Origin of the sequence: Bacillus sp. FDAARGOS_235 (assembly GCF_002073415.2) — a bacterium.
GTDB classification, from domain to species: Bacteria; Bacillota; Bacilli; order Bacillales; family Bacillaceae_G; genus Bacillus_A; species Bacillus_A toyonensis.
Genome location: NZ_CP020437.2, coordinates 2,400,001 through 2,457,671, shown reverse-complemented (window position 1 = coordinate 2,457,671; position 57,671 = coordinate 2,400,001). Strand labels below are relative to the sequence as shown.

At 35.6% G+C, this 57,671-nt stretch carries 57 protein-coding genes and 2 pseudogenes (2 of these 59 only partly in view); 40 read left to right on the top strand and 19 right to left on the bottom strand.

The window, feature by feature from the left end; all coding sequences use genetic code 11:
- Together A6J74_RS14555 and A6J74_RS14550 are read right to left on the bottom strand one after the other, a co-directional pair.
- Positions 1-125: the 5' portion of a BH0509 family protein gene (locus A6J74_RS14555; RefSeq protein WP_000817786.1), read on the bottom strand. 22 nt of this gene lie to the left of the window's left edge; only the first 125 of its 147 coding nucleotides appear in the window; the start codon lies at positions 123-125; the stop codon falls past the left edge of the window.
- A 154-nt stretch (positions 126-279) separates the two neighbouring features.
- On the bottom strand, positions 280-696 hold the full coding sequence (locus tag A6J74_RS14550) for a pyridoxamine 5'-phosphate oxidase family protein (protein ID WP_000550219.1): 417 nt from the start codon (positions 694-696) through the stop codon (positions 280-282).
- Between the two features lie 179 nt (positions 697-875).
- Here A6J74_RS14550 and cax point away from each other — a divergent pair, with 179 nt between their 5' ends.
- Both cax and A6J74_RS14540 read left to right on the top strand, forming a co-directional pair.
- Positions 876-1,931: a calcium/proton exchanger gene (gene cax, locus A6J74_RS14545; protein WP_002105682.1), complete on the top strand. Its 1,056-nt coding sequence runs from the start codon at positions 876-878 to the stop codon at positions 1,929-1,931.
- An 81-nt stretch (positions 1,932-2,012) separates the two neighbouring features.
- On the top strand, positions 2,013-2,810 hold the full coding sequence (locus tag A6J74_RS14540; protein WP_002093842.1) for a YfkD famly protein: 798 nt from the start codon (positions 2,013-2,015) through the stop codon (positions 2,808-2,810).
- 39 nt (positions 2,811-2,849) lie between these two features.
- Here the strand turns inward: A6J74_RS14540 and yfkAB are convergent, their stop codons facing one another.
- Positions 2,850-3,977, bottom strand: a complete 1,128-nt coding sequence (yfkAB, locus tag A6J74_RS14535; RefSeq protein WP_000156031.1) for a radical SAM/CxCxxxxC motif protein YfkAB — start codon at positions 3,975-3,977, stop codon at positions 2,850-2,852.
- 213 nt (positions 3,978-4,190) lie between these two features.
- Between yfkAB and A6J74_RS14530 the strand changes: the two genes are divergently transcribed.
- The 6 genes from A6J74_RS14530 to truA all read left to right on the top strand — a co-directional run bounded on the left by A6J74_RS14530 (position 4,191) and on the right by truA (position 10,266).
- Entirely contained in the window at positions 4,191-4,373 is a 183-nt protein-coding gene (locus A6J74_RS14530; protein WP_000513558.1) for an SE1561 family protein, read from the top strand.
- A 356-nt stretch (positions 4,374-4,729) separates the two neighbouring features.
- On the top strand, positions 4,730-6,250 hold the full coding sequence (gene fumA / locus A6J74_RS14525; protein ID WP_000413539.1) for a class I fumarate hydratase: 1,521 nt from the start codon (positions 4,730-4,732) through the stop codon (positions 6,248-6,250).
- A 126-nt stretch (positions 6,251-6,376) separates the two neighbouring features.
- Positions 6,377-7,159 (top strand): delta-lactam-biosynthetic de-N-acetylase, encoded by a 783-nt coding sequence (gene pdaA, locus A6J74_RS14520; RefSeq protein WP_000875966.1) that lies wholly within the window; start codon positions 6,377-6,379, stop codon positions 7,157-7,159.
- Positions 7,160-7,218: 59 nt separating this feature from the next.
- Positions 7,219-8,082 carry a DNA-3-methyladenine glycosylase family protein gene (locus A6J74_RS14515; protein WP_000269448.1) on the top strand — a complete coding sequence of 288 codons (864 nt, stop codon included), beginning with the start codon at positions 7,219-7,221 and terminating at the stop codon, positions 8,080-8,082.
- Between the two features lie 10 nt (positions 8,083-8,092).
- A complete protein-coding gene (rlmD, locus tag A6J74_RS14510) occupies positions 8,093-9,472 on the top strand; it encodes a 23S rRNA (uracil(1939)-C(5))-methyltransferase RlmD (protein ID WP_000615220.1) in 1,380 nt (459 codons plus the stop codon).
- Between the two features lie 56 nt (positions 9,473-9,528).
- Positions 9,529-10,266, top strand: a complete 738-nt coding sequence (gene truA / locus A6J74_RS14505; protein ID WP_000553129.1) for a tRNA pseudouridine(38-40) synthase TruA — start codon at positions 9,529-9,531, stop codon at positions 10,264-10,266.
- Positions 10,267-10,314: 48 nt separating this feature from the next.
- Here truA and A6J74_RS14500 read toward each other — a convergent pair whose 3' ends face one another.
- Positions 10,315-10,518, bottom strand: a complete 204-nt coding sequence (locus tag A6J74_RS14500; RefSeq protein WP_000063850.1) for a hypothetical protein — start codon at positions 10,516-10,518, stop codon at positions 10,315-10,317.
- An 81-nt stretch (positions 10,519-10,599) separates the two neighbouring features.
- The gene (locus tag A6J74_RS14495; RefSeq protein WP_000556687.1) at positions 10,600-12,003 is read right to left on the bottom strand and encodes a sigma-54 interaction domain-containing protein; all 1,404 of its coding nucleotides are present in this window, start codon (positions 12,001-12,003) and stop codon (positions 10,600-10,602) included.
- 301 nt (positions 12,004-12,304) lie between these two features.
- On the opposite strand from A6J74_RS14495, the gene A6J74_RS14490 reads away from it, so the two are divergent.
- The 3 genes from A6J74_RS14490 to A6J74_RS14480 all read left to right on the top strand — a co-directional run bounded on the left by A6J74_RS14490 (position 12,305) and on the right by A6J74_RS14480 (position 15,587).
- Positions 12,305-12,559, top strand: coding sequence for a biotin/lipoyl attachment domain-containing protein (locus A6J74_RS14490; protein WP_000859494.1), 255 nt, complete (start codon positions 12,305-12,307; stop codon positions 12,557-12,559).
- Positions 12,560-12,665: 106 nt separating this feature from the next.
- On the top strand, positions 12,666-14,105 hold the full coding sequence (locus A6J74_RS14485; protein WP_000969264.1) for an amino acid permease: 1,440 nt from the start codon (positions 12,666-12,668) through the stop codon (positions 14,103-14,105).
- A 159-nt stretch (positions 14,106-14,264) separates the two neighbouring features.
- The gene (locus A6J74_RS14480) at positions 14,265-15,587 is read left to right on the top strand and encodes an acetylornithine deacetylase (protein WP_002047098.1); all 1,323 of its coding nucleotides are present in this window, start codon (positions 14,265-14,267) and stop codon (positions 15,585-15,587) included.
- A 256-nt stretch (positions 15,588-15,843) separates the two neighbouring features.
- Here the strand turns inward: A6J74_RS14480 and A6J74_RS14475 are convergent, their stop codons facing one another.
- Positions 15,844-16,497 (bottom strand): DUF1232 domain-containing protein, encoded by a 654-nt coding sequence (locus tag A6J74_RS14475; RefSeq protein ID WP_001123713.1) that lies wholly within the window; start codon positions 16,495-16,497, stop codon positions 15,844-15,846.
- Positions 16,498-16,626: 129 nt separating this feature from the next.
- Between A6J74_RS14475 and ytaF the strand changes: the two genes are divergently transcribed.
- The gene (gene ytaF / locus A6J74_RS14470) at positions 16,627-17,238 is read left to right on the top strand and encodes a sporulation membrane protein YtaF (RefSeq protein ID WP_000100716.1); all 612 of its coding nucleotides are present in this window, start codon (positions 16,627-16,629) and stop codon (positions 17,236-17,238) included.
- 113 nt (positions 17,239-17,351) lie between these two features.
- Here the strand turns inward: ytaF and A6J74_RS14465 are convergent, their stop codons facing one another.
- Complete coding sequence (locus tag A6J74_RS14465) at positions 17,352-17,693, bottom strand: DUF3969 family protein (protein WP_000766598.1); 342 nt, start codon at positions 17,691-17,693, stop codon at positions 17,352-17,354.
- A gap of 170 nt (positions 17,694-17,863) precedes the next feature.
- Positions 17,864-18,793, bottom strand: coding sequence for a glutaminase A (glsA, locus tag A6J74_RS14460; protein ID WP_001149857.1), 930 nt, complete (start codon positions 18,791-18,793; stop codon positions 17,864-17,866).
- Positions 18,794-18,862: 69 nt separating this feature from the next.
- Between glsA and A6J74_RS30710 the strand changes: the two are divergent.
- The 14 genes and pseudogenes from A6J74_RS30710 to A6J74_RS14390 all read left to right on the top strand — a co-directional run bounded on the left by A6J74_RS30710 (position 18,863) and on the right by A6J74_RS14390 (position 34,210).
- A pseudogene (locus A6J74_RS30710) lies at positions 18,863-18,976 on the top strand (transcriptional regulator).
- A 141-nt stretch (positions 18,977-19,117) separates the two neighbouring features.
- Entirely contained in the window at positions 19,118-20,620 is a 1,503-nt protein-coding gene (gene nagE / locus A6J74_RS14450; protein ID WP_000938904.1) for an N-acetylglucosamine-specific PTS transporter subunit IIBC, read from the top strand.
- 242 nt (positions 20,621-20,862) lie between these two features.
- The gene (locus A6J74_RS14445) at positions 20,863-22,107 is read left to right on the top strand and encodes a serine hydrolase domain-containing protein (protein ID WP_000371825.1); all 1,245 of its coding nucleotides are present in this window, start codon (positions 20,863-20,865) and stop codon (positions 22,105-22,107) included.
- Positions 22,108-22,348: 241 nt separating this feature from the next.
- Positions 22,349-23,164 carry a hypothetical protein gene (locus A6J74_RS14440; protein WP_000022135.1) on the top strand — a complete coding sequence of 272 codons (816 nt, stop codon included), beginning with the start codon at positions 22,349-22,351 and terminating at the stop codon, positions 23,162-23,164.
- A 169-nt stretch (positions 23,165-23,333) separates the two neighbouring features.
- Positions 23,334-23,735 (top strand): LSm family protein, encoded by a 402-nt coding sequence (locus tag A6J74_RS14435; protein ID WP_000335537.1) that lies wholly within the window; start codon positions 23,334-23,336, stop codon positions 23,733-23,735.
- A 16-nt stretch (positions 23,736-23,751) separates the two neighbouring features.
- Positions 23,752-23,946: a hypothetical protein gene (locus A6J74_RS14430; protein ID WP_000899471.1), complete on the top strand. Its 195-nt coding sequence runs from the start codon at positions 23,752-23,754 to the stop codon at positions 23,944-23,946.
- Positions 23,947-23,959: 13 nt separating this feature from the next.
- Positions 23,960-25,507, top strand: coding sequence for a glycosyltransferase family 2 protein (locus A6J74_RS14425; RefSeq protein ID WP_002047139.1), 1,548 nt, complete (start codon positions 23,960-23,962; stop codon positions 25,505-25,507).
- Positions 25,497-26,741, top strand: coding sequence for a nucleotide sugar dehydrogenase (locus tag A6J74_RS14420; protein WP_000994260.1), 1,245 nt, complete (start codon positions 25,497-25,499; stop codon positions 26,739-26,741). The genes A6J74_RS14425 and A6J74_RS14420 overlap by 11 nt, the downstream gene beginning before the upstream one ends.
- On the top strand, positions 26,738-27,703 hold the full coding sequence (locus tag A6J74_RS14415) for a UDP-N-acetyl-alpha-D-glucosaminuronate decarboxylase (protein ID WP_000037048.1): 966 nt from the start codon (positions 26,738-26,740) through the stop codon (positions 27,701-27,703). Before A6J74_RS14420 ends, A6J74_RS14415 begins: the two co-directional genes overlap by 4 nt.
- Positions 27,696-29,240 (top strand): glycosyltransferase family 2 protein, encoded by a 1,545-nt coding sequence (locus A6J74_RS14410; protein ID WP_001130013.1) that lies wholly within the window; start codon positions 27,696-27,698, stop codon positions 29,238-29,240. The genes A6J74_RS14415 and A6J74_RS14410 overlap by 8 nt, the downstream gene beginning before the upstream one ends.
- Positions 29,209-29,428: pseudogene (locus A6J74_RS30450) on the top strand (hypothetical protein). The gene A6J74_RS14410 and the pseudogene A6J74_RS30450 overlap by 32 nt, the downstream one beginning before the upstream one ends.
- 152 nt (positions 29,429-29,580) lie before the next feature.
- Positions 29,581-31,830, top strand: coding sequence for a formate C-acetyltransferase (gene pflB, locus A6J74_RS14400; protein WP_000192129.1), 2,250 nt, complete (start codon positions 29,581-29,583; stop codon positions 31,828-31,830).
- A gap of 69 nt (positions 31,831-31,899) precedes the next feature.
- Entirely contained in the window at positions 31,900-32,631 is a 732-nt protein-coding gene (gene pflA, locus A6J74_RS14395) for a pyruvate formate-lyase-activating protein (protein ID WP_000238486.1), read from the top strand.
- Between the two features lie 412 nt (positions 32,632-33,043).
- On the top strand, positions 33,044-34,210 hold the full coding sequence (locus tag A6J74_RS14390) for a diglucosyl diacylglycerol synthase (protein ID WP_000594698.1): 1,167 nt from the start codon (positions 33,044-33,046) through the stop codon (positions 34,208-34,210).
- 459 nt (positions 34,211-34,669) lie between these two features.
- Here the strand turns inward: A6J74_RS14390 and A6J74_RS14385 are convergent, their stop codons facing one another.
- The 4 genes from A6J74_RS14385 to A6J74_RS14370 all read right to left on the bottom strand — a co-directional run bounded on the left by A6J74_RS14385 (position 34,670) and on the right by A6J74_RS14370 (position 37,877).
- Positions 34,670-34,789, bottom strand: a complete 120-nt coding sequence (locus tag A6J74_RS14385) for a YfhE family protein (RefSeq protein ID WP_000358484.1) — start codon at positions 34,787-34,789, stop codon at positions 34,670-34,672.
- Positions 34,790-34,899: 110 nt separating this feature from the next.
- The gene (locus A6J74_RS14380) at positions 34,900-35,457 is read right to left on the bottom strand and encodes a GNAT family N-acetyltransferase (protein ID WP_000914740.1); all 558 of its coding nucleotides are present in this window, start codon (positions 35,455-35,457) and stop codon (positions 34,900-34,902) included.
- Positions 35,458-35,698: 241 nt separating this feature from the next.
- The gene (locus A6J74_RS14375) at positions 35,699-36,829 is read right to left on the bottom strand and encodes an amidohydrolase (RefSeq protein ID WP_000698290.1); all 1,131 of its coding nucleotides are present in this window, start codon (positions 36,827-36,829) and stop codon (positions 35,699-35,701) included.
- A gap of 142 nt (positions 36,830-36,971) precedes the next feature.
- On the bottom strand, positions 36,972-37,877 hold the full coding sequence (locus A6J74_RS14370; protein WP_000684404.1) for a TIGR01777 family oxidoreductase: 906 nt from the start codon (positions 37,875-37,877) through the stop codon (positions 36,972-36,974).
- 81 nt (positions 37,878-37,958) lie between these two features.
- Here A6J74_RS14370 and recX point away from each other — a divergent pair, with 81 nt between their 5' ends.
- A complete protein-coding gene (recX, locus tag A6J74_RS14365; RefSeq protein ID WP_000268511.1) occupies positions 37,959-38,771 on the top strand; it encodes a recombination regulator RecX in 813 nt (270 codons plus the stop codon).
- A gap of 13 nt (positions 38,772-38,784) precedes the next feature.
- Positions 38,785-39,102, top strand: coding sequence for a YfhH family protein (locus tag A6J74_RS14360; RefSeq protein ID WP_001057037.1), 318 nt, complete (start codon positions 38,785-38,787; stop codon positions 39,100-39,102).
- Positions 39,103-39,166: 64 nt separating this feature from the next.
- Here the strand turns inward: A6J74_RS14360 and A6J74_RS14355 are convergent, their stop codons facing one another.
- Positions 39,167-39,319 (bottom strand): YpzG family protein, encoded by a 153-nt coding sequence (locus A6J74_RS14355; RefSeq protein WP_000122093.1) that lies wholly within the window; start codon positions 39,317-39,319, stop codon positions 39,167-39,169.
- A gap of 49 nt (positions 39,320-39,368) precedes the next feature.
- Positions 39,369-39,527, bottom strand: coding sequence for a small, acid-soluble spore protein K (locus A6J74_RS14350; RefSeq protein ID WP_000517891.1), 159 nt, complete (start codon positions 39,525-39,527; stop codon positions 39,369-39,371).
- Between the two features lie 122 nt (positions 39,528-39,649).
- On the opposite strand from A6J74_RS14350, the gene A6J74_RS14345 reads away from it, so the two are divergent.
- Complete coding sequence (locus tag A6J74_RS14345) at positions 39,650-39,916, top strand: YfhJ family protein (protein WP_000998161.1); 267 nt, start codon at positions 39,650-39,652, stop codon at positions 39,914-39,916.
- A 23-nt stretch (positions 39,917-39,939) separates the two neighbouring features.
- Here the strand turns inward: A6J74_RS14345 and A6J74_RS14340 are convergent, their stop codons facing one another.
- Positions 39,940-40,920 (bottom strand): metal-dependent hydrolase, encoded by a 981-nt coding sequence (locus A6J74_RS14340; RefSeq protein WP_000379139.1) that lies wholly within the window; start codon positions 40,918-40,920, stop codon positions 39,940-39,942.
- 150 nt (positions 40,921-41,070) lie between these two features.
- Between A6J74_RS14340 and mutY the strand changes: the two genes are divergently transcribed.
- On the top strand, positions 41,071-42,168 hold the full coding sequence (gene mutY, locus A6J74_RS14335; protein ID WP_000171373.1) for an A/G-specific adenine glycosylase: 1,098 nt from the start codon (positions 41,071-41,073) through the stop codon (positions 42,166-42,168).
- A 35-nt stretch (positions 42,169-42,203) separates the two neighbouring features.
- Here mutY and A6J74_RS14330 read toward each other — a convergent pair whose 3' ends face one another.
- Positions 42,204-42,428, bottom strand: a complete 225-nt coding sequence (locus tag A6J74_RS14330; protein WP_000275433.1) for a hypothetical protein — start codon at positions 42,426-42,428, stop codon at positions 42,204-42,206.
- A 125-nt stretch (positions 42,429-42,553) separates the two neighbouring features.
- Here A6J74_RS14330 and A6J74_RS14325 point away from each other — a divergent pair, with 125 nt between their 5' ends.
- The 4 genes from A6J74_RS14325 (at position 42,554) to A6J74_RS14310 (ending at position 45,904) form a co-directional block, all read left to right on the top strand.
- Positions 42,554-42,835 carry a gamma-type small acid-soluble spore protein gene (locus tag A6J74_RS14325; protein WP_000039034.1) on the top strand — a complete coding sequence of 94 codons (282 nt, stop codon included), beginning with the start codon at positions 42,554-42,556 and terminating at the stop codon, positions 42,833-42,835.
- A 188-nt stretch (positions 42,836-43,023) separates the two neighbouring features.
- Positions 43,024-43,284 carry a YgaB family protein gene (locus A6J74_RS14320; RefSeq protein ID WP_000651155.1) on the top strand — a complete coding sequence of 87 codons (261 nt, stop codon included), beginning with the start codon at positions 43,024-43,026 and terminating at the stop codon, positions 43,282-43,284.
- 274 nt (positions 43,285-43,558) lie between these two features.
- Complete coding sequence (gene ntdP, locus A6J74_RS14315; RefSeq protein WP_000885402.1) at positions 43,559-44,089, top strand: nucleoside tri-diphosphate phosphatase; 531 nt, start codon at positions 43,559-43,561, stop codon at positions 44,087-44,089.
- Positions 44,090-44,143: 54 nt separating this feature from the next.
- Entirely contained in the window at positions 44,144-45,904 is a 1,761-nt protein-coding gene (locus A6J74_RS14310; protein ID WP_001161588.1) for an ABC transporter ATP-binding protein, read from the top strand.
- Positions 45,905-45,917: 13 nt separating this feature from the next.
- Here A6J74_RS14310 and A6J74_RS14305 read toward each other — a convergent pair whose 3' ends face one another.
- From A6J74_RS14305 to hemL, 3 genes are all read right to left on the bottom strand, one after another.
- Positions 45,918-47,006: an aromatic acid exporter family protein gene (locus A6J74_RS14305; RefSeq protein WP_000765783.1), complete on the bottom strand. Its 1,089-nt coding sequence runs from the start codon at positions 47,004-47,006 to the stop codon at positions 45,918-45,920.
- A gap of 414 nt (positions 47,007-47,420) precedes the next feature.
- Positions 47,421-51,857: a glutamate synthase-related protein gene (locus tag A6J74_RS14300; RefSeq protein ID WP_000932749.1), complete on the bottom strand. Its 4,437-nt coding sequence runs from the start codon at positions 51,855-51,857 to the stop codon at positions 47,421-47,423.
- 198 nt (positions 51,858-52,055) lie between these two features.
- Positions 52,056-53,354: a glutamate-1-semialdehyde-2,1-aminomutase gene (hemL, locus tag A6J74_RS14295; protein ID WP_001011873.1), complete on the bottom strand. Its 1,299-nt coding sequence runs from the start codon at positions 53,352-53,354 to the stop codon at positions 52,056-52,058.
- A gap of 127 nt (positions 53,355-53,481) precedes the next feature.
- Here hemL and A6J74_RS14290 point away from each other — a divergent pair, with 127 nt between their 5' ends.
- The 6 genes from A6J74_RS14290 to perR all read left to right on the top strand — a co-directional run.
- Positions 53,482-54,495 (top strand): ABC transporter ATP-binding protein, encoded by a 1,014-nt coding sequence (locus A6J74_RS14290; RefSeq protein WP_000843664.1) that lies wholly within the window; start codon positions 53,482-53,484, stop codon positions 54,493-54,495.
- Positions 54,488-55,279 carry an ABC transporter permease gene (locus tag A6J74_RS14285; RefSeq protein ID WP_000521521.1) on the top strand — a complete coding sequence of 264 codons (792 nt, stop codon included), beginning with the start codon at positions 54,488-54,490 and terminating at the stop codon, positions 55,277-55,279. The genes A6J74_RS14290 and A6J74_RS14285 overlap by 8 nt, the downstream gene beginning before the upstream one ends.
- Positions 55,280-55,283: 4 nt before the next feature.
- Positions 55,284-56,069, top strand: a complete 786-nt coding sequence (locus A6J74_RS14280; RefSeq protein WP_000965746.1) for an ABC transporter permease — start codon at positions 55,284-55,286, stop codon at positions 56,067-56,069.
- Between the two features lie 72 nt (positions 56,070-56,141).
- Positions 56,142-56,546: a potassium channel family protein gene (locus tag A6J74_RS14275; RefSeq protein WP_000964361.1), complete on the top strand. Its 405-nt coding sequence runs from the start codon at positions 56,142-56,144 to the stop codon at positions 56,544-56,546.
- 44 nt (positions 56,547-56,590) lie between these two features.
- A complete protein-coding gene (bcp, locus tag A6J74_RS14270) occupies positions 56,591-57,046 on the top strand; it encodes a thioredoxin-dependent thiol peroxidase (RefSeq protein WP_000633719.1) in 456 nt (151 codons plus the stop codon).
- A 298-nt stretch (positions 57,047-57,344) separates the two neighbouring features.
- On the top strand, positions 57,345-57,671 hold the 5' portion of the coding sequence (gene perR, locus A6J74_RS14265; RefSeq protein ID WP_000237831.1) for a peroxide-responsive transcriptional repressor PerR. The gene runs 102 nt beyond the window's last position; 327 of the gene's 429 nt are visible here — the first part of the coding sequence; it begins with the start codon at positions 57,345-57,347; its stop codon lies beyond the right edge, outside the window.

Below are 57,671 nucleotides of genomic sequence, written 5' to 3'. Positions count from 1 at the left end.
AAAAAGTAAGTTACATTATAAATATGTTCTACTTCATCGTCTGTCATAAACAATAATTCGTCACGCTCAATTCCTTTTTTCTTTTCAATAAACTCAATCATGTTTTTACGTTCTTCTCTTTTCATCAATTTTATTTCTCCTCTCAGTCTGTTTTAATACAGTTTATTTAAGTTACTGCTATTATATAACAGAATCTTTAGAAAGTTCCACCTATTTTATTGTTTTTTTCAGAAGAATTTTTCGACAAAACAAGCCCACCTAAGGGGGGCTTGTTTTATTTTATAGTCGTAAAAACTCGGGCTCCGTCGTACCTGCACCATCGATGTAATAAATTGTGTCAGGATTGATTTTTATTAATACGTAATTAGGGTCTTCAGGACCAAGTAACCAGCGTTTTAAGCTATTATTCCAAAACTTGTTTTTTAATGTTGAGTCTTCCTCGATTGAAGCTAAGCCTTCAACTTCTATATAATCTTCATCTAATTTTTTTCCTTCTCGTCCAAGCAGTACATGTACATTTGGATTGTTTTCGATATCTGTTATCTTTTTTGATTGTCGATCTGTTGCAACGTATAGTACAAAATCTTCATGGAAAAACATCATAAAAGCGCTGTGTGGCTTCTCATTACGTACAGTAGATAACACACCTGTTCTTTGTCCTTGAATAATCGTTGCAATTTTTTCTTTTAAGTGCATACTTTTAACCTCTTTTCATAATTTATAATTTTCTCCGTTTAAACAAGATAAATTAAATATCTTTCATACTGTTTTCTTCAATCTGATTTTTTAAACGTAATTGTGATGAAATCGGACAAGTTAGGAGAAGAATAATATTAATGATGAGGAGAAATACATACGATGGAAGGATGGAAAGCATGTTTAATAAAATATTTCTTATAGTAGCACTTATAGGTGTACCACTTTCTGTACTCGGAAAAACAATGCATTGGCCTCAAACGATTATGTTTGCTGTATATTGCATTACAATTATCGCATTAGCGGGGTTTATGGGGAGAGCAACAGAAAGTTTGGCAATTGTTTCTGGACCTCGAATAGGTGGATTATTAAATGCAACTTTCGGTAATGCCGTTGAACTTATCATTTCAATTTTCGCACTTCAGGCAGGATTAATTGAAGTTGTGTTAGCTTCGTTAACGGGTTCTGTACTTGGAAATTTACTATTAGTAGGAGGGCTGTCCTTTTTTATAGGTGGATTAAAATATAAAAGACAAAGCTTTAATGTTTACGACGCAAGACATAATTCAGCTTTATTAATTTTTGCTGTTGTCGTAGCCTTTGTTATTCCAGAAATTTTTTCAATGAAGATGGATGCGGGAAAGACGTATCAATTAAGTATTGGCGTATCTATTATTATGATTATTATGTACCTTGCTGCATTGCTATTTAAGTTAGTTACGCACCGTGGTGTATATCAACATAAAAGTGACGAAGTAGTGCATGAAGAAGAGCCAGAGTGGTCGAAAGGTAAAGCACTCCTTATTTTAGCGATAGCGACGATTGCAGTAGCTTATGTGTCGGAGGCTCTCGTGCATACATTTGAGACGGTTGCGAAGTCATTTGGCTGGTCAGAGTTATTTATAGGGGTTATTATCGTTGCAATTGTTGGAAATGCAGCGGAACATGCATCTGCAATTATTATGGCTTATAAAAATAAAGTAAATATTGCAGTTGAAATTGCAGTAGGTTCTACATTACAAATTGCGATGTTTGTTGCTCCTGTATTAGTATTGCTTTCTATGTTTTTTGTACAAAGGATGCCTTTAGTGTTTACAATACCAGAACTTGTGTCCATGATTACAGCTGTTTTCTTAACGATTGCAATCTCCAATGATGGGGATACAAACTGGTTTGAAGGAGGCACTTTATTAGCTGCGTACGTCATTATGGGAATTGGTTTTTATTTATTATGAAAAATAGGCATAACAATTGTGCTCAGAGAAAACAATAAACAAAGTAGTATATATACCTTTATGTAGGAAGGAGCCAGACAGGTGAAACGAGTATACAGCATATGTCTTTCAGCCATGGTCTCGTTTATTTTATTATTTCCTAACAGTAGTTTTGCAAAGACAACGGTAGAAACAAAAATGCCTTCATCTGTTTTAAATATTTCAAAAGACAATACGTTTCCAAACGATGCGCAAGATTTGCCGCGCTTGCAGCCTAGTAAATTTGCTCAAGAACTATTGAAAACAGCAAATATTAAAATTGAAAATCCGGACTTAATTCGGATGTTTAATGAAACGACAATTTCAAATGCACCGCTTGCAGTAGGGTACCGCGCGAAAATTTATTTAGGTCAATGGGCTTTAAATTATGAATCGGTAGATACATCGATTAATTGGGAATATAAACAAGTGAATCGTAATGTGTACGATAATCGAGGAGGAGATCGCTTATATCCACTTCGTTATAAGCAAGAAACTCAAAAGACGATTGAAGGCGATTTAACAGCAGATATGAAAGATGCTACAGACGTGAAAAAAATGATGCTGCTAAAAGCGCTTGAAAAAGTACAGTTGCCACTTTCATTTAAAACGACCATTGGTTATGGTACAGGACATGAGCGTGTGTATAATATTAGTCCGAGTCAACTTGGATATTTATATGCTTATACGCCAGCAGTAAATGAAAAAGGAAAAGTAACGTTTGGAGAAGTGTACCTTGTTTTAAAAGGAAATCAAAAAAGACTTGTTGTAAAAAATGTTACCTCTCAAGGAATTGGAGCAGCTATTCCAATTCATGATCATTTGTTTTTTAAATTTATTTCCTCGTCGCATGCGCAATGAAATAAAAAAACGTCAGCCCATATAAGCTGACGTTTTTATTTATAACATAAGGTTTGATTTTTTTGATAAGAAATCTTCTGTTGGATAGTAGCTGTTTTTTACAAGAACATTCGGTCCAAGACATTTCACCGCAGGGCAATGACAGCTTAATGATTTTGCTGTTTTTGAAGCGCTCCATTTCTCATATGCTTCTTGTAATGTATTTGTTTGTATGTTTCCTAGAAGCGGAACATCACCAAAGTCCGTCACAATAATATTTCCATCGAAAATGTTTACATTTAAACGAGAACGGCCATCTGGATCATTACGTACAGTTACATTTTTACTTTCATGTAATTTCTTAAATGTAGCTAAATCGCGTTCATCATCACTACATGCATAGAAAGGTAATGTTCCAAATAACATCCATACATTTTCGTCACGAATTTCTAATAAATGTTCAATAGCTTTTCGAATTTCGTCTTTTGTTAAAATTTCAAGTGTGCTAGCGAAGTCACTTGGATACATTGGGTGCACTTCATGACGTTTACAACCCATTTCCTCAACGATTTGACGATGAATATGTTCAATGTGTGGTAGAGTTCTTTTGTTTAACATCGTTTCGGCTGATACGAGTACACCTGCATCGGATAGAGCTTTACTATTGGTAATCATTCGTTCGAATAATTTTGCACGTTGTTCATAAGTAGGTTTACGCTCCATCATTGCAAATCCGCCTTCAACGAAGTCATCAATTGTTCCCCAGTTATGAGAAATATGCAGCACATCTAAATAAGGAATAATTTGTTCGTAACGTGCTAAATCTATAGTTAAGTTTGAGTTGATTTGAGTGCGAACGCCTCGTTCATGAGCGTATTTTAAGAGTGGTGTTACATAGTTGTCGACGGATTTCTTTGAAAGCATAGGTTCTCCGCCAGTAATACTTAAAGAACGTAAATGAGGAATCTCATCTAATCGTTTTAATAAAAGCTCCATCGGAAGCGGATTTGGATCTTTCGGCTGTAATGTGTAACCAACAGCACAATGCTCGCAACGCATATTGCATAACGTTGTCGTTGTAAACTCAACGTTTGTTAATAGTAGTTTGCCGTACTCTTCAAGGTCCATATACGCTTCCCATGGATCGTAAGAAGGAGTAATCGGCTTCATTTTTTGTGATATCGTCATATGAAATACTCCTTTGACTATTGAAATAACAATTTGTCCATTCTCTATAATAGAAGAATATGTACTTTTTATAAAGTGAAACTTTTTAGCGGAAAAAGAGAGAGGGCTTACATTATAGCGGATAATCGTGACAAAATTGATGAAATTTCATGCCCATAGCAATCATTTTTGCGGTATAATAAAAGCAACTCGAATTAAAAGGAGAGTGCCTTCATGGGAAAAGCAATTCAAGATAAAGATACACAATTAGTATATTTAAAAGAGCGTTTAAATATGTTCATTGAAGTAATTGATACAATTGAACCTGAAGAAGTAGAGTTAGAAGATGTAGATCGTCTTCTTGCGATGTTAGATGAATTAGAATTAAAATGTGAGCAATTTAAAAAAGACGAATAATATATTAAAAAGGCTGCCAATACAAAATTGGTAGCCTTTTTCTGTACGGATAATAGAAGGAATATAGAAAAAAAGGTATAATCAAGTTGTGAAAAATCTCATTTATACTTTAATAGCATGAAATAAAGTGAAACTTTAATCAGTGGGGAAGTTTATTCCCCACTGATTATTAGCCTTCACCAATCGGGCGTTTACGGGCAGCAGGGCTCCAACCTAACTTCTTTGCTCTAGTCAAATTTCGAGGTGGGAGTGTTACTGCCCGTTCATGCGGGATAAATAAAGGGCTGAAGAGTATAACGATGGAATTTTCATCTCGTAACGTTTTGGTAGCGTTCACAATTGAGGGGGAAGTAACAATGGAAAAGCTTCAAGAAAGCATGTATCAACTAGTTGTTGAAACGTCAACGAACTTACCGAAAGATGTTCGTCGTGCGATTCAACAAGCGAAAGAGCGAGAAAACGCAGGGACTCGTTCAGCGATGGCACTTGGCACAATTACGAATAACATTAAAATGGCAGATGATAACATCTCGCCGATTTGCCAAGATACAGGGATGCCAACTTTTAAAATTTATACACCAGTTGGTGTGAATCAATTAAAACTGAAGGAAGCTATCTATAGTGCGCTTGAGCGGGCGACAAAAGATGGTAAACTTCGTCCCAACTCTGTTGATTCTCTTTTTGGAGACAATAGTGGAAACAATTTAGGACCAGGTACACCAGTTATTAAGTTTGAGCAATGGGAAAAAGATTATATTGATGCACGTTTAATTTTAAAGGGCGGCGGTTGTGAGAATAAAAATATTCAATATAGCTTACCGTGTGAATTAGAAGGACTTGGACGCGCAGGCCGTGATTTAGAAGGAATTCGTAAATGCCTTCTTCATGCTGTATATCAAGCACAAGGTCAAGGATGTAGTGCAGGTGTAATTGGTGTTGGTATCGGGGGAGACCGAACATCAGGTTACGAATTAGCGAAAAATCAATTATTCCGTACATTAGATGACATCAATCCTGTACCAGAGTTACAAAAACTTGAAGAATATGTATTAGAAAATGCGAATAAGCTTGGCATTGGTACGATGGGATTCGGCGGAGAAACAACTTTACTTGGTTGTAAAATTGGCGTATATAATCGCCTGCCAGCTAGCTTCTACGTATCTGTTGCGTATAATTGTTGGGCATATCGCCGCCTTGGTGTAAAAATCCATCCTGAAACAGGAGAAATTATGGATTGGCTATATCAAGAAGGCGACGATACACTGGAGCAAGAAGTGCAAGAAAAAACAGAGCAACGTGAAATTGTATTGCAAGCACCAATTACAGAAGAGCAAATTCGTGAACTTCGCGTTGGTGATGTTGTAACAATTAATGGCATGATGTATACAGGTCGTGATGCAATCCATAAACATTTAATGGATAACGATTGTCCAGTAGACTTAAATGGACAAGTTATTTATCACTGTGGTCCAGTTGTAGTGAAAGACGAGAATGACAATTGGCAAATTAAAGCAGCAGGACCAACGACAAGTATTCGTGAAGAGCCATACCAAGGGGATATTATGAAGAAATTTGGTATTCGTGCTGTAATTGGTAAAGGCGGCATGGGTGCAAAAACATTAGCAGCATTAGAAGAACACGGCGGCGTGTACTTAAACGCAATTGGTGGTGCGGCGCAATATTATGCGGAATGTATTAAAGAAGTGAAAGATGTTGATTTCTTACAATTTGGTATTCCAGAAGCAATGTGGCATTTACGTATTGAAGGTTTTAAAGCAGTTGTAACGATGGACTCTCATGGTAATAGTTTACATGCTGATGTTGATAAAACATCGCTTGAAAAATTAGCGAGCTTTAAAGAGCCAGTATTTAAGTAAACAAAAATGCACCTCGAATGATTCGAGGTGCATTTTTTTGGTATATATAGAAAAACATGTTCAGCATGAAAGAAAGCAGAGAAACAGAAACTACAGGTACGATTATATATGGAAAGGAGACTATTTATGAAATATAAATGGTTATATATAGGTCTCATTTTTTCAATTATGATGGCACTTGTTCCAGTTTCAACATTGGCTTATACAAACACTCCACATAACTGGGGAATTCCGCGTCCTAAAAATGAAATAGTACCAGATGCAGGGAAACTTTATACAGAATTGCTACAAAAAAATGGCGGATTTTATTTAGGGGATACGAAGAAAAAAGATATTTATTTAACATTTGATAATGGATATGAAAATGGTTATACAGGCCAGATTTTAGATGTATTAAAAGAGAAGAAGGTACCAGCCACTTTCTTTGTAACAGGGCATTATATTAAAACCCAAAAAGATTTGTTGTTACGAATGAAAAATGAAGGGCATATTATTGGGAATCATTCTTGGAGTCACCCAGATTTTACAGCAGTAAACGATGCAAAACTTCGTGAAGAATTAACGAGTGTAACAGAGGAAATAAAAAAAGTAACAGGGCAAAAAGAAGTGAAATATGTACGTCCTCCGCGCGGCGTATTTAGTGAAAGAACATTAGCTCTTACGAAAGAAATGGGCTACTATAATGTATTTTGGTCACTTGCATTTCTTGATTGGAAAGTGGATCAGCAAAGAGGGTGGCAGTATGCGCATAACAATGTAATGACGATGATTCATCCAGGATCTGTTTTATTACTTCATGCAATATCAAAAGATAATGCAGAAGCACTTGCGAAAATCATTGATGATTTGCGCGAGAAAGGGTATCATTTTAAAAGTCTAGATGACTTAGTGAAAAGCAATCAACCGTAAGCATGTATGCTTGCGGTTTTCTCATGCTATAATGATGTGTAAAAAGGATGGGGAAACGTATGTGGAGCGAACATGTTACGTTAGAGTATCCGTATCATTTTGAAGAAGTATTAAAACGTTTATCTTTTGATCCTCTCAACGTCATTCAATTAGATGAGAAAGTCATTTATGTCCCGCTTTGTATAGACGAGGAACAGGTTGTTGTTCGCTTGCAAGGGATTGGTACTGTTCAAAATCCACAGTTTTGGATTTCTAGTCAGACAGGAGATCCGGAGAAAGTCATGAAACGAATGAGGGCCATTTTTCATTGGAATGAACCGTTTCAAGATATACAAAATCATTTTTTAAACACATCATTACGTCCACTATTTGAAACATATGCTTATACTCCAATTATTTTAGAATTTGATTATTTTGCTTGTCTTCTTCGCTGTATCATTCACCAACAAATAAATTTGAAATTTGCTACTGTGCTAACAGAACAATTTGTGAAACGGTATGGAACAGAGAAGAACGGTGTATTCTTTTTCCCTACTCCGGAAATAGTAGCAAATATTTCAATAGAAGAATTGAGAGAGCAGAAGTTTAGTCAGCGAAAGGCTGAATATATAGTAGGATTAGCAGAACGTATTGCCCGTGGTACATTAGATTTAGCGAGTATAGAAACTGGGACGGAAGAAGAAGTTTCAGCACAATTGTTGCCAATTAGGGGAATTGGTGCATGGACAGTGCAAAACTTTTTAATGTTTGGGCTTGGGCGGAAAAATATGTTTCCGAAAGCGGACATTGGGATTCAGCGTGCAGTGCAAGGTGTATTTCAATTAGATGATAAACCTGATGATGCATTTTTAGAAAACGTGAAACAAGAGTGTGAACCATACTGCAGTTATGCAGCGTTATATTTATGGAAAAGTATAGAGTAGAGGTGTAATCATGATACAAAAGCAACATGAGAGTAAGTTGGAAGTTGGTCAAACGTTTCCTGTGACAATTAAACGTCTTGGGATTAACGGAGAAGGCGTTGGTTATTTTAAGAGACAAGTTGTTTTCATTCCAGGGGCATTACCAGGAGAAGAAGTCGTTGCTGAGACAACGAAAATTCAGCGTGGCTTCGCTGAAGCGAAAGTGAAAAAGGTTCGTAAAGCTTCACCACATCGTGTGAAAGCGCCATGTCCAGTATATGAGGAGTGCGGTGGCTGTCAGCTACAACATTTAGATTATAAAGAACAATTAAATCAAAAACGTGATATCGTTGTACAAGCATTTGAGAAGTACATGAATAACACTTTGGAAGAGAAAATTCGTCCGACGCTTGGTATGGAAAATCCATGGCATTATCGTAATAAGAGTCAATTACAAGTGGGGCGTAAAGACGAGAAAGTTATTACAGGGTTATATAAACAAAACTCACATCAGTTAATTGATATTGCCCATTGTATGATTCAACATAAAGCAACGAATGAAGCGACAAAAGTTGTAAGACGTATATTAGAAAAACTAAATGTTTCTATTTACAATGAGAAAAAACAAAAAGGTTTAGTACGCACAATTGTAACACGTACTGCAGTTCAAACAGGGGAAGTACAAGTTACACTTATTACAACAAAAGAAGAACTGCCAAATAAAGAACAATTTATTGCAGAAGTACAAAAACAGATGCCAGCTGTTAAATCAATTATGCAAAACGTAAACTGGCGTAAAACATCTGTTATTTTTGGCGACAAAACATTTAAATTAGCTGGAAAAGAAGTAATTCAAGAAACACTTGGTGATTTATCATTTGAATTATCAGCACGTGCATTCTTCCAACTGAATCCAGAGCAAACGGTTGTTTTATATGATGAAGCGAAAAAAGCAGCTGCTTTAACAGGGAATGAGAAAATTGTAGATGCGTACTGTGGTGTTGGTACAATTGGTCTTTGGCTTGCGAATGATGCGGCGGAAGTACGTGGTATGGATGTAATTCCAGAAGCGATTGCAGATGCAAGAAAAAATGCGAAACGTCACGGATTTACAAACACGAAGTATGAAGCAGGTAAAGCTGAACAATGGTTACCAAAGTGGGTAAAAGAAGGATGGCGTCCAGATGTAATTGTTGTCGATCCACCACGTACAGGTTGCGATGATAAATTATTGGAAACAATTTTAAAAGTACAGCCGAAACGAGTTGTGTACGTATCTTGTAATCCTTCATCGTTAGCACGTGATGTGAATGCATTAATGAAGAGTTATGAAGTGGAATATGTGCAGCCAGTTGATATGTTCCCACATACAGCTCATGTAGAAAATGTAGTAAGACTTGTTAAAAAGTAAAGTTTATTCATATTCCCTCACGATATGAGGGAATATTTTCTATGAAGGAGAATACTATGCACAATTATAAATTAACGATTCAGTATGACGGTGCGCGTTATAAAGGGTGGCAACGTCTCGGTAATAATGATAATACGATTCAAGGGAAAATTGAGAGTGTCATATCTGAAATGGTCGGGAAAGAAATTGAAATTATCGGCTGTAGTAGAACGGATGCTGGTGTACACGCTTTGAATCAAGTGGCTAACTTTAAGAGTGATGAGAAGTTAGTGGAACATAAAGTGAAAAAGTATTTAAATCAATATTTACCAAATGATATTAGTATTACAAGTGTGGAAGAAGTGCCAGATCGTTTCCATGCTCGTTACAACTCTAAGGCGAAAACATATCTTTATAAGATTTGGAATGAAGAGCATACGAACCCATTCATGCGTAAACACAGCATGCACGTGAATAAAAAATTAAATGTGGAAAGCATGAAAAAAGCTGCGAAACATTTAGTTGGTTCACATGATTTTACTGCTTTTTCAAATGCAAAATCTAAGAAAAAGTCTATGGTTCGAGAAGTATATACGCTTGAGGTTTCTGAAGAGGCAGGATTTGTACAAATTAGAGTAAGTGGTAACGGCTTCCTTCATAATATGGTGCGAAAAATTGTTGGAGCATTAATTGAAGTTGGATTAGGACAATTAGATGCTGAAGCAATTCCGAACATTTTAGAGGAAAAACAGCGCAATCAAATTAATTGTCTTGCTGAGGCAAGTGGTTTGTATTTGGAGAGTGTTGAGTTTTAATCAGTAAAAAATCGAGCTGTGTAGGCTCGATTTTTTTATGTTTTGCTGTTAAGAAGATTTCTCTTTCTTCATACGTATTTTCAAATTCCAAAAAGCAGCAAGCATAATAGCTGCAAAGGAGCCGAAAATTGTTCCTAATAGCTTTGCATAAGGAGAGCTGCTTACATCGGCATTAATGAATAACATCATACAGAGAATAGTAGGGAAAAAGTATAAGTATTGTATTAACTTTAATTTTTTATCATTACTCATATATATCGCCCCTTTCTAGCATGTTATATGTTTAGTTTAACACATTTTACCAATTTTTCTACGATTGGAGAAAGGTTCATTTCATATTTGTAAATGAAGTTTTTTAATTCGATATTGTAAGTTTTGTCTACTCAATCCTAAAAATTTTGCTGCTTGTGAGATATTACCATTATTCTCTTTAAGAATTTGAGTGATGTAGTTTTTTTCTATTTCTTCTATCGTGTGCTTTAAAGTTTTAGGTGTATCAGCATTGTAATTAGTTAGTGAAGGTTGCATATTGAATTCTTTTTTTATTCGTTCGCGAAAGTGAGTGGGTATATGAAACGCTGTAATGATATTTTCATCTTCTATTAAGTTCATTGAACCTTCAATTATATGTTCCAATTCTCGTACGTTTCCGGGCCAATCGTATACATAAAAGAATTCTCTTACATGTACATCTACATCCGTTACGCTGAGCCCGAATTGAATATTGTACTTTTCGATAAAGTGCTGAACAAGAGCTGGAATATCTTCTTTTCGTTCCCGTAAAGGTGGAAGACATAAAGTAACGACGCTTAATCGGTAATATAAATCTTCTCTTAACCGATTGTGTGCAATAGCTTCAAGAGGGTCTTCATTAATAGTTGCTATAATACGAACATCAATTTCTTTTTCTTGTGCGCCTCCGATTCTTCGTATTGTTTTTTCTTGTATAGCCCGTAGTAACTTAGCTTGAAGCGTTGGGCTTAATGAGTTGATTTCATCTAACAACAAAGTCCCACCATTTGCTTCTTCAAATAAACCAGATTTATCTATTGCTCCTGTAAAGGCACCTCGATTCGTACCAAATAATAAGCTTTCCATTAGGGTATCAGGTATAGCTGCACAATTTTGTGAAATAAACGGTTTTGTTGAACGCTGACTTTCATTATGTATACTTTGTGCAAATAGTTCTTTGCCAGTCCCTGTTTCTCCTACAAGAAGTATAGATGAGGATGTACGAATTACCCTCTTTCCTTCTGCAATGATTGATTGAATAGCTCCAGAATCACCAATTATGTGGTCAAAGGTGAATTTAGTATTTTGTTTTCGAGAAGGGCTCATTTTTATTGGTTGCTTTAAGTGACTAATCTCTTTTGAAATTTCAATAGCACCTTTAATTTTTCCATTTTCTATTATAGGGAAAGTATCGTTAATCGTCGTAATTTCTTGTCCTTTATTGTTAAAATACGTTTGTTTTATATTTTTTTTTGTTTTTCCAAATTTTAATGCCTCTATAAGAGTACTATTTTTATTTTCTTCAAATGCAAATACCTCTAAGGGACTTTTATATAGCACATCTAAGCGGTTCATTGATTCAATTTCCATCATTTTGCGGTTATAGATAATCGTTTTACTTTCCTCATTAATAATATGAATCCCGATATCGAGTTCATTGAGTAAAGCTTCATATAGCGCATTCATTTCAATAATTTGTTTAAAATTAATTTCTTCTGTATGCATGTATCATCTTCTCCTCGTTTCACCCTATGAAGACTGACTTTTTATAATTTTATTAAAATTCTCATAAAATCGCAAAATTTTTTTGCTATTTTCTTTCAAAACTTTTTAAATGATAGAAAAATTTTGCGGTTATGTAGATTTTTTTGTACGAAATCTTAATTTTTATATAGATATTGAGGTTGGTACGTATCTTGCATAAATAATAATTGAAATCTTTAAATGAAAGGAGTGGATGAATTAGAACTTTTCATAGGGTATGCGACATTTCAGTGCAAATTAATTAAGAGGAGGAATTTATTAAGTGAAGACGGTTATAGAAGGCGTGTATAGTCCTTGTTACGGGAAAGTAGAGAAATTATTTGTTACTGAAAGTTCTTACGTATATGAGTGGGAGAAATTAGCGTTAATTGAAACGATAGATAAACAGAAAGTAGAAATTAAGGTAGGCATCAGTGGTTATATCGAATCTTTAGAAGTGGTAGAAGGACAAGCTATCGCTGATCAAAAACTATTAATAACAGTAAGGGATGACCTTTTAATAACAGGTAGTGATTAATATAAGTGATATGTATTTTGCACTTTTTAATAATTAATTTTACGATGAAGAGTTTTAAAAGCGCTTACAATTAATGGGTTTTAAAAAATGAAAAGGGGGGATTTATGTGATGGATCAAAGCCAAGGATTAAAAAGGGAATTGAAAAGTCGGCACATATTTATGATTGCACTCGGAGGGGTTATTGGTACGGGTCTTTTTTTAGGATCTGGTTATACAATTCATGAAGCTGGACCTGGAGGAGCGATTATAGCGTATCTTGTTGGCGGGTTTGTTATGTATTTAACGATGCTCTGTCTAGGAGAGTTAGCGGTTGCAATGCCTGATGCAGGATCTTATCAAACGTATGCAACAAAGCACATTTCGCCTGCAGCGGGTTATGTAGTCGGCTGGATGTCGTGGCTAAACTGGTCTGCTACGATAGGCATTGAATTAATTGCAGTTAGTATTTTGATGAAACGCTGGTTTCCCGATGTACCGTCATGGATTTGGTGTGTAGTGTTCGCAGTACTGCTCTTTGCTATTAATGCGTTATCTTCAAGAAGTTTTGCGGAAGTTGAATTTTGGTTTGCAAGTATTAAAGTAATTACAATCATTGCATTTATTATTTTGGGCGGGGCAGCGATGTTCGGTTTTCTAGATATGAAAGGAAACGAACCAGCACCGATGTTTTCTAGTTTTACTGATTATGGAGGGTTGTTTCCAAATGGATTATCAGCAATTTTAATTACAATGATTGCAGTTAATTTTGCTTTCCAAGGAACAGAACTAGTTGGAATTGCAGCTGGTGAGAGTGAAAATCCAGAGAAAACGATCCCGAAGGCAATTAATAATACAGTTTGGCGCATACTCGTTTTCTTTGTACTATCTATTTTTATTCTTGCAGGACTATTTCCTTGGCAGCAAGCAGGCGTAATAGAAAGTCCATTTGTAGTCGTATTTGATAAAATTGGTATTCCTTATGCGGCTGATATTATAAATTTTGTTATTATTACAGCGGTATTATCGGTTGCGAATTCAGGATTATATGCAACTTCCCGTATGCTATGGTCTATGTCTAATCAAGGAATGATTAGCCCGATTTTTGGTAAGTTATCTAAAAACGGTGTTCCTATTTATGCGTTGATTGTAAGCACGATTGTAGGATGCCTCTCATTATTATCAGGTATTTATGCGGAAGATACAGTTTATTTATGGCTTCTTTCAATTGCAGGGTTCGGAGCAATATTAGTTTGGGCATCGATTGCTTTATCTAACTTATTAGCTAGAAGGACATACGTAAAGCAGGGCGGAGATATTAAGGATTTGAAATTTAAAACACCATTGTATCCATTTGTTCCACTTCTTGCGTTAGTATTAAATTTAACAGTAATTGTTGGCATGGCTTTTATTCCTGAACAAAGAATGGCTTTATATTGTGGTATTCCATTTATGATTGTTTGTTTACTGTTTTATCGCGCTACCAGAAATAAGAGAAGTAGCGTAGAACATATTGAAAAGACAAACACAACTGAATTAGAAAGTTTACCCCGCATTAACGGGCAGTAAAACTCCACTTCAAAATTCGGCTGGAGATAAACTGCCCGTAAACGCCCGATTGGTGAAGGCTAACAATCAGTGGGGGATGAACCTCCCCACTGATTATAGTTTCACTTTATAATAGTGAGTCATTTAGAGACTGTAAAATTGTAAACAGTCTCTTTTTTTGTGAAAATAAAGCTGGAAACATACTACGTATGCAAAGGGGAATTAGCGATGAATCCAGAAATTTCGCAGTTGTTAAAACAAATAGATTCAAGGAAAGAGGAATTGCTCGAACTTACAAAAACATTAATTCGTTTTGAAACACCAGCGCCACCAGCGAGAAATACAAATGAAGCACAAGAATTTGTTGCAGATTTTCTAAGAAAACGAAATTTTAGTATTGATAAATGGGATGTATATCCGAATGACCCGAACGTTGTTGGTGTAAAAAAAGGGACGGAAAGCGGGACATATAAAAGTCTTATTATTAATGGACATATGGATGTAGCTGAAGTGTCGATAGATGAGGCATGGGAAACAAATCTGTTTGAGCCGTTTATAAAAGACGACTGGTTAGTTGGAAGAGGCGCGGCAGATATGAAAGGTGGATTAGCTGGATCCTTATTTGCTATTCAGCTTTTAGAAGAAGCGGGAATTGAATTGCCGGGTGATCTAATATTTCAATCAGTAATTGGAGAAGAAGTAGGAGAAGCAGGAACACTTCAATGTTGTAAACGTGGTTATGATGCTGATTTTGCAGTCGTAGTGGATACGAGCAATTTACATATGCAAGGACAGGGGGGCGTAATTACTGGATGGATTACTGTGAAAAGCCCGCGAACGTTTCATGATGCAACACGTAGACAAATGATTCATGCCGGAGGACGTCTATTTGGAGCGAGTGCAATTGAAAAAATGATGAAAATTGTGCAAAGCTTACAAGAACTGGAGCGCCACTGGGCAGTCATGAAAACGTATGAAGGCTATCCATCGGGAACAACAACAATTAATCCAGCTGTTATTGAAGGTGGCCGGCATGCAGCGTTTATTGCTGATGAGTGCCGATTGTGGATAACAGTACACTTCTATCCAAACGAAACGCATGAACAAATAATAGAAGAAATAGAAGCGTATATAAGAAAAGTAGCAGCTGCTGATCCATGGTTAAGTGAAAATCCACCGCAATTTAAGTGGGGCGGAGAGTCGATGATTGTGGATCGTGGTGAAATTTTTCCTTCTTTAGAAGTAGATAGTGAACATGTAGCTGTAAAAACTCTTAGTGCGGTACATGAATCTATTTTATCTAAAAATGCAATTTTAGATATGTCTGCAACAGTAACGGATGGTGGGTGGTTTAGTGAATTTCATATCCCCGCCATTATTTATGGGCCAGGTACACTAGAAGAGGCCCATTCTGTAAATGAGAAAGTTGAAGTTGAACAGTTAATTGAATTTACAAAAGTAATAACGGCGTTCATATATGAATGGTGTCATACGAAAAAATAGATTTGTATATTGAAATCGTACGGGTCTGCAACTTGTACGATTTTTTAGTGAACTATTTCAGAGTTGAACTTAAACAACAGCTGAAATAGTTTTTTATCCCGCTATTCGCCGGGCAGTAAGCCCCCCACCTCAAAATTCAGGGAAAGCAAAGAAGTTAGGTGGGAGATCAACGGCCCATAAAAACCCGATTGGTGAAGGCTAATAATCAGTGGGGGATGAACAAAACCCCTACTGATTAAAGTTTTACTTTATTTTTCTATGTCTTTCGTTTTAGTTCAATTAATTTCTCTTTTGCTAATTCAACAGCAATTGCATCATCTAAATAGCCAATTGGAAAGAGATAGTCGGGGATAATGTCTGTCGATAAAATGAAATACAGTAATGCACCCCCAAGAATTGCACGTTCTTCTTTTGAAATGGTTTCATTACAAAATTGTTGATACATATCTGTTAATTGTTCAATGAAAGGGCCTGCACTATCAATCTGTTCTAACTTGCTTGAAAAACTTTCATGAATACGTTTTTCACCTTCTGTTGTTTGAGCATAGCGTTCATAAGTTTCAAGTTCTTGTTTTACGCGAGTTGTTGTGTAATCGAAGTCGAATAAGTTAGAGGATTGTAAAGTTTGCTGAATTGTATCAAGAGATGTATACATATCCGTCTTTTCTTTATTTATGTGAGGAGAATTAGGATACATTTCATCAAATAACAATTGAGGCGGAACTTGCAGACATTCTGCAAATTTTTGTAGATGTTTTTGTTTTGGTTGTTGTTTACCATTCATAATTCTTGAGATTGTTGCTGGATCAATATTTGTAAGTATTCCTAGTTGGCGCATGGATAAGGCACGTTCTTTTAAAAGCTTTTTGATTAATTTACCAAGACGATCGTTTGGGTTTTCTTTAGGCATAGTGAAGGCACCCCTTTTTATTGTTGAAAAAATGTTGAGCATTTATTACAAGTATATGAAACAGACAGGCACAGTTGCTCAACATTTTCATAATATGCATTGAGAAGTGAGAAAAAGGGGTGACTGTTTATGAGTACGGCAGGTATATTTTCAATTCTTTTAATCGGAATTGCTTCTAATTTAGATAATGCAGGTGTTGGGATTGCATATGGCATTCGTAAAATTCGTATTTCGTGGTTTAACAATTTTATCATCGCATTTTTTGGTTTTTTATTTACTTTATTAGCTGGTTTTTTGGGGAATTGGATCGCATTATTTATTTCAGAGTTTACAGCAAACCTGATTGGAGCAATTGTTTTAGGGATAATCGGAGTGTTTATTTTATGTCAGCCTTTCTTGAGTAAAAAGGACACCATAGAATCTAAAGATGGTAGTGTACTTTTGGGGATTTTACGTGATCCAGAAAAAGCAGATTTTGATGGATCGAAAACAATTAGTTTTTCTGAGGCTCTTGTTTTAGGGGTGGCATTATCTATTAATAATATTGCAGGTGGGTTTGATGCTGGAGTAACAAATTTGAATCTGTGGCTTACGGCATGTATTTCTGGGGTGTTTAGTTTCATTTGTATTAGTGGCTTTTCATATATAGGAAAACGATTTTTAGCGGAATACTTAGGGAAATGGGCGACGGTAATTGCAGGCGTATTATTAATTCTTATTGGGATAGATCAGTTGTTGTAAACATAGAAAGGCAATGTTCGAGCATTTCCTCGGAAATACTTGAATAAATTTCATATATCGACATCGGATATTTATTTCTTAATAAACATAAAAAGCACCTACAAAGGTGCTTTTTAGCGTATATCTTCAATTAATTGTTCCGATTCCTCGTGCATACTATATTCACTTAAAACTTGGATACAAAGCCATTTTAGTTCCTCAATACTATGCTCAAGTTCTTCAGGGAGTACATGATGAATATCTTCGAGTCCCATTCCGAAATGTATAAGCTCTAGTACTTGATCATCGATGTTTCGATCCATTAATAGTTCAAGTACTTCTAAATTGAATATGTATCGGTGAGCTTCGTCGAGTGAAACAACTTTTAGCTTTAAGCTTTCTACAATACTCAATATAAAAAGAACAATTGTTTTTTCAAGAACAGGTTGTTTCGCCATTTGAAATATTAGTTTCATCTTTTACACCTCCACATATAGCGCTAGGTTGTACTATACTATTCAGGAGGGGGGAGCAAATATGCATAATAAAGAGAAACTTTCAGTACTGTTTTTGTAAGGATATTGATGACCAGTAACAATGAATTTTCCGTAAAAAAATCCTGCTATATTAGCAGGATACCGCCCAATTAAAAAATGCTCCAACCTTCTTGAGCAGAAAGAAGTTCAAGAATTTTAAAACCAGCGATACTATTTCCGTTTGCATCTAAAGCTGGCCCGAAAATGCCGATACCCAACTCGCCTTTTACGCAACCGAAAATACCACCAGCTACACCGCTTTTTGCAGGGATACCAACACGAATTGCAAATTCACCAGATTCGTTATACATACCGCATGTAACCATAAATGTTTTACAGATTTTCGTAATATGTTTAGGGATAATTTGTTTTTTCTTATATGGATCATATCCGTCCATTGCAAAAATTAAACCAATACGTGCTAAATCAATACAGTTTACTTCAACTGCACATTGACGAGTGTATAAATCCATAAGTTCCTCAATATCACAATCGATAATTCCATTTTGTTTCATATAGTAACAAAGTGAACGATTTAAGTAAGCCGTCTCTAATTCTGAATTGGCAACTTTAGAAGAATAATTAATAGTAGGATTATCTGTTATTTCCCGTACAAAATGAAGGATACGCTCCATTTTTTCTTCGTTATCTTGTCCTGCTAACATGCTTGTGATAGCTAATGCTCCCGCATTAATCATTGGATTAAGAGGTTTAGATGGGCTTGTCGTTTCTAACTTAATAATAGAATTGAATGGGTCACCAGTTGGTTCCATTCCAACTTTAGAAAATACATATTCTTCACCGCGATCTAAAAGTGCAAGTGCAAGTGTAATTACTTTGGAAATACTTTGAAGAGTAAATAATGTCTGTGAGTTACCAGCATGGATATATTCTGTTTCTTTATGGAAAATGGCAATCCCTAAATCGTCTGGATTTGCATTTCCTAGTTCGGGGATATAAGTAGCAAGTTTTCCTTTTTTCGTATATGGTTTTACTTGTTCTAACAACTGTTGTAAGTTGTTTGTTTCAATGCACTGCATAGTACCACCGCTCCTATTTCGAATTAACTAAGTTTACTTTTCCCGATATGCTCGGAAATAAATAATAACATGAAAAAGTGGAATGATAAAACGAAAGTTACATGTTCTATAGTGGGTCTTTAGTTTAGATTATTCTGTAATAAAAGAGGAGAATTCCCCTTTTATATAACAGTTTGGAAATAGAAAACTTATCCATAAAAAGTTCGGAAATAAAAACTACACATCTATACAACTATATGTTATTATGGTTATGTAAATAGAAAGCGTTTTCTAAAGCGTACTTATAATGATAACGATTTCATAAATTTGATAGGGGGAATTAAAATGTTGCAGTTTTTACAACGTATTGGTAAAGCGCTAATGCTTCCAATTGCCGTACTACCAGCAGCAGGATTATTGCTTCGTTTAGGGCAACCAGATGTATTTGATATTCCTGTTATGGCACAGGCCGGCGCAGCGGTTTTTGATAATTTAGCACTTATTTTTGCAATTGGTATTGCAATCGGTCTTTCAGTTGATGGTAGTGGTGCAGCAGGTCTTGCAGGTGCAATTGGTTATCTGGTTATGAAAAACAGTATTGATGCACTTAGTAAGGGATATTCTACTGTAGAATTACAAGATAAATTAGGTAAAGTTCAAGATTTAATAGGTAATAGCGCAAATATAGATCCATCTAAGCTGGCAGATACAATGACACAAGTATCTAAGGCCGCCGAATTATCGACTAAAGTGGATATGAAAGTTTTAGGTGGTATTATTGTCGGCGTTATAGCAGGATTCCTTTATAATAAATTCCATAAGATTAAACTTCCAGAATGGTTAGGTTTCTTTGCTGGAAAACGTTTCGTTCCGATTGTTACATCGGTTGTGATGCTAATATTAGGAATTCTATTCGCACAAATTTGGCCAGCAATTCAAAATGGCATCGATGCATTGGCTCATGGAATTGTTAATTTAGGTGCAGTTGGTTCAGGTCTATTTGGTTTATTAAACCGTCTATTAATTCCAATTGGCTTACACCATGTAATGAACACATACTTCTGGTTCGTATTTGGTGACTTTACAAATGCAGCAGGTAACGTTGTAAATGGTGATATTGCTCGCTTCCTTGCAGGGGATAAAACAGCAGGTATGTTTATGACTGGTTTCTTCCCAGTTATGATGTTCGGTTTACCAGCAGCATGTTTCGCAATGATTGCAGCTGCTAAACCAGAAAAACGTAAAATGGTTACAGGTATGTTAGGTGGCCTAGCATTGACTTCATTCTTAACTGGTATTACAGAACCGATTGAATTCTCATTCATGTTCCTATCACCAGTATTATATGGTATTCATGCCGTGTTAACAGGTATTTCTTTATTCGTAACAACATCACTTGGCATTCACGATGGTTTCACATTTAGTGCCGGTGCAATTGATTACTTCTTAAACTTTGGTATTGCAACGAAACCAGTATTGCTAGCGGGAATCGGTTTAATTTACGCAGTAATTTACTTTGTAGTATTCTACTTCTTAATTAAGAAGTTTGACTTGAAAACTCCTGGTCGTGAAGATGACGATGAGTTAGTTGAAGAGGGTGATGCACCAGTTGCAGGTTCAATTGGTGAAACTTACGTAGCAGCTTTAGGTGGAAAAGACAACTTAACAGTTATTGATAACTGTGCAACACGTCTACGCTTACAAGTGAAAGATGCTAGTCAAGTAAACGAAGCTGCATTAAAACGTGCGGGTGCGAAAGGTGTTATGAAATTAAGTAACACAAGTGTACAAGTTATCGTAGGTACAAATGTTGAATCTGTTGCCGATGATATGAAAAAACACGTATAAATAATTAAATAAGAGGATATCCAAAAAGACTGATAATATCAGTTTTTAGAGGATATCCTCTTTTTTTATGTTAAAAATTTAACGGGAATCTTACTTTTGTAAATTTTCTTTTTCTTTTTTGTACATATAGGTTGGTTATATGTACAGTGCGTGATAAAGTAGTGATGTTATAGAATAGATTATCCAAAATATAGGTGGAAATTAAAAGTAAATTATCGGTAAATAAGGGGAAAAAGGCAATCATGGATCAGGAAAAAAATAATGCAAATGGGAAAGCACGTCGGCCGATTGTATACATAAAAAGAACAATCATTCTCGTCTTACTATTATCACTTGTATATTTCATGTATACAAAAATTGTTGCGCTTAATAAGAAAGAGGAAACTTTAAAAGCGGCAGCAGAAATGAAAAAACAAGAAGAGCTAAAAAAGAAAGAAGAAGAAAAAAAGAAGCAAGAAGCACAAAAACAAAAAGAGCAGGAAGAACAAGTGAAGCAAGCGCAAGCTGTGGAGAAGCCTGCTGAGGGACCACCTCAAGAAATTAATGAAAATGCTCAATTGGATCAATATTTACAGAGCATGGGATTTAGTGGAACAGCTGTTATTGTGAAGAATGGGAAAGTTCTTGTGAATAAAGGATACGGCATGGCTAATAAAGAGAATCAAGTGCCGAATAATTCAGAGACGACCTTTTATATTGGTTCTATTTCAAAAGCGTTTGTAGCGACTGCTATTATGCAATTAAAAGATCAAAATAAGTTACAAGTAGAGGATACAGTTACAAAGTATATTCCAGACTTTCCTCAAGGTAATAGCATACAGTTAAAACATCTATTAACACATACATCGGGAATTCCAGAGTATGAGCAGGGGACAGAGGATATTTCTCATGAAGAATTGATCAAACGAATAGGAAAGCAAAAGCGTATTGGGAGTCCGGGAGAGAAATGGAAGTATTCTGATTCAAACTATTCTATACTTGCTTACATTGCTGAGAAGGTAAGTGGACAGTCGCTCGAAGAATATATAAAACAGCATATTTTTGCGACCGCGGGTATGAAACATTCTGGTTTTGGTACAGCGTTGGAACAAACAAGATTCCCATCAACGGGTTATAAAATAGTGAATAACAATATGACAACACCTAATATTCCGAGCATGTCACAACTATATGGTTGTGGTGATATATATACGAGCGCACATGATTTATATTTATTTAATGAAGCACTCTTCTCTGGAAAATTAATTTCAAAAGAGAGTTATAATCAAATGTTTACTGCTGTGAAAAAAGATTACGGATTTGGCTGGTATGTAGATCCAGGAAGCTATTCAAATCATGGTGTAATGCCAGGTTGGAATTGTTTAAATGGTTTTAGTAAAAATGGTAGTGTATATGTTGTTTTATTATCTAACATTCAAAATAACATTAAATCATTTGGTAAAGTGAATAACGATATTTATACGATGTTACGAAATATTGAAGTGTAAATGACTGTCTTTTTTGGATAGTCTTTTTTTCTTGAGGAAGTGTATGTGCAATGGGATAATGAAATAAAGTGAAACTTTAATCAGTGGGGGTTTTCTTCATCCCCCACTGATTATTAGCCTTCACCAATCGGGCTTTTACGGACAGTCGATCACCGACCTAACTTCTTTGCTTTCGCCGAATTTTGAAGTGTGGGTCTTACTGCCCGGCAAATAGCGGGATAAATGGAAAAGGGGACGGGATATGAGTATACATAAGCATCACGCACGTAATGCGAAACGTATTTTTTTTGTATCTGTCATTGTATGGATTATCGTTGCAATTGGATTAGTGATGGAATATAAAAAAGGGATGCTATTCACTTCAGAGAAAGACAATCTGCAATTAATAGGTATTTTACTACCAGCAATTGGATTATTAATATATAGCTTTATAGAAAAACGAAGATCAAAAATACTTAAACAGGAAAATTATAATATAGAGACTTCTGAATTACTTGAGCAACAAAAATTTGTTGTTCGGAAAGAGGTAGGGATATTTCAAGTAATAACGTACTTTGGATTAGAAGGAAATACAGTAGGTTTTTTAAAAGAAGAGTATGATTTTGTTATTCAAAGTGTATGGCAAGCTGTACTCTCTTTTCTTTTTAAGGGACTACATAAGCAACAATTTTATTTATATAATCACTCAGGAGAAAGATTGTTGCGTGTTCAAAAGAATATGGGAGTACGCAACTTCTATATTTTTTCGAATATGGATGGAAAGAAAATTGGGGAGTTGAAACAAGTACTAAGTTTAACAAAATGGGAATGGATCTTTTTAGGGGTGGATGGTAAAGAATTTGGTAAAGTGACTGGGGACCTTTCAGCAACAATGCAGAAAATAGACTGGCGAGATGGCACGCATATTGATGTGAAAGAAGATGGTATTCCGTTAGAAGCTGTTAAGTATTTTTCGGCAAGCGGTGGTTCTCTTGTTACAGCTTCTATCAGTGAACAGGCAGAATTACCACGAGCGGTTTATTACAGTACAGCTGCCATTGTTACAATTAAAAATTAAAATACTTATAAAGATAGATGGGATACCGTCTATCTTTTTTATTTAGTTAAAAATTCTTGTTTCTTTGAAAAATGTATGTCTTACCTATCACATAAAAAGCCTGCTTTGTATACATTAAGATGTATGAATGTATTTTTTATATTTTAAAAATAAATAGGAGGAGAAGTGTATGTGTCTGTTCAGAAAATATTGGCATAAATTATCCCGACTGTTTAATAGACAATTAGGTTATTTTTTAGATGACAAGTTACTGCCTGCTGTGGAACGACTTTTATTTTCGCAAAATTTTGCGAGATTTATTCAAAGAAATTCTAAGCAAGCTACAGAAGAATTTATTAAATCAAGTCAATTTCAATCGATTATTTGTAACATTTTAAAAGAATGTAATACATCACCGTTTAAAGAAATTGCAAAGCAATATTTAGGTAAAAACGTCGAAATTACTGTGACGGTTGGGCAGTTAACAGGTGTTATTGTAGCAGTTGGCGACGATTTCTTAATACTGCAAGAAGGAATAGGAACTGAAGTTTTATTACCATTTACAAGTATTATATCAATTAAAGAAGTGTAAGAAAGGAGAGTTATATATGTTATTTACTGATGAACTGCGTAACCATGTTGGTGAGTTAGTGCAAGTTGTGACAGCTGTAGAAATTGTTGCAGGCATTCTTTTATCTGTGACAGACGGGGCAGTAAGTGTTCGTACTTCTCCTTCCTATGGACCACCGGAAGATGTAATTGTGCGTACTCCTATTATTGCCTATGTTCGCTTGGAAGGGTAAGCGTGATACAAGTATGAGAGTATCAGTTGTTATTCCGGCGCATAATGAAGCAAGTACGTTATCTCAAGTTTTAGTAGAAGTGGAGAAGCTGAAGCCGTATGAAATTATCGTAGTAGATAATGGATCGACAGATGGGACGAAAGAAATAGCAATACAACATCATTGTCATGTGATTTATTATAAACATTCTCTTGGCAATGATGTGGGACGGGCAATTGGAGCAAGAGAAGCAAAAGGTGAAATTGTCTTGTTTTTAGATGGTGACATCGTTATTGAGAGTAAAGAGTTACAATGTTTCGTGAAAGGGATTCGGCAGGGGCACCAAATTGTTGTGAATAATTTAACATGGTCGGTTTATTTAAAGATGAGACCACATTATACGACAGTTGGAAAATTCATACTGAATCGCTATTTGAATAAAAAGGAGCTTGTTGTTGGATCTTTAATCGCAATTCCACATGCGATGAGTAGGGAAGTTATTGAGAAACTTGGGTGGTGGAATTTAGCAGATCCAGCATTATTTCAAGCGATGGCGATGTCTAGAGGAGTAGATATTGTCGATATGGCTTCGGTCGATGTAATTCATACAAATAAGGTTCGTCCTGTGCATACGGGAACATCACCTGGTTCTCCTTATCCGAAAGCGACTAGTCGTATTATGGGTGATCATTTACGTGCTTTGCAATATGTAATTGAAATATATGGTAAACGCGGTGGTTTTTCGGAGGGAAACAGAGATAGAGAGTTTATAGGGAAATATAAACCAGCTGTATTAAAGAAGGAAAAAGCGAAATATAGTGCGATTATACCAGTGTCAGAAGAAAAGATGACTATAAAATCTGTTATACAAGAAGTGAAAAAAGCAGGAGTAGATGAAATTATTGTTGTTGCGAATGGAGCGGATATCGAGACTATTAAACAGGCACAGCTAGAGAATGTTATTGTTGTTGAATTCGGGGAGGCGCTTGGACATAATGTAGCGCGAGCGATAGGAGCCATGCATGCTACAGCTGATATTTGTTTATTTGTTGATGGTGATTTTGCTATTCCGGCAAAAAAACTAACTCCCTTTTTGCATGCTATTGAAGATGGGAGTGATATGGCATTAAATGATTTGCAATGTTTATTAGATATGTTTCATCCCGCGGATCCAATTAGTATGGGAAAATACTTTGTAAATTTAGTAGCGAAACGACCAGATTTATGGAATAACTCACTAACGGCAGTGCCACATGCTATGCATAAGAAGGTAATAGATAAAATTGGATATGACTCTCTCATTATCCCGCCATTAGCTCAAATGAAAGCTATTTTGGAGGGATTCTCTATTACAGCAGTACAATTTGTAGATGTTATAAAAACAAATCGAGTACGCCCAGAGCAACATGGATTTGTTAATGGACGTATTCCAGCATTTGACCGTATTTTCGGTGATCAACTTGAGGCGATTGCTTATCTATTACAATATACAGACGAACGCGGGAGTTTTACAGATGGAGAACGGGATAGAGATATTATTCAACAATTGAGAAAGGAAGAAAAGAATACAGATGAATGCTAGTAGTAAAGTAGCTATTATTGGATTAGGGTATGTTGGTCTTCCTTTAGCGGTCCATTTCGCAGAAAGAGGACATACAGTACTTGGACTAGATAAAGATACTAGGAAAATAGAATCGATTATAAAAGGAGAAAGTTATATTCCAGATGTTTCTTCTAAAGAGTTACAAAGTTTATTAACTAAAAAAAGCTTACTAGTAAATACACCAGATAAAGGTGTTACTGAGCTCCAAAAGAGTGATTATGTTATTGTTACTGTCCCGACTCCAATTAATGAGCAAAGAGAACCGGATTTAAGTGCTCTCATTTCAGCTTCGCATTATATACAACAAAACCTTCAAAAAGGACAAACCTTCATTTTTGAAAGCTCCACATATCCAGGTACACTTGAGGAAGTTATCATTCCTATTATTTCTCAAACTGGTAAAAAGGTAGGAGTGGATTATTATATTGGTTATTCACCGGAGAGAATTGATCCGGCAAATAGTCAATATTCAGTTCAATCGATTCCAAAGGTTATTAGTGGACAAACAGAACAATGTAAACAAAAGGTACAGGATTTGTATAGCACTATCTTCGATGTAGTTGTTCCTGTTAGTTCTCCAAAAGTAGCGGAGATGTGTAAGCTATTTGAAAATATTCAGCGCTTAGTTAACATTTCGTTAGTAAATGAGTTAAATATGCTATGTGAAAGTTTGAATATTAATTTTTATGAGGCGCTTGAAGCTGCATCTACAAAACCGTTTGGATTTACTCCGTATTGGCCAGGACCAGGAATAGGAGGACATTGTATTCCTGTAGATCCTTTATATTTTCAATGGAGAATAAAGAAAAATGGGGCTATTAGTCAATTAATTGAGGCGGCACATGTAATTAATGAAGAAATGCCAGAGAAAATAGTCGGAAAGGTAAAAGGCATGGTGCAATCACCCGCAACGGTTTTAATTGTAGGGATTGCGTATAAGAAAGATGTAAATGATTTGAGAGAATCACCAGCATTGCCAATTATTCAATTACTAATAAAAGAAGGATACGAGATAGAATACCATGATCCATATATTTCTTCTGCGGAAATTGGAGATAGGGTGTATCAATCTGTTTCCTTGGATGAACAAAAGGTTAAACAAGCAGATTGTATATTAATTTTAACTGATCACTCTAATATCGATTGGGAGCTTTTTAAAAGAATAAAGCGAGTAATCGATACACGTGGAATTATAAAGAAGGTGAGTGCATGAGTAAGAAATGTTTAATTACAGGTGGAGCAGGATTTATTGGATCACATCTAGCTGAAGAATTAGTGAAAAGAGGTTATGGAGTCACAATTGTGGATAACTTCTATAAAGGGAAAAATAAATATCATAATGAGTTAATGAAAGAGATTCCAGTTATTCCAATCAGTGTTTTAGACAAAAAGGCAATCGATGAATTAGTAAATCAACACGAGGTAGTATTCCATTTGGCAGCAATATTAGGTGTTAAAACGACAATGGAAAAAAGTATAGAACTCATTGAAACAAATTTTGATGGAACGAGAAACATTTTACAAGCAGCATTAAAAGGCAAGAAAAAAGTAGTCTTTGCGTCTACTTCAGAAGTATATGGTAAGGGCAAGCCACCTTTCTCTGAAGAAGGAGATCGATTATACGGGGCAACTTCTAAAATACGCTGGAGTTATGCAGTTTGTAAAACGTTAGAAGAGACATTATGTTTAGGATACGCATTAGAAGGTTTGCCGGTAACGATTGTTCGTTATTTTAATATTTATGGTCCAAGAGCGAAAGATGGTCCGTATGCAGGGGTAATCCCACGATTTATCCGGGCGGCTTTGCAAGGTGAAGACATTCTCGTATATGGCGATGGAAAGCAGACACGTTGCTTTACGTACGTAAGTGATGCAGTAGAGGCAACGATTCGAGCAATGGATGAGAATGTAAATGGTGAGATTATTAATATAGGTTCTGAGAATGAAAAAAATATTAAAGAAGTAGCAGAAGTAATCAAAAAACTAACAAATTCTTCTTCAAAAATTGTACAAGTTCCTTTTGAAAAAGTATATCCACATGGTTTTGAGGAAATTCCAAATAGAAGACCAGACGTAACAAAATTAAGAGAACTTGTTCAATTTCAAGCGACAATAACGTGGGAACAAGGATTGAAAGAAACTATTAAATGGTTTCGTGAAGAAAACAATGGCTAAGTCATTATCGGTTATTATTCCCGTATGTAATGAAGTGGATACGATTTCAGACGTGATTAAATCGGTAAAGCCATTCAATCCAGTAGAGATTATTGTAGTAGCTAATGGTTGTAATGATGGTACAGAAGGGGTTGCTGAGAGTTTAGGATGTAGAGTAATTCAGAATAAAGAGTCACTTGGTAACGACGTTGGCCGCGCAGTTGGTGCAAAACATGCGATAGGTGATGTATTACTGTTTATAGATGGAGATTTCGCTATTCAAACTTCAAAATTGCAATTATTTCTTAATCCGATTTTACATGATCAGGCTGACATCGTTTTAAATAATTTGGATGCATTATTTTTAAAAAAACAAAAACCACATTCCGTTACAGTATGGCGCCAAATATTAAATGCAATGTTAGAGCGCGAAGAATTAAAAATGGATTCTTTATTATCTGTACCTCATGCGTTGACGAAAGAAGTCGTTCAAAGTATTGGATATGAATGTTTTGTTAATCCTATTGTAGCTCATTTACGCTTAGCGCAAAGTAAATGGAAAATTAGTCGTCATTGTGCAATTGACGTTATTACGCCGAATAAATTTCGGCCACTCGAGCATGCAGCATATGGCACAGATCTTGCACAAGCTGAAAAACGAATGATAGGTGACCATATAGAAGCTGTAGCGGAGCGGATAATAGGCAGCGATGAGCGTGGAGGATATTATGATGGAAATCGGAAAAGAGAGAGTGTCTATCATACTTTAAATTTTGAAGATTTTTATCAAGGATGGGGCGTTACATCTAATTTGTATAAAGGAAAGCAATTATCGGTAATTATTCCTGTACAAGATGAAGAGAAAACAATTGGAAACGTTATAGAGGAGCTTCGTAAAATTGAACCTTTTGAAATCATCGTTGTTGTAAATGGTTCGTCAGATAAAACGGCAACAATTGCAAAAGAAAAAGGAGCAACAACAATTATATATAAAGAAGCACTCGGAAACGATGTGGGGCGTTCGCTTGGAACTTATTTTGCAAAAGGAGAAATTGTGTTATTTATAGACGGTGATTTTGTTATTCCAGCTAGTGAGCTATATCCTTTTGCAAAAGCTATTGCAGATGGGCAAGATGTCGCATTAAATGATCTAAATCATTATTTAGATTTAAGAGTACCACTTCATCTCGTAACTGCATTTAAATATGCGTTAAATTTAGCTTGTGATAGAAAAGATTTAGGAGTAGGCTCTCTTATTGCCGTACCTAATGCATTTAGTAGGACGTGTTTGAAAGCAATAGGATATAGATCTTTACTGTCACCTTGTGTAGCGCAAGTGAAAGCTGTTCTTTCAGGATTCGAAATTGCATGTGTCAGTCGTGTTGAGGTCGATAAAATGAACCGTATTCGTCCCAGTGAACATTTTGCAAAAATAGGACATCCTCCAGCTGTACTTCGAATTATTGGTGATCATATCGAAGGATTAGAGCAATTAATTGCATTAAAGGGCAGTCGAGGTGGATTCTATGATGGAAATAGAAAAAGAGATGTTTTATAGGTAACAAAAAAAGTGTACAACATATGTACACTTTTTTGTTCCGTTATAAAAACTATAACAGATTAGGAGATAAGAGTATTACAGCTCTACAATGGGTATTGTTCTTATATTACAAAATAGGACTCGTATATAAGGGTACCAAAAAAATACAATTAAAGAAAGGGTTAATTATAAAGACTTTTGAGTGAAGTTAACACTATGCATACAGTAGTTTGCTCAACTTTTCACAAACATGTCACAACTATTTCGTTCACTTTCGCAAAAAAGTAGTATTCTAAGTGTGTAAGCTGTTATATAAAAAATCTTATTCCTGTACTAATCAAAAATGGAGGAGATTAGGATGACTCAAATATTAGAAAATGTAAAAAACGCATGGGAAAACTTTAAAGGTGAAAAATGGAAAGCAGAGATTGATGTTCGCGATTTCATTTTAAATAATGTAAACGTTTTCGAAGGGGACGAATCTTTCTTAGCGGGAGCAACTGAAGCAACGAAAACACTTTGGGATCAAGTAATGGATTTAACAACAAAAGAACGTGAAAACGGTGGCGTTCTTGATATGGATACAAAAATTGTTTCTTCTATTACATCACATGAACCAGGATATTTAAATAAAGATATTGAAAAAGTAGTCGGTTTCCAAACTGATAAGCCATTTAAACGTTCATTACAACCATATGGTGGTATTCGTATGGCGGAACAAGCTTGTGAATCTTATGGATACGAAATGGATAAAGAACTTAGTAAGATTTTCAGAGACTGGCGTAAAACTCATAATCAAGGTGTATTTGATGCATATACACCAGAAATGAAAGCGGCTCGTAAATCAGGTGTTATTACTGGTCTTCCAGATGCATATGGACGTGGACGTATTATCGGTGATTACCGCCGAGTAGCGCTATATGGTATAGATCATTTAATTGAAGCGAAAAAAGCTGATTTTAATTTAACTGGTGGTGTAATGAGCGAAGAGACAATGCGTTTACGCGAAGAGTTATCTGAGCAAATGCGTGCACTTCAAGAATTAAAACAAATGGCTTCTTCTCATGGTTTTGATATTTCTAAACCAGCAACAAATACACAAGAAGCTTTCCAATGGTTATACTTCGCATATCTTGCAGCAATTAAAGAGCAAAACGGAGCTGCAATGAGTCTTGGACGTACTTCTACATTCTTAGATATTTACATTGAAAGAGATTTAGAAAATGGTACTTTAACAGAAGAAGAAGTACAAGAAATCGTGGATCACTTCATTATGAAATTACGTCTTGTGAAATTCGCAAGAACACCTGATTATAATGAATTATTCTCTGGTGACCCAACTTGGGTAACTGAATCTATCGGTGGTATGGCTTTAGATGGTCGTCCATTAGTAACAAAGAACTCATTCCGTTTCTTGCATACATTAGATAATTTAGGACCAGCTCCAGAACCAAACTTAACAGTTCTTTGGTCTAAACAATTACCAGAGAACTTTAAAAACTACTGTGCAAAAATGTCTATTAAAACATCAGCAATTCAATATGAAAATGATGACATTATGCGTGCTGACTACGGTGATGACTACGGTATTGCTTGTTGTGTATCTGCAATGAGAATCGGTAAACAAATGCAGTTCTTCGGCGCACGTGCAAACTTAGCGAAAGCATTACTATATGCGATTAACGGCGGTAAAGATGAAAAATCTAAAGCTCAAGTTGGCCCTGAGTACGCACCAATTACTTCTGAAGTATTAGATTATGAAGAAGTTATGCATAAGTTTGATATGACAATGGAATGGTTAGCAGGTCTATATTTAAATACATTAAACGTTATCCACTATATGCACGATAAATATAGCTACGAGCGTATTGAAATGGCGCTTCATGATACAAATGTTCTTCGTACAATGGCGACAGGTATCGCAGGATTGTCTGTAGTAGCAGACTCATTAAGTGCAATTAAATACGGAAAAGTAAAACCAATTCGTGATGAAAATGGTATTGCAGTTGACTTTGAAATTGAAGGTGATTTCCCTAAATATGGTAACAATGATGATCGTGTAGATGAAATCGCAGTAAATCTTGTGAAAACATTTATGAATAAACTTCGTAAGCATAAAACATACAGAAATTCTGTTCATACAATGTCAATCTTAACAATTACATCTAACGTCGTATACGGTAAGAAAACTGGTAATACTCCAGATGGCCGTCGTACTGGAGAACCATTTGCACCGGGCGCAAACCCAATGCATGGTCGTGATACAAAAGGTGCATTAGCATCACTATTATCTGTAGCTAAATTACCATATGAAGATGCACAAGATGGTATTTCCAATACATTCTCTATTATTCCAAAAGCACTTGGTAAAGAAGATGATGTACAAGTACGCAACTTAGTATCTATGCTTGATGGTTATGCAATAAAAGAAGGACATCACTTAAATATTAACGTATTTAATCGTGAAACATTAATGGATGCAATGGAGCACCCTGAAAAATATCCACAATTAACAATTCGTGTATCTGGTTACGCTGTTAACTTTATTAAATTAACTCGTGAACAACAAATTGATGTAATTAACCGTACAATGCATGAAAGCATGTAAGTGAAAAAAGTGTCCCTCCGCTTTTAATATGTAGTGGAGGGAGGCTGTTTCAATAAAGGAGGAAGTAACATGGTAAAAGGAAGAATACATTCTGTAGAGTCTTGTGGTACTGTTGATGGCCCAGGGATTCGTTATGTCATATTTACACAAGGGTGTTTATTACGTTGTCAATATTGCCATAATGCTGATACGTGGGAGATCGGTAAAGGAAAAGAAATAACAGTTGAAGAAGTAATGCAGGATGTGACATGTTACCTTCCATTTATTGAAGCTTCTGGAGGCGGTATAACAGTTAGTGGTGGAGAACCATTATTACAGTTAGATTTCTTAATTGAATTATTTAAGAAATGTAAGGAAGTTGGAATTCATACAACAATTGATTCTTCTGGAGGTTGTTATTCTGAAGAGCCAGAATTCCAGCAAAAGTTGGATAAATTAATGGATTATACAGATTTAGTTTTATTGGATTTGAAACATATTGATTCAAAGAAACATCGTAAATTAACAGGGAAATCAAATGAACATATTTTACAATTTGCTCGTTATTTATCGGATAAGAATAAACCGATTTGGGTACGACATGTATTAGTTCCAGGTGTTACTGATAATGAAGAGGATCTGCAAAAATTATCTAGCTTTATTCAAAGTCTGTCTAATGTTCAGAAAGTTGAAGTGCTACCATATCATAAGCTTGGTGTATATAAATGGGAGGCGCTTGGGCATAAATATCCACTCGCAAATGTAGAACCACCTACGGAAAAAAATGTAGAACAAGCGAGACATATTTTAAAAGCAGTCTAATCCAAATATTGGATTAGACTTTTTGCTTTCTTTACAATAAAACCTAGAGTATATATATAGAAAAGAGTATACTGAAAAAAGAATATCCATATTTTTGTAAGGAATAAGTGGAGAAATTTACATAATTGTAAAGGGAAATCAAAATAGTAAAAAGAATTAAGAAGTAAAAGAGTGAGTATCATGGAATAGAGAACATTTGTAAGTTATTGCGAAAGCTCTTATAGGAAAGTATAATGTAAAGATATGAGCACGGATAGGATTAAGGGGTCAATCTTATATGCTTTGCATATCCACGACAGGTACATAGCTAACAGGGGAATATTGGAATCCAAGTATGTAATGTTTAAGGAAAATGTTTTTCCTATTGTCGTATATGCAATATGGAGAAACAAAAAGCTAGGAGTGGATTTGTTTGATAAAAAACCCCAAGGTTTTAATTTTAACTGCACATTACGGTAATGGTCATGTGCAAGTAGCGAAAACATTAGAACAAACATTTCGCCAAAAAGGAATTGAAAATGTAATTGTATGCGACTTGTTTGGAGAATCACATCCATTTATAACTGACATTACAAAATATTTATATTTAAAAAGTTATACAATAGGAAAAGAATTATATCGTTTGTTTTATTACGGGGTAGAAAAAATTTATGATAAAAAAATAGCATCTTGGTACGCAAATTTTGGAAGGAAACGTTTGAAATCACTTTTACAAGTGGAGAAACCGGATATCGTTATTAATACCTTTCCAATCATAGCTGTACCTGAGTTGAAAAAGCAAACAGGTATTTCAATCCCTGTTTATAATGTGTTGACGGATTTTTGTGTGCATAAAATATGGATTCATCGTGAAGTAGATCGTTATTTTGTAGCAACTGATCACGTGAAAAAGGTGATGGTTGATATTGGTGTACCTGCGGAACAAATTGTTGAAACTGGAATTCCAATTCGTAATAGTTTTGAGCTAAAGATAAATCAAGACATTATATATAATAAGTATCAGTTATGTAAGAATAAAAAGATTTTACTAATTGTAGCAGGTGCTCATGGGGTACTAGGAAGTGTAAAAGAACTATGCCAGTCATTTATGGCCGTACCTAATTTACAAGTAGTTGTCGTTTGCGGAAAAAATGAAGCTTTAAAACAGGATTTATTAGGATTACAGGAACAAAATTCGGATGCTTTAAAAGTATTTGGTTATGTTGAAAACATTGATGAGTTATTCCGTGTTACTTCTTGTATGATTACGAAGCCAGGTGGTATTACATTAAGCGAAGCAGCAGCATTACAAGTACCTGTCATTTTATATAAGCCTGTCCCAGGACAAGAAAATGAAAATGCGTTGTATTTTGAAAAAAAAGGAGCTGCAGTTGTAATCCGTGATGACAGTGAGGTTTTTGCAAAAACAGAGGCGTTATTACAAGATGATATGAAGCTTCTCCAAATGAAAGAAGCAATGAAAAATATTTATCGTCCTGAACCGGCATGTCATATCGTGGATACAATTTTGGAAGAAAATCATGCAGAGCCGAATCATATACCTATGAAATCACCTGCTCTTGCAGAATCATTTACTTAATATGTAACCCTCTTTTATATGTTTAAAGAGGGTTCCTTTTATTGTAAAGATTCCTTTATCCGGCTATTTGAGGGAAGTAAGACTCCCATCTCGAAATTGGGCGAATGCGAGGAAGTTAGGTGGGAGATAGCTTCCCGTAAAAGCCTTCACTTTATCCACAAAGGGATGCGCTTTCATTAGACGGTAAAGTCGTAATATTAACAACTATATCCACATTGTCCACAATTTTTAGAAAAATATCCACAATTCCAGTAGTTGATATGTGCGAAAATATATAAAAATATCAAAGTTTTTAGAAAAATATTCACAATCATATCGATGTTGTGGATAAAGTTGTCCACAACAAAAGAGTTCCCTTATGTATAAGGGAACTCTTTTAGGTTATTTCTGTCAGTCGGGAAAATTATGTAATGAAAATGAATAATTAGGGGGGAAAACTTCTAATTATTCATTTTCACTTTAAATACTTTTTGAGCGATATCCCGCTGCACGATCTGCTTTTCGAAATTCTCGTTGATATAGAACTTCTTGTGTACTAGATAATGTATTTTTCGCTTTGTCACGTTTCTTTTTATCCATTACAAATCACCTCGTGTCCTAAAGTCACTATCTATCGTTTCCAAAGACATGGGGTGATATACATATATGCCAAACGGTTAATGATTAATTATTATTTCTAAAAATTTAGATTACGCTTCTTTTAAGTGGTGGGCGTCTTGGAATGTTGTATCACGCATTGTTGCAAGTGTATATTGATCTTTTGGAATTTCATATAGATTATATACTTCTTCATTTACGTTAATTTCATCATAAACGGCTTTTCTCGTTTCGTTTGCTAGATTCACATATTGTAGTTTTTCGGCAGCTTTAATAGAACGAATATTTATTTTGCGAATACGCATAAAGATGGTTTCAATATCTAACTCATAGAAAAGTTCGCTAAAAAATGAATCTTTCGCCAATTTATTATAGCCTTTGCCATGGTATGGTTTTCCAAGCCATGTTCCAAGGAATCCAGCTTTTTCTTGCACATCAAATAAAGTAATTGTTCCGATAGGGTTACCCCATTCATCTAAAATTGTGCGTGAAATTAACTCTCCACGCTCTTCGGCTTCAATGGTTTGTTTCGTTAAAAATAAATATTCCTCATAAGAATAAGCCTTTTGACGCACAAAAGGGAAGACAGCTGGATCCACCATTAACTCGTATAGAACGTGGCTGTCGTGTAAGTCGCGTTTTTTCAACACACTAACTCCTCCTCACACGAGGGTAGCATGACGAAAAAGCACCCCACCCTCGAAATTTTTATATCAATCTTTAAAAAATTTCGGGGTGGGAATCGAACCCACTAGAACCAGTTTATAACGCTGGTGGCGCACCATTTGCCTTCCCCATTCATCAATTTGAAAATGATAATCACGACACAAATTGATTATGGTTTCATTCAGTTTATAATCGTATAATACTTTATCTAGTCAAAAAAATAAACTAGTTTTTTTTATTTTTTTTGTAAATTATTTTTCCGTCAATCATAGTTAGTACAGGCTTGGCTAAATAATGGAAAGGATGATGTGTCCATAACACGAGATCAGCGTCTTTTCCAACCTCAATGCTTCCAATTCTATCCTCTAAACGCAAATTTCTCGCTGGAAATATAGTGATTCCTTCCAATGCAGTTTTCTCGTCTAACCCTTCCCTTACTGCGACAGCGGCACAAACATTTAAATATTGAATTGGTGTATAAGGGTGATCAGTTGTTATAGAAACTTCTACTCCATTTTTAGATAATATATGGTAAGTATCCCATGTTTTGTTTTTTAGTTCGATTTTAGACCGGCGTGTAAGAGTGGGACCAACTGAAACTTTTAAATTGTGTTTTGAAAGCTCTTCAACAATAAAGTGTCCTTCTGTACAATGCTCAATACGTAAATCAAGATTGAATTCTGTTGCAAAGCGTAAAGCAGAACTAATATCGTCAGCACGGTGAGCGTGGATACGTACCGGTATTTCGCGGCGTAATGCTTTTAAAATAGGGAGCATTCGAAAATCAGCTTCATGCCCGTAGTGCTGTGCTTCATAGAATGATTCCCGAAGTAACCCCATAATGCCCATGCGTGTTATGGACTCTTTCGTTCCATTACTATGAACCTTTTTAGGGTTTTCTCCAAAGGCAATCTTTAAACCAGCAGGTTCTTGAATAATCATGTGATCAATACAAGTTCCAGCAGTTTTTATTACACAAGTAGTACCGCCGATAATATTTTGACTCCCAGGCATAACGTGAACAGTTGTGATCCCGTTTTGTACAGCGTCTTGAAATGCGATATCAAAAGGATGGATTCCGTCTAAAGAACGGATATGTGGTGTTGAAACTTCAGAGGTTTCATTAGCATCATTTCCAGCCCAACCAGTGCCTTCATCATAGAGACCAAGGTGAGTATGGACATCAATAAATCCAGGTAAGAGATGAAGAGCTCGCGCATCTATAACGGTCATATCTTGAGTAGGCTGAATAGAAGGTTTGACCTCAGCAATTCGTTCTCCTATAACGAGTACATCACCTTGAAACTTGGGAGATGTAATAGGATACACAATGGCTTGTTTGAGCAATATTTTCATAGGTACCTCATTTCTGTTACTTTACAATATTAATGTGATTGAAGAAAAAGTAACTGAAAGGTTATTTGTGTAGTAATGCTCTGAATCCTAGAAAATGAAAGTTTTGAAAGGGAACCCCTTGTAAAACTGTGTTTTAGAAGTACTACATTGTATGCGAAAGTATATTTTGTAATGCATGGTCTATTGTCGGAAATGTGTATTGGTACCCATGTTCAATTGCTTTACTAGGTAATACATGTTGCCCTTCTAGTACAAGTATACTCATCTCACCCAATAAAGCGTGAAGCATAAATGAAGGGACAGGTAACCAATGAGGTTTTCTCATTATAGTTGCCATGGTTTCTCCAAATTCCTTCATTCTTATAGGTAACGGGGCTGTAATATTAAGAGGACCATTAATTTCTTCTTTGTGTATGATGAAATCAATCATGCGAACGACATCATCTATATGAATCCATGATAACCATTGGTTTCCAGATCCAATTGTGCCTCCGATATAAAATTGATAGGGAAGTAGCATCTTTGGAAGAGCACCTCCGTCTGCACCTAATATGACTCCGAATCTTGCGTATATTGTTCTGATTTCAAGAGAACGTGCTTTACATGCTTCTTGCTCCCATAAAAATACTGTTTCTGCTAAAAAGTCATTTCCGGGAGTTTCTTGCTGCTCGGTAAAAGACTCTGTTTCAGAAGTTCCGTAGTATCCAATAGCACTTGCGTTAATAAATGTATGTGGTTTTGTGCTGAGTGTTTGTAGTTGTTTAATAAGTCCTCTTGTCGCTTGAATTCTACTGTTTAAAATTGCTTCTTTTTGTTTTTTTGTCCATCTACTATTGATTGACTCTCCAGCTAGATTAATAACTATATCAATAGAAGAGAGGGGGAAAGTAGGTAAATCTGGTGTCCATTGCACGTATTGAAGGTTAGGGTTTGAAGTTTCAATTTTATTTTTTCGGGTAAGGATATAGACTGTGTATCCTTTTTGAATGAAAAAAGTAGATAGATATTTGCCGATAAAGCCAGTACCACCAGAAATTGCAATTTTCATAATTATTTCCTCCTCATTATATATATTCTTGAAAAGCAAAAATGTTCCTTGACTATGTTAAAATAATAGAGAGGTGAGAGTATGGCTGTCATTACAAAAATAGAAGTGCAAAAACGATCGAAAGAGCGATTTAATATTTATATTGATAAAGGTCAAGGTGAAGAGTACGGATTTAGTGTGGATCAAGTAATTTTAATGAAACATGGATTACAAAAAGGTTTAGAAATTGATGAAATAGAGTTAGGCAATATTTTGTTCAATGAAGAGGTACAAAAAGCATATTTACAAGCAATCTCCTATTTATCCTATCAAATGAGAACGAAACAAGAAATAGAAGATTTTTTACGAAAAAAAGAAGTGGGACAGGCCATCATCTCTGAAGTCGTTTCGAAATTATTACATGATCGATATATTAATGATAAAGAGTATGCCATTTTATATACGCGAACGCAAAGTAATGTGAATCGAAAAGGTCCAACTGTTATAAAAAGAGAGCTGTTAAATAAAGGCGTTCAGGATCTAATCATTACACATAGTTTACAAGAGTATCCAAAGGAGAAGCAAATTGAAAATGCTTTGATTCTTGTAGAAAAAAAGAAAAAATCTTATCAAAAGCATTCATTTTTACAAATGAAGCTAAAGTTAGATGAAATGCTTGTTCGTAAAGGATATTCTAGAGATGTGATTCAAATTTGTTTGGAAGAATTGAAAGACGAAAAAGATGACGAAAAGCAACAAGAAGCTTTACACTATCATGGGAATAAATATTATGAGAAATATAGGAAGTATGATGGATGGACATTCGAAAATAAGATGAAACAAGCGTTATATCGAAAAGGATTTTCTATTGATGAAATAGAGATATTTTTACAAATGAAAAGTGAAGAGGGATGAGGGGAATAATAAGATGAATATGCCAAAACGCTACAGTGAAATGACACAGCATGAGCTTAGAGAAGAAATTGGCGCTTTGAAGGAGCAAGCAGTAAAGGCTGAGCAACTTGGAATTGTAAATGAATTCGATGTATTAATGAGAAAGATGGCTATGGCCCGTGCTTACATGACTGATATAAACAAATTCCATATTGGTGAGACATATGAATTAGTAGAAGAACCTGGTGTATTATTTAAAATTACGTACTTCAATGGGGTATTTGCTTGGGGTTATAAGCAAAATGATAATGAAGAGATTGGGATACCAATTTCCTTGTTGCAAGAAAAATAAAAACCAGAGAGCGAATATCTCTCTGGTTTTCATCTTTGGTAGGCGTTAAAGGAGATAGGAGATTCTAAAATTGGCGTTTTTTACACTCGTTGGCCAATATAATGAGAGACTGGGTTTGTTGCGTCTGTCCGTTAACTTGCGCTTTCGCATGTTTCGGACGAGTCCACGTATGGTTAAATAATTCAGAACGACTATCTAAACGATCACGGTAGCTCATCTTTATCACCTCGTGTAGGAAGTTAATTTTTTAGGCTGTACCTGTACTACTACTCTTCCTGCTGATTTGCAGCACGCATACGTTCTTGTGGGTGCGTGTTAATTGTGCCGTTAGGTCGTTTCGAAGCGAAGCGTGATTTCGCTTTCGGCTGACCGTCGATTTTGCTGTTGTTTTTTGACTCAGACCAAAATTCGGCTTGTTTACCCATTGCGAACGCCCTCCTCATCATCAGTTGATACCTCTTTAAGAAGTATCACTTATAGAATGTGCAAAATAGAAGAAACTATCCTTTAGAAATGAAGGGATAAATAGGTAAAAGGAGATTAGAACATGAATGATATTTATGAAGCATTAACGAAAGAATTATTAGACAAGAATGACAAGCTTTCTTACGGACAAGCTCGTGCGTGGGTTGAATTACTTTGGGAAGATTTTCAAACAACTTATGCGAAATCAGGTCGTTATCAAGGTGAGGAAATGACTGAGCAAGTAGTAAGAACATGGATTAATAATCATGGAGCGCGTCTTCATGAAATGCGTACAAATAATCCGAAATACAGCCATTTAATTAATCAAGAAGACCATTTAAAACATTAAAAAAGCGACTAAAGTCGCTTTTTTTAATGTGGAAGCAATTCCAGTTTCTTTCGAAGTTTTTCTTCGCTGAAAATCCATCCGGTATAAGAATTAATAATATTTAAATTTTGATCGAGCTGAACGATTGCAACGAATGGATAATAATCTTTACTTCGATAGCGCAAATCAATGAATCGAATTTCGTAATAGTTATCATAATCAAAAATATCCCAACGATATACAGGAGAGAAAGATAAGAAGGCCGAGATGTTTTCATCTTGTTTAGCAGCTCTCATAATAGCGTTATCTGGGAACGGTACCCGATCGAACTTATCGTATATCATAATGTTACCACGATGCCATCTCGCAACGTAGTAATAATCAGTCGTAACGACTGCTAAATGATAATGATAAAATCGATAAGAAGGAGAAATGATGATCTTCTCAACATGTTTGAAACGTTTGTGTACAACGCTTCTTATATTTCTATGCATCATAATCCGTCCGATATAGTAAACAATCATTAATATATATGCAGCTAAGGCTGTATATCCTTTATGGGAACCTACGAGCATGCAAGCAATCGCAAGTATATGGATAAAGAAAATCACAGTATCAAACGTATTAATTATGCCGAGTGCGACCCATTTTTTTGTGAAAGGCCGTAACGCTTGTGTACCGTAGGCATTGAAAATATCTACAAAGACGTGAAGAAAGACAGCTATAAATGACCAAAGTAGTAGATGAAGATATGGAGCGTCTGAAAAGAAGGCGAAAGAGATGCCGCTTATAAGGAATGACCAAAGAATTACTGCAGGAATGGAATGAGTAACCCCGCGATGATTTCTTATATATTTAGCGTTATTACGCAATTTTAAAACTGTATCGATGTCAGGAATATTGGAACCAGCAATTGTAGCGAGCATAACTGCTTGTGGTCCAATATCACTTTGCGCTATAGCTGGGTCTAATGTTGCCAAACTACCTAAAGTGACACCCATAACAAGGTGAGTGGCTGTGTCCATAGAAATCCACCTCCGTTTTTTATTAATGTAACTCTTTTTATTCGATACCTCAAGTCCTTTGCCTTCTATTTCCTATGTCATCTTACTTAAATTTTTTCCTAAAAATCTTTATAATAGTACGTATATGCAAAAAAATGAGGGGGATCAAGTTTGACACTTGAAATATTAGAAAAATTTAACATAGAGCAGTTTCAAAATGATTTAATTGGTTGGTTTGAAAAAGAGCAACGCGACTTACCGTGGCGAAAAAATAAAGATCCATACCGTGTTTGGGTTTCGGAAATTATGTTACAGCAAACAAGGGTAGAAGCTGTAAAACCATATTACGCAAATTTTATGGGGAAGTTCCCTACGCTGGAAGCTTTAGCAAATGCTGATGATGAAGAAGTATTAAAAGCATGGGAAGGTTTAGGGTATTATTCTAGAGCACGAAATTTACACACGGCTGTAAAAGAGGTAAAAGAAGTATATGGCGGGATAGTACCGAGTGATGTAAAGAAAATTGAAAAATTAAAAGGAGTGGGACCATATACAAAAGGTGCAATTTTAAGTATCGCATATGGTATACCAGAGCCAGCAGTTGACGGAAATGTTATGCGCGTGTTATCCCGTATTTTATCAGTATGGGATGACATTGCAAAACCGAAAACTAGAAAAGTGTTTGAAGAGATTGTGCGCGAAATTATTTCAGCTGAAAATCCATCTTATTTTAATCAAGGTTTGATGGAATTAGGTGCACTAATTTGTATTCCTAAAAATCCAGCATGCTTACTTTGTCCTGTACGTGAGCATTGTAGGGGATATGCTGAAGGTGTTCAAAAAGAACTACCAGTAAAAAGTAAAGCGAAAGCTCCTACAATGGTACCGCTTGTTGCAGGAGTACTTCAAACTGAAGATGGTCGTTACGTTATTAATAAACGTCCAAGTAGCGGATTATTAGCTAATATGTGGGAGTTTCCGAATATTGAACTTGGCGAAGGGATTCGAAGTCAGAAAGAACAGCTTATAGATTATATGAAGGAAAAGTTTGAGCTTTCGATTTCTATTGATGAGTACGCAATGAATGTGCAACATACGTTTACGCATCGCACCTGGGATATATTCGTATTTTACGGAAAAGTAACTGGTGATATTGTTGAAACAGATACATTAAAGTTTGTATCGAAAGAAGCATTTGAGCAGTTACCTTTCTCTAAATCGCATCGTACGATTTATGAGAGTTGTGTTGAGAAAATTACAATGCAATAAACAAAAAAAGTGTTCCCTAGATTGGGAACACTTTTTTAATCGTAAGAAATTTTTGTCCCATGAGTCCAACTGGCATCACCTTCTTGTAAGCCACCTCTTGATTCAATTTCTACTACAATTTCTTTATAAATACTTTGACCTTCTGCGTTTAAATAGGGCAAAATCTGTTGTAATGAATGATGAAAATAAGCTAATTCATCTTCTTTCCATTCATTTTTTGAAATCATCGTTAGTTCAGTCATATCGCGTCCTATATACATATTTCCACCTCCGTACCCTATAGTTTGAATGAGTATTAAGAGATATATGCGGAAATTTTTCAACAGAAAATTACGGATAGTTTCTGGTTGAATTGGTTACATTATTGATTGTGGAGGTGAGAAAGATGAGTAAAAAACAACAAGGTTATAACAAGGCAACTTCTGGTGCTAGCATTCAAAGTACAAATGCTAGTTATGGTACAGAGTTTGCGACTGAAACAAATGTACAAGCAGTAAAACAAGCAAACGCACAATCAGAAGCAAAGAAAGCACAAGCTTCTGGTGCACAAAGTGCAAACGCTAGTTATGGTACAGAATTTGCAACTGAAACAGATGTGCATGCTGTGAAAAAACAAAATGCAAAATCAGCTGCAAAACAATCACAATCTTCTAGTTCAAACGAGTAATGAAAGAAAAACACTTCTCCAATTCGAGAGAAGTGTTTTCTTTGTGTGCGGGTCATTGTAATGAAAAGAAAGTGAACGACATAACTTCTAATAAGTCAACAAATGTAGTCAAAGGAGAAGGAAGTTAAAGATTAGAAATATGTAATTAGGAATAATAACTAATGAATAAATCTAAAAGGGGGTAAGTAATGAAGGATTTTGATAAGTTGGTAGGAGAGCAATTGGAAACGATGGATGAGCTGTTAAAATTGCAATCACACTTAGAGAAGTATCAGCAAATTGAAGTGAGTGAAAAGGATACGTGCGATAAAAAAGACTTACATTTTATTCGCCAAGAAATATATAGAACAGAAATAGCATTGAAACTATTACATGAAAAATTCGAAAAGCAAACGAATAGTGTGATTAAATCTTTTAAAACTGAAAAAATGATTTCAAATTTAGGATAAGATATGTTCTTACCTTAAGATGAAAAGTCCTTCTTAACATGAAAATAAGGAAGGGCTTTTTCTGTTATTATTTCCTTATTTATAAATGAGTCAGGAAAAGCCTCAGTAGGGATATGGTATTCAACAATAAACATGCAGTGTAAAAAATAGAGTCTTGTCGCTTTAGTTTTAAAATTTCGACAAAAAAGTTATAATAGAAAAAAAGTGAATGCAGTTCAAAGGATAGTTGATTTAATTTAAGAAGGGCATTTGCAGTTGAAAGAAGGGAGCATATATGGCATTTCCCAAAGAAGGAGAAAAAGTACAAATACATAGTTATAAACATAATGGCTCCATTCATAGAATGTGGGAAGAGACAACGATTTTAAAAGGGACACAGAGTCTTGTAATTGGAGCGAATGATCGAACAATAGTTACAGAATCAGATGGCCGAACATGGGTTACTCGGGAACCTGCAATTTGTTATTTTCATGCAAACTATTGGTTTAATGTGATTGGGATGCTAAGAGAAGAGGGCGTATATTATTATTGTAATTTAAGTTCTCCTTTTGCATATGATTCAGAAGCATTAAAGTATATTGATTATGATTTAGATATTAAAGTGTATCCAGATATGACATATACACTGTTAGATGAAGATGAGTATGAAAAGCATAGTCAAATCATGCAATATCCACCTGTTATTGATACAATTTTAAAGCGAAATGTAGCACATTTAACGCAGTGGATTCATCAAAGAAAAGGTCCATTTGCACCAGATTTCGTAGATATGTGGTATGAGAGATATTTAATGTACAGAAATTAAAACAAACCTGCAGGGGATTTCCCGGCAGGTTTGTCCTATTAGAGGGGGGATTATGTGCAAGGTATAAAAAGATATTTAAAATTTGTTAAACCATATAGATGGCTTATTGCTATTACAATTGTTATCGGTCTAGTTAAGTTCGGTATCCCGCTTATTATGCCATGGTTATTAAAGTATATTATCGACGATGTAATCCAAGGTGGGGGTTCACTTCAAGATAAAACGTCCCAATTAATAACGGCGATTGGGATAGCCTTTTTTATTTTTGCAGTATTAAGGCCACCGATTGAATATTATCGTCAATATTTCGCGCAACGTATCGCGAATACAATACTATATGATTTGCGGAAACATATTTTTGGTCACTTGCAAAAATTGAGCTTGCGTTATTATTCGAATACAAAAACAGGAGAGCTTATTTCACGTGTAATCCATGATGTAGAGCAAACGAAGGATTTTGTAATTACCGGTTTAATGAATGTTTGGCTAGATACTGCGACAATTGCGATTGCTATTATTGTTATGTTTTCTATGAACATAAAGTTAACGTTTGTTGCTTTATTGATTTTACCTATTTATGTTGTTGCGGTGAAATATTTTTTCGGACGTCTTCGAAAATTGACGAAAGAACGTTCACAAGCGTTAGCAACTATGCAAGGTTATTTACATGAACGTATTCAAGGAATGCAAGTGACGCGTAGCTTTGCATTAGAAGAGTATGAGGGTAAGCAGTTTGAAAAAAGAAATAATGAATTTTTAACGAAAGCATTAACGCATACAAGTTGGACGGCGAGAACATTTTCGGCAGTAAATACTTTAACTGATTTAGGCCCGTTACTTGTCATTGGTTTTGCAGCATATGAAGTAATTCAAGGTCAGTTAACGCTAGGGACTATGGTAGCTTTTGTTGGTTATATGGATAGTTTATATAGTCCGCTTCGCCGCCTTGTTAATTCATCTACAACATTAACGCAATCTTTCGCCTCGATGGATCGAGTGTTTGAACTGTTAGATGAAAAGTACGATATTGTTAATGTGCCAAATGCGGTACAAGCGAAAAAATTAAATGGAGAAATTGTATTTGATAATGTGTCTTTTCGTTATAATGCAGATGAAAAAGAGATATTACATAACTTGTCATTAACTATGCGGCCAGGAGAGAAGGTAGCACTTGTAGGAGCGAGTGGGGGAGGAAAGTCATCTCTTGCTAGTTTAATTCCGCGTTTCTATGATGTTTCGGAAGGGTCAGTTTATGTAGATGGGATAGATGTAAGAAAGTATGATATGAGAAATTTACGTAGCCATATTGGAATTGTACTGCAAGATAATTTATTATTTAGCGATACAATCGGAGCTAATATTTTATATGGAAATCCGAAAGCTAAAGAGACAGAAGTGATTGCAGCAGCCAAAGCCGCGCAAATTCATGATTTTATTATAGAGTTACCAGATGGTTACAATACTGTTGTTGGAGAACGTGGTGTGAAGTTATCTGGTGGGCAAAGGCAACGTGTAGCAATTGCGCGAGTATTTCTAAAGAATCCATCGTTACTTATATTAGATGAAGCAACTTCTGCTTTAGATTTAGAAAACGAACGGTATATTCAAGAGGCACTTCAAACGTTAGCTGCTGATCGGACGACGATTATAATTGCACATCGATTAGCAACGATTACGCATGTTGATACAATTATTTACATTGAAGATGGTGAAATTAAAGAAACAGGTTCTCATGAAGAGTTAATGAAAAAAAGGGGATTCTATTACAATTTATATCAACTTCAAAATATAACAGAAACAGCTCCTTTAGCGTAAAAGGAGCTGTTTTTTATTCGTCTTCTTTTTTATCGTCGATTTGGAGTTCTGTTTCTGGTTTATGGTATGTGTAGAAGCTATCCACAAGTAAATCTAAATGCTCTACTTCTTCACTATAATTAATAATTGAAGAAATAAGAGGGAATAGATGTAACCATGTTTTATATGCTTCCTCATCATCTTTGTTTTGATACTCCATAAAGATATCAATTAATTCTTGTTTACCTGTTTCAACTTCATCAAGCATCTCAACGGATTGTTGTTTCTTTGCTTTACCAATAAATTTTAATAAAACTTGTTCATGATAATGCGTTAATGAGTCAAGTTCGTTTTGAATAGATTCCTGAAATTCTTCTGGCATATAGCGCAGTTCATTTTCAGTGCGATGTAATGATTTTAACGTACTTAAAGCACGGCTTGTCGTCGCTAACATTTGTCTGAATAAAACGAGCTTACGAATTTTTGCGAACTGTACTTTTTTCGTGTAGCTTCTTTCTTCTTTATACAGCAAATAGTAATGGTTTAGTTTGATCATTTTTTCTTTCATACGATCAATATCAGTTTTTAACGTTGTAAAGTCAGAAGCTTGCCTGCTATTCATTCGAATCCATTTCACAATTTCCTCTGTATTATCAACGATACGATGATAAAGCTTTGTTTCGTATTTTGGCGGCATAAACACTAAATTTACAACTGAAGCCGCAATAATTCCGATCATAATCGTCGCAAAGCGAAGTAAGGCAAAACTAAAGAAATCTTCGCCTTGATACTCCATAATGGCGATAACTGTTACTAAAGCAATTGATATTGTGTTTTCTAATCGTAATTGTAATGTAAGAGCAATTACTAATATACATGTTAATCCAATAATAAAAGGATTATGTCCAAAAGCAGTAGCAAATACGATAGCGAATACCGCACCAATTACGTTTGCTTGAATTTGTTCAAGTGCAGTTAAATATGAACGATATACAGACGGTTGAACAGCGAATATAGCTGAGATTCCCGCAAATACCGGACTCGGTAAGTGAAGTAAAATACAAGCAAATAAAGCTAATGTGATGGCAATACCCGTTTTTAAAATGCGAGCACCAAGTTTCATACCCTTAATAAGATCCTTTCTCTTGTCATAATGAATGTACAACATGATACTATACATTCATTACAATATGTTAGCAAGTGATATTTTAGTGATATAAAAAAAGAAATTAAGATTCATTTATCCCGCTATTTGCGGGCAGTAGAACTCCTACCTCAAAGTTCGGCTAGAGCAAAGGAGTTAGGTGGGAGTCGGGCTGCCCGTAAATGCCCGATTGGTGTGGGCTCATAATCAGTGGGGGATGAACAAAACCACCATTGATTAAAGTTTCACTTTATAATTTTTTCCTAATTCTTTTTAAACATTAATTTTTAGTAAAAAAACCTGCTGAATTTCAGCAGGTTTCAAATTGTTACTATAGATTACTATGAGAAGTATACTTCGTCAATTTTTTATTGAAAATAAAAATGGTATATATCACTCAGTTGAGATAGATGGATCAGCCTGCTCCTTTTTCGGGATAATTTCAAAAAATTGCTGCTGCATATCATCTAGTAACGGGGTTAACAAAGCAACTTCCTCATATTGCTCATGCTCATTTAATACACGAATATAATCTAGCAATAGTTCAGTTACATCTTGCACACCATTTTTACTAATTGATTGTAATGTAACATTTGCACCTTTTGCGATTCTTCTTTTTAAGGCTTTTTCTGTTAAACCTAAGTTTGAATCATGACGTAAATAAACAACACCACCAGTCATACCAGCACAGATCCATGGACCAGGATCTCCTAAAACAAGAGCCCGCCCATTTGTCATATATTCAAAAGCGAAACCTTTAATATTCGAGTATGATCCTATATTTCCTTGCTCTTTTTCACGGAGTGGTTTTGTCATTCTCCCTCCAATTATCATGTCTGCTCCAGAAAGGCGAATACCAGCACGAGCGTCGGCGTTACCTTGCACGTATAATGCACCTTTTTGTGCACCATATCCAAATCCTTTTCCGACAGACCCATTATAATATGTTCCATTTTTACCTTTTGCTTTCGTTATATAAATGCCACCGCCAAATGAAGTTTTGCCAATGCCATCTTGTGCGCCGCCATTTACGTGTATAAATAAGTTTTCACTATTGTAAGCGCCTAATCCATTTCCAGGAACAGAGCCATTTGTATACTTTAATGTAAGTGGTTCAAGCTTTGTATCTTCATATAATTTACTACGAACGCGATAACAAGATTCTAAACCGCCCATGACTCGTTGCTCTACGCCAACTCCTACTAATTCTTTTGAGTGAGGAGAATGCACTGTTTCAAATTGTTTTTCTTCCACAGATACTCTTGTTGTAACAGTTGAATTTTCTATCGTTTGTAGTAAATTACATAACTCTAACAAATCTTGACTTCGAACTTGTTCTAATAAATCGGAACGCCCGACAATTTCTTGTAAATTTGTATAACCGAGTTGCCCTGTTAACCGTTTTAATTCTAAACCGAAAGTGGTGAATAAATTTAATAGGCCAGCAACTGCGCTTTCTAATTCGCGCGGGACGAAGCGGCGTAATCCATGTTCTTTCGCTTGTGCTTCAGATTCAATTTGTGTTGCAATTCCAACGTGGCAAGTATCTAGATGACAACCACGGCAAGTTGTACAGCCGATGGCAATCATTGATAATGTACCAAACCCAATACGGTTTGCTCCAAGAAGCATGATTTTTAAGGCATCATTTACACTTCGAATACCACCATCTGCCCAAATTTCTACTTTATGTCTCATACCTGCTTCTAGTAGAGCGTTGTGAGCAGCTTTAACACCGATTTCTACTGGAAGACCTACATGTTGTAATGCATGAATACGTGCAGCCCCTGTTCCGCCGTCAAATCCGCTAATGTTAATAAAATCAGCGCCAGCTTTAGCGATACCGACAGCAATTGTTCCAATGTTAGGAACGACAGGGACTTTTACGGCTACTTTTGCAAGTTGATTAGCCGTTTTAATTTCTGTAATCATTTGAGCTAAATCTTCAATCGAATAAATATCATGGTTGTTAGAAGGCGAAATTAAATCTGATCCAATTGTAGCGTTACGTGCCTCAGCAATTTTTGCGGTTACTTTAGAACCTGGTAAATGTCCGCCTTCGCCAGGTTTTGCGCCTTGACCGATTTTTATTTCAATTAAATTTGATGAATTTAGTAGTTCAGCGTTTACTCCAAATCGGCCAGATGCAACTTGTTGTCCACGTGTATTTGGGTATTTGCCAATCATATCTTTAATTTCGCCGCCTTCACCGTTCAAACTAATCATATTTAGCTGATCGGCAGCTTCTGCATATGCACGAAAGGCAATTTCATTTTGAGAACCGAATGACATGGAACTAATAATAAACGGTAAATCATGATTTTGAATGCTAATAGACACTTCTTCAGCCGGAACGACATGCTTTGTTTGTTTCGTTTGAACAAGGTGTCTGATTGCAATCGGATTATTGTCTTCTAATTCACTTAACTTTTCGCGGTAATCATCATAAGAATTTCCTTTTGCAACATCACCAATTGCTTTCCAAATCCGTGGGAATATATGAAATGATTTTCGCATTCTAATTTTAGGGTTGTTATAATCATTTGCCCGCGATTTCGCATCTTTAGCAAGCGATTCAAGTGAAAAAGCTAAATCATTTGAACCGAAGAAATTCGTAATTTGTAATATATTTGCGATTTCCTCATGTAATCCGATAGAGGAATAGAGGCGGCCGTAACCACGTAACTCATGAATTCCAATTGTTGAAATGACTTTCTCTAGTCCTTTATTAAGTGCATTATACAGATTCATAATTGGTGTTTTTGATCCATCATTTACGGTCGCGAACAATAAATATGGATTAATACTGTCTGCTCCTAATCCATATAGTGTGACGATATCGTGTAAGGAACGAAGGGCACCAGAACGTATAACGAGAGAACAGTTTCTGCGTAATTTATTTTCACTTAATACTTGATGTACTTTAGCGGTAACTAAATGTGGATCCATCCATAACTGTTCATTTAGATGAGCTTTTGCGTCATCTAATAATAGTAGGGAAGCACCATTGTTAACGGCAGCTATCGCTTCGGAACTAATTCGATTTAATGCGCATTGTAAAGTTTCTAACGGACTGAAGGTGGCAGAAATTGTAGCGATAGAACTATGTGTAACGAACAACTGTATAAGTTGTTCGTACGTAATTGTGTGCAATTCCTCTGCGATAGATTGTGCAACACTTCCTTCTAAAATAATTGGTGAAAGCATCTCAACTACAAATGGCTGTTTAGCGCCGCTTAATAAACTTGGACGCTCTCCAAGTATCGTCCGTGTGGAGAAGTGTTCGACCTCTCGATCGCGATCGATTGCTGGATTTGTAACAACGGCTACACTTTCCTTAATAAAGTCAGCAATATTTCGTCTATCCGTATCGAGTGCAGCAAGTGGCGAGTCATGACCAAGTGACCGAATTGGCTCAACTCCTTTTGTTGCCATCTGTTCAAGGAGCTGAATATGCTCTCGATCCCACCCGAAAGAAACGTACTGTTTCGTTTCAACTTGAACAGAATCACATAATCCTTGGATTTCTTTCGCTTCAGGGATAGATAAGTTTAAATGATAATTGTTAACATCGATTCGTTTTTGGAAACGATTATATACTTCAATTTGGTATTTGTCGTATTCATAAAGAACAAGTTCATCTTGTTCATTCCATTTTAATCCGACCTTTTCTCCAGGAGCGAGTGGTTTCGGTTCTTCTACATATTCGGTTGGTGATACAACTCCAGGTTCAGAAGAGAAAATATAAGAGCTTTCTGTTTCTACTTTCCATACTGGTCGTAGGCCAAGGGAATCGACGCTGAATACAGCTTCATCTTTATAGCGTGAAATAATGCCAGCGGGTCCTTGTGCGAAATGTCCCCAAGCTTCTCTTATATAAGTGTATAAGTTTTGTAAGTTTGTTTCGTATAGTTTTATTTCATTAATAATTGGTGGGAATAGTATATCCATCGCTTCAAATAAGCTGTAGTTATATTGAACAAGAAGAGTCTCTAAGGTGCGGTTTAAATCTTGGGAGTCACTTCCCCCTGCCGTTAGTGGTACATGAATCATTTCGGCTTGATCACGTAATTTGGCAATTGTATTAATTTCACCATTATGTCCGAGAATGCTAAATGGTTGTACACGAAAAAAATTAGATAATGTATTAGTAGAATAGCGATTATGTCCTAATGTCATAGTTGAAGCGATAAGTGGGTGTTGTAAATCGTTGTAATAGGCAACAAGTGTATCTCCAGCACCTAGAACTTTATATACAACATGATCACGACTTAATGAAGCAACGTGAATCGCTTCGTTTTCCTCTATTTTTATCGTTACAGCAAATAATGTTTGCTCAATACTTTTAACTTCATTTTCAGCGATAAGGGCAACTTGCCAAAATAAAGGTTCTTCCTGTTTACCAAGTGGACCGAGTGCATCGGAATTTATTACATCATCACTTTCGAAAATAATAGTAAAGTTTTCATTGTTTAATTGCGTACGAATGTAATTTTTTAAGTCAACAATATTTTCTTTTTTGTTTAGAAAAAAATGTCCAACGATAAAGTGGGGATGATCCACAATCGTTGGATTATATCCGCTACTTTTCAATTTTTCGTTCCAAAGTACTTTTGGTACATCAATATGGATTCCAATACCATCGCCTTCGCCATTGATGAAACCAGCTCTATGGTTCATTTTGATTAGTGATTGTATACAAAGGTCGATATTTTCTTTTGTAGGAATTTTTCTTTTTTCCATAACGGAAACGATTCCACACGCATCATGTTCTGCATTTTTATAATCTCGAAATAAAGACGGTGTCCATGTATTTTTTTTATTGAGCATCCGTCAATCCCCCCTCTTGTAAAAGATTGAATAATCTTACTATTTAAGGTGTAAATCACCTTGTACACAGAGATAATAACGATCTAAAAGAATATAAAACAGATAATTATGAATAATTATACTATTAATGCGGGATTTATGAAATAGAAAAAAGGAAAAAAGAAAGGTAACCTTTCTTTTTTCCTTGTAATGACAGTATTATTTATTGTCTGCTAAAGCAGCAAATGCTCTTCCAACAGCTTCGATTGTATATTCGATATCTTCTTGTGTATGTTCTGTCGTTAAGAACCATGCTTCATATTTAGATGGTGCTAAATTAATACCTTCTTGGAGCATAAGTTTGAAGAATCTACCGAACATTTCACCATCTGTATTTTTGGCTGCATCGTAATCTTCAATTGTAGTTGTCGTGAAGTATACAGTTAATGCACCCTTTAGGCGGTTTACTGTAATATCGATATTATGTTTTGTAGCTTGCTCTAAAATTCCTTTTTCAAGCATTGCGCCAAGTTCATCTAATTTCTCGTATACGCCTTCTTGTTGAAGAACTTCTAGACAAGCGATACCAGATGCCATAGAAGCAGGATTTCCTGCCATTGTACCAGCTTGATATGCAGGTCCAAGCGGGGCAACTTGTTCCATAATTTCTTTCTTACCACCGTAAGCGCCAATTGGAAGTCCGCCGCCGATAACTTTACCAAGTGCAGTTAAGTCTGGTGTTACGCCAAGTAAGTCTTGAGCACCACCGTACATAAAGCGGAAAGCAGTAATAACTTCATCATAAATTACTAATGCACCAGCTTCATGGACAAGCTCATTTACTTTCTCAAGGAATCCAGGTTTAGGCTCTACAATACCGAAGTTTCCAACGATTGGCTCTACAAGGATAGCTGCTACTTCATGTCCCCATTTATCTAACGCTTCTTTTAAAGTTTCTACATTATTAAAGGGAACGGTAATAACCTCTTGTGCAATACTTTGTGGCACACCAGCTGAATCAGGAGTTCCAAGAGTAGAAGGACCAGAACCAGCTGCTACAAGTACTAAATCGGAATGACCGTGGTAACAACCAGCAAATTTCATAATTTTTGTGCGACCAGTGTAAGCGCGGGCAACACGAATGGTTGTCATAACGGATTCTGTACCAGAGTTTACGAAGCGGACTTTATCTAATGCAGGCATTGCCTCTTTTAACATTTTTGCAAATTTTACTTCCAGTGCTGTTGGCGTTCCGTATAGTACACCATTTTCAGCAGCTGTTGTAATTGCTTTTGTTATATGGGGGTGAGCATGTCCAGTAATAATAGGACCGTATGCTGCTAAATAATCGATATATTTATTTCCATCTACATCCCAGAAATAAGCACCTTTTCCACGTTCCATTGCAACGGGAGAACCGCCTCCAACTGCTTTGAAAGAACGAGAAGGACTATTAACACCACCAACGATATGTTCTAAAGCTTCTTTATGTAATGCTTCTGATTTCGTGAAATTCACTACAATTCATCTCCTTACAAAAATCTATGTATTATTCTAACATGTTTTTAGAAAAGACGTATTGTTTGTGATAGAAGGAGCAGTTGGGTAAACTATTCGTTGTGACATTTAGGAAGGGGGTCCGATTATGAAATCGGTAATTGAGGTACAAGGGTTACGTAAAGAGTTTACAGCCTATTCAAGTCGTCCGGGATTAAAGGGTGCATTTCGCGATTTATTAAATCGTAATTATAAAATAGTACCAGCAGTAAATGATGTGTCTTTTACTGTGAAGCAAGGTGAAATGGTTGGTTATATTGGTGAGAATGGTGCTGGTAAGTCAACGACGATTAAAATGCTTACAGGGATTTTGACTCCGACTTCAGGGCAAATCACGGTGAACGGAATGAATCCACATAAACAAAGAGAAGAATTTGTGAGAACAATTGGTGTTGTTTTTGGTCAGCGCTCTCAGCTTTGGTGGGATATTGCGGTACAAGAATCGTTTCGTTTATTGAAGAAAGTGTACGGTGTTTCAGACACTCAGTATAAGGAACATATGGAGCACGTAATCGAAACGTTAGATATTGGTCCTTTATTAGATAAGCCTGTCCGAAAGTTATCTCTTGGCCAAAGGATGCGCTGTGAATTAGCGGCAGCATTAATTCATAATCCACCGTTACTATTTTTAGATGAGCCAACAATAGGGCTAGATGTTCTTGTGAAATTGAAAATACGTGAATTCTTAAAAGAGATGAATGAACGTTATAAAACAACAATTTTATTAACAACACATGATATTACTGACATTGAAGCTTTATGTGAGCGCGTTATCATGCTGGATGAAGGAAATATTATGTATGACGGTTCTTTAAATAACCTTCGCACACAGTGGGGAGCAGAGAAGGAAATCCATTTTCAATTTGTCGCTCCAGTTTCTTATCAGATGTTATCGATGGTTATGCCAGATAGTCAAGTCGTTTGGTCAAAAGCGAAAGAGGAAAATGCGTGGGTTGCAAAAATACCGAATGAAGAAATTATTATTTCAATGCTTATTTCTAAAGTAGTACAAGCTTTTCAAATTAAAGATTTAAAAATTAACGAAGTGTCTACAGAGGAAATAATTCGTAACATTTATGAAGAAGGTATTAAGCATGGGTAAGTATATTGAAATGATTCGCATTCGCTTTTTAATGATGCTTGCTTATCGTACAAATTATTACAGCGGGATTTTAATTTATACGATTAATATCGGTGCGTATTATTTTTTATGGCAAGCGATTTATAGCGGGAAAGAGAATATTGAAAGTTTATCTATTTCGCAAATGACTACGTATATTGCGATCGCATGGATGGCACGTGCTTTTTATTTCAATAATATCGATAGAGAAATTGCGATGGAGATTCAAGAAGGGCGTGTGGCGGTAGAACTAATTCGTCCATATAACTATTTAGGAATGAAAGTTATGCAAGGTCTTGGCGAAGGGATATTTCGTTTTGCGTTCTTTTCAATCCCAGGTATGGTCATCGTTACTTTGTTATTTTCATTACAAATTACAACGAATTTTCAAACGTGGTTATATTTCTTCTTATCGTTAATATTTAGCTTTATCATTAATACACAAATAAACTTAATGACGGGAATGCTTACATTCTTCTTATTTAATAATAGTGGAATTATGTATGCAAAACGTGTTGTGATTGATTTATTTTCTGGTTTATTATTACCGATTAGTTTTTATCCATTATGGGCCCAAAAAGCAATGGTGTTTTTACCGTTTCAAGCAATTAGTTATATTCCGAGTATGATTTTCTCTGAAGGTATACAGGGAAGTGAGTTATATGAAGCTTTGTTATTTCAAGTAATTTGGGCAATTATACTTATTATTCCAATTGTACTCATGTGGAAAACGGCGAGAAAACGTCTAATTGTACAAGGGGGATGATAGGATGCTATATATAAAATTATTTTTGCAATACGCAAGCCAATATATAAAAACTAAATTAGAGTATCGAGGCGATTTTATCGTCGGATTACTTTCGGATTTATCACTACAAGCGGTTAATTTAATCTTTATTCTCGTAGTATTTGGGCATACACAAGCATTAAAAGGATGGAGCCGAGAAGAAGTCATCTTTATTTATGGTTTCTTTTTAGTACCGTTTGCCATTTTTTCAGCATTCTTTAACATATGGGACTTTAATGATCGTTACATTATTAAAGGTGAAATGGATCGTGTATTGACGAGACCAATTCATAGCTTATTTCAAATTATATTAGAAAGAATGGAACTTGAATCTTTAATTGGAGCGGTTACAGGAATTATTGTAATGGGATACGCAGCAGTAGAACTAAATTTATCCTTTTACTGGTATGATTTCTTCCTATTCTTACTGATGGTAGGAGGAGGAGCGCTTGTGTACGGCGGGATATTTGTTACGCTTGCGAGCCTTGGTTTTTGGTCGGATGCGAAAAGTTCCATTATGCCGCTTATGTATAACATAGGTAATTACGGCCGCTATCCTGTTAATATTTATAACCGTGTAATTCGTTTCATTTTAACGTTTGTTTTACCATTTGCATTTGTTGGAGTATACCCAGCGGCGTACTTCTTAAGAAAAACAGAGTGGAATAGCTATGCATTTGCAACGCCAATTGTTGGTGTCATTTGCTTTACTATTGCAATTACTCTCTGGAATCAAGGGGTAAAACGATATCGTGGTGCGGGGAATTAATTATAGAAGCTTGTTCGTTTCAAAGGGATAAATCAGCCGCCCATCTCATACATATAAAATGAGGTGGAGGACATGTTATGGGGATTTATTCTATTAACTGCAGCAGTAGCTATTTTAAGAAGTGTCCAATTATTATGGAGTTCGTATTCAGATTCAAAACGTTTCTTTTCGTTATATAATTTAGCCTCGTTATTTTTAATTTATACAACAGTACTGATTGCATTTGGATTAAGTTATGTTGTATTAGAGGAAATGGGTTTTACAGTTTTGAAAGAAGATGGTGAAAGGTTGACCGCTCATTCTTTTCAGCTTGTTGAAATTTGTTTATATTTTAGTGCAGTCACTTTATTGTCCGTTGGATATGGTGATATAGCTCCGATTGGAATAGGGAGATGGATTGCAATCGGAGAAGCACTAATTGGATATACATTACCGTTTGCTTTTGTGATGAGGTCTGTAATAGACAATGAAAAATAAGATCGCATTTGATATAGTAAAAGAAACAATAAGGAGTGATAATAATGATTACAGTAGGAGAAATGGCACCGGAATTCACGTTAGAAGGAAGTAACGGAGAACAAGTTCGCTTAGCTGACTTTCGCGGGAAAAATGTAGTTCTATATTTTTATCCGAAAGATATGACCCCAGGGTGTACAACAGAAGCATGCGATTTTCGTGATGCATATGGATTATTTCAAGAGAAGGATACGGTTATCCTTGGTGTAAGCCCTGACTCAGCGAATAGACATTTGAAATTCATTGAGAAGCATGAACTTCCATTTACACTTTTAGTAGATGAAGATCATAAAGTGGCAGAATTGTACGATGTTTGGAAATTGAAAAAGAACTTCGGGAAAGAGTATATGGGAATCGAACGCTCGACATTTCTTATTAATAAAGACGGTGAACTTGTAAAAGAGTGGCGTAAGGTAAAAGTAAAAGGGCATACCGAGGACGTTCTTTCTTATATAAAGTAAACCTATAGTGGAGGTAAAATATATAGAAGTAAGGCAAGTGTCTATACATATTTTATCGTCTTACATAAAGTGGAAGTGTAGGGCATACCTCCTCAGATGATAGTATTCCAAGTGCGATTATGTCGCACTTTTTTCTATGTAAATGTATAGAAACTGGGGAAAGATACATAAGAATAAGGCTATATACAAAAATAAACCACATACTTATAGTAGAAATATTGACGATTTATAAGAAAAGGAGTACACTCTTTATAAGAATTATAAAATAATAATCCGTATAGAATCGGGGTGCATGACGGTGGTCAAAGAAGAATTAAAAGAAGCGCTAGAAATGCTGAAAAATACGGGTGTACGCATTACTCCACAGCGTCATGCTATTTTAGAGTACCTTGTGGAATCTATGACGCACCCAACAGCGGATGACATTTATAAAGCATTAGAAGGTAAGTTTCCAAATATGAGTGTTGCAACTGTTTATAATAACTTACGTGTATTTAAAGAAGTTGGACTTGTAAAGGAATTAACTTATGGAGACGCTTCAAGTAGATTTGATTATGTTACAAGTCAACATTATCATGTGATTTGTGAAAAATGTGGTAAGATTGTTGATTTTCCTTATGGAGGA

Bases quoted from the DNA above. Each gene is read 5' to 3' on its own strand.
- A6J74_RS14550 (WP_000550219.1), bottom strand. From the start codon at position 696: ATGCACTTAAAAGAAAAAATTGCAACGATTATTCAAGGACAAAGAACA.
- cax (WP_002105682.1), top strand. From the start codon at position 876: ATGTTTAATAAAATATTTCTTATAGTAGCACTTATAGGTGTACCACTT.
- yfkAB (WP_000156031.1), bottom strand. From the start codon at position 3,977: ATGACGATATCACAAAAAATGAAGCCGATTACTCCTTCTTACGATCCA.
- A6J74_RS14530 (WP_000513558.1), top strand. From the start codon at position 4,191: ATGGGAAAAGCAATTCAAGATAAAGATACACAATTAGTATATTTAAAA.
- fumA (WP_000413539.1), top strand. From the start codon at position 4,730: ATGGAAAAGCTTCAAGAAAGCATGTATCAACTAGTTGTTGAAACGTCA.
- pdaA (WP_000875966.1), top strand. From the start codon at position 6,377: ATGAAATATAAATGGTTATATATAGGTCTCATTTTTTCAATTATGATG.
- A6J74_RS14515 (WP_000269448.1), top strand. From the start codon at position 7,219: ATGTGGAGCGAACATGTTACGTTAGAGTATCCGTATCATTTTGAAGAA.
- rlmD (WP_000615220.1), top strand. From the start codon at position 8,093: ATGATACAAAAGCAACATGAGAGTAAGTTGGAAGTTGGTCAAACGTTT.
- truA (WP_000553129.1), top strand. From the start codon at position 9,529: ATGCACAATTATAAATTAACGATTCAGTATGACGGTGCGCGTTATAAA.
- A6J74_RS14500 (WP_000063850.1), bottom strand. From the start codon at position 10,518: ATGAGTAATGATAAAAAATTAAAGTTAATACAATACTTATACTTTTTC.
- A6J74_RS14495 (WP_000556687.1), bottom strand. From the start codon at position 12,003: ATGCATACAGAAGAAATTAATTTTAAACAAATTATTGAAATGAATGCG.
- A6J74_RS14475 (WP_001123713.1), bottom strand. From the start codon at position 16,497: ATGCCTAAAGAAAACCCAAACGATCGTCTTGGTAAATTAATCAAAAAG.
- ytaF (WP_000100716.1), top strand. From the start codon at position 16,627: ATGAGTACGGCAGGTATATTTTCAATTCTTTTAATCGGAATTGCTTCT.
- A6J74_RS14465 (WP_000766598.1), bottom strand. From the start codon at position 17,693: ATGAAACTAATATTTCAAATGGCGAAACAACCTGTTCTTGAAAAAACA.
- glsA (WP_001149857.1), bottom strand. From the start codon at position 18,793: ATGCAGTGCATTGAAACAAACAACTTACAACAGTTGTTAGAACAAGTA.
- nagE (WP_000938904.1), top strand. From the start codon at position 19,118: ATGTTGCAGTTTTTACAACGTATTGGTAAAGCGCTAATGCTTCCAATT.
- A6J74_RS14445 (WP_000371825.1), top strand. From the start codon at position 20,863: ATGGATCAGGAAAAAAATAATGCAAATGGGAAAGCACGTCGGCCGATT.
- A6J74_RS14440 (WP_000022135.1), top strand. From the start codon at position 22,349: ATGAGTATACATAAGCATCACGCACGTAATGCGAAACGTATTTTTTTT.
- A6J74_RS14435 (WP_000335537.1), top strand. From the start codon at position 23,334: ATGTGTCTGTTCAGAAAATATTGGCATAAATTATCCCGACTGTTTAAT.
- A6J74_RS14430 (WP_000899471.1), top strand. From the start codon at position 23,752: ATGTTATTTACTGATGAACTGCGTAACCATGTTGGTGAGTTAGTGCAA.
- A6J74_RS14425 (WP_002047139.1), top strand. From the start codon at position 23,960: ATGAGAGTATCAGTTGTTATTCCGGCGCATAATGAAGCAAGTACGTTA.
- A6J74_RS14420 (WP_000994260.1), top strand. From the start codon at position 25,497: ATGAATGCTAGTAGTAAAGTAGCTATTATTGGATTAGGGTATGTTGGT.
- A6J74_RS14415 (WP_000037048.1), top strand. From the start codon at position 26,738: ATGAGTAAGAAATGTTTAATTACAGGTGGAGCAGGATTTATTGGATCA.
- A6J74_RS14410 (WP_001130013.1), top strand. From the start codon at position 27,696: ATGGCTAAGTCATTATCGGTTATTATTCCCGTATGTAATGAAGTGGAT.
- pflB (WP_000192129.1), top strand. From the start codon at position 29,581: ATGACTCAAATATTAGAAAATGTAAAAAACGCATGGGAAAACTTTAAA.
- pflA (WP_000238486.1), top strand. From the start codon at position 31,900: ATGGTAAAAGGAAGAATACATTCTGTAGAGTCTTGTGGTACTGTTGAT.
- A6J74_RS14385 (WP_000358484.1), bottom strand. From the start codon at position 34,789: ATGGATAAAAAGAAACGTGACAAAGCGAAAAATACATTATCTAGTACA.
- A6J74_RS14375 (WP_000698290.1), bottom strand. From the start codon at position 36,829: ATGAAAATATTGCTCAAACAAGCCATTGTGTATCCTATTACATCTCCC.
- A6J74_RS14370 (WP_000684404.1), bottom strand. From the start codon at position 37,877: ATGAAAATTGCAATTTCTGGTGGTACTGGCTTTATCGGCAAATATCTA.
- recX (WP_000268511.1), top strand. From the start codon at position 37,959: ATGGCTGTCATTACAAAAATAGAAGTGCAAAAACGATCGAAAGAGCGA.
- A6J74_RS14360 (WP_001057037.1), top strand. From the start codon at position 38,785: ATGAATATGCCAAAACGCTACAGTGAAATGACACAGCATGAGCTTAGA.
- A6J74_RS14355 (WP_000122093.1), bottom strand. From the start codon at position 39,319: ATGAGCTACCGTGATCGTTTAGATAGTCGTTCTGAATTATTTAACCAT.
- A6J74_RS14350 (WP_000517891.1), bottom strand. From the start codon at position 39,527: ATGGGTAAACAAGCCGAATTTTGGTCTGAGTCAAAAAACAACAGCAAA.
- A6J74_RS14345 (WP_000998161.1), top strand. From the start codon at position 39,650: ATGAATGATATTTATGAAGCATTAACGAAAGAATTATTAGACAAGAAT.
- A6J74_RS14340 (WP_000379139.1), bottom strand. From the start codon at position 40,920: ATGGACACAGCCACTCACCTTGTTATGGGTGTCACTTTAGGTAGTTTG.
- A6J74_RS14330 (WP_000275433.1), bottom strand. From the start codon at position 42,428: ATGTATATAGGACGCGATATGACTGAACTAACGATGATTTCAAAAAAT.
- A6J74_RS14325 (WP_000039034.1), top strand. From the start codon at position 42,554: ATGAGTAAAAAACAACAAGGTTATAACAAGGCAACTTCTGGTGCTAGC.
- A6J74_RS14320 (WP_000651155.1), top strand. From the start codon at position 43,024: ATGAAGGATTTTGATAAGTTGGTAGGAGAGCAATTGGAAACGATGGAT.
- ntdP (WP_000885402.1), top strand. From the start codon at position 43,559: ATGGCATTTCCCAAAGAAGGAGAAAAAGTACAAATACATAGTTATAAA.
- A6J74_RS14305 (WP_000765783.1), bottom strand. From the start codon at position 47,006: ATGAAACTTGGTGCTCGCATTTTAAAAACGGGTATTGCCATCACATTA.
- A6J74_RS14300 (WP_000932749.1), bottom strand. From the start codon at position 51,857: ATGCTCAATAAAAAAAATACATGGACACCGTCTTTATTTCGAGATTAT.
- A6J74_RS14290 (WP_000843664.1), top strand. From the start codon at position 53,482: ATGAAATCGGTAATTGAGGTACAAGGGTTACGTAAAGAGTTTACAGCC.
- A6J74_RS14285 (WP_000521521.1), top strand. From the start codon at position 54,488: ATGGGTAAGTATATTGAAATGATTCGCATTCGCTTTTTAATGATGCTT.
- A6J74_RS14280 (WP_000965746.1), top strand. From the start codon at position 55,284: ATGCTATATATAAAATTATTTTTGCAATACGCAAGCCAATATATAAAA.
- A6J74_RS14275 (WP_000964361.1), top strand. From the start codon at position 56,142: ATGTTATGGGGATTTATTCTATTAACTGCAGCAGTAGCTATTTTAAGA.
- bcp (WP_000633719.1), top strand. From the start codon at position 56,591: ATGATTACAGTAGGAGAAATGGCACCGGAATTCACGTTAGAAGGAAGT.